The organism is Eoetvoesiella sp. (assembly GCF_035555955.1).
In the GTDB taxonomy this organism is placed as follows: Bacteria; Pseudomonadota; Gammaproteobacteria; order Burkholderiales; family Burkholderiaceae_B; genus Eoetvoesia.
In genome coordinates this window covers 1-57,198 of sequence record NZ_DATMGA010000028.1, presented here as the reverse complement: position 1 = coordinate 57,198, position 57,198 = coordinate 1, and the positions used below count along the sequence as shown (strand labels likewise).

Here is a 57,198-nt window from a genome sequence, read left to right as displayed (position 1 = left end):
CGCAACCGGAATCGGACATAGGAAATATACGCCCAGACCAAAACCAACCCGTGCGGCTGCGCATTCAGTCACAACGACCAAGCGCCAAGTGAACCTCACCAAGATACGCTGCCAGGGCTCGACACTAACCGCCCCAAACCTTTCTATTTATGCAGTGAATCAAGATATTGAACATTAATCGATGGGGGCTATTATTTTGTCTTTATGGATAATGCTTTCGTTTTTAACAAGAGTGGGTTTGGGCACAATACACAACCCCAGACTCCAGACAAGGATTTGCCGATGCGCTCGAATATAGCAATCGATATCCGTGGACTAAGTAAGCGATATGAGATTTATTCCAAACCGCGAGATCGTCTACTGCAGATGTTGGCTCGCGGAACTAAACAGTATTTCAAAGAGTTCTGGGCCTTACGAAACGTATCGTTGAGCATTAAGAAGGGAGAGGTGATTGCGATTCTTGGCCGAAACGGCAGTGGTAAGTCGACCCTGCTTCAGTTGGTCTGTGGGACATTAAACCCCACCGAAGGTGCCGTCGAGACTCAAGGACGGATCGCCGCCTTGCTAGAGTTGGGAGCAGGATTTAATCCCGAGTTTAGTGGAAGAGAAAACGTCTATCTTAACGGTAGCGTCCTAGGGCTCTCAAGAAAAGAGATTGACGCCAAATTCCAAGAAATTGCTTCATTTGCCGACATTGGCGAGTTCATTGAGCAACCTGTCAAAACCTACTCAAGTGGAATGTACGTACGACTAGCTTTTGCGGTTCAGGCGTGTGTCGATCCGGAAGTACTTATCGTAGACGAGGCTCTATCGGTAGGTGATATTGGCTTCCAATACAAATGTTTCAAACGTATCGAAGCCCTGAAGCAAAAGGGCGTTACGATCTTAATGGTGACCCATTCCACTGGAACGGTTCTTGAGTATGCAGATCGTTGTGTCGTACTCGAACGGGGTGAGGTTTTAACCGATACAACCGATGTGTTAGCCGCCGTGCTCGCGTACGAAAAGGGCATGCTTGCACCTGATACTCCCGTCAACAACCCCGATATAGCTGTATCGCGAGAGGTATTTAGTCATAACGCGCTGAGCAGAATGGTTACAGAACAAATTAACCAAAGGATTGGCGAGAAGCGGTTCGGAACAGCGCGAGCGATTATTAAAGATTTAAGCGTAGTGGCTGCGGATGGAAGAGTTTTTTCTGATGGTGCACTCTTGAAGTCGGGCGAGGAAGTGGTCTTTCGCTTCGAGCTGGCCGCTTGTGAACCCATTACGGATGTAGTACTGGGAGTTTCTGTATCCAAAACACAAGGAAATGACATTTGGGGCGACAACAATATTTGCGCCTCTACACCAATAAATTTAACTCCTGGACTACAACAGGTAGAGTTTTGTGCAAAACTCCCTATCGCTAGCGGCGACTATTTGCTCCATGCTGGCTTGGCTCGTATACAAGACGAAATCCGCGAAGAACTCGATCAGCGCAGGCCCATTTCGACTCTGAAGTTTTGGTCGCCAAGGGAACAGGTTGGCTTTGTATATGCACCAATTACAGTTAGGCTATGAATATATGATAGCGATATTTTTGCCGGGTTATGAATTGCGCGGGCAACCGGCTCCATGTTTGTGGGTTTTCTATCGTTTACTATCCAGCATCAAAGAGCCATGTCTATATATTATTGGTCAGGAGTATCTGACACCTACTGAGAGCTTGCTAGCAGAGGGACGGTATGAGGTTACTAAGGACTCACAAACCCAGCTCGGCTATAGTTTACCGACCCCCGATTTACTAGATCGACATCACTTTAAGTTTCTCCGAAAAGAATTGTTCAATGAGCTACTCGCTCAAAATGATGGCAATGTAACAAGCGCGTTTAGATCGTTTTTGACGGAAGAAATACCCTCTTTATCCCATGAGTTATGGGAAGTCCTCAGCGAACGATCTGACATTGAAGCTATTCTAACTTGGACTAATTGCCCATCGCTAAGCGCTGCAGCTCGGCGTCGAGATATCCCTGTTATGCACCTCGAGCTTGGCCCCTTGCGCAGCCCTGTTTACCACTCAACAGCATATCTAGACTTTACGGGTGTTAACGGTAATACTCAAGCGGGCACACGATATGCTGAAGATCGCAACGCCATTTCCTCAGATTTCTCTATGGAGGAACTACACCGTTTTTTTTACATCAGTACGGATCCCGTGCCGCCAAAGTCGATGGAACTTTATGACCTTGGAATGCCCCTCCAAGTTGAAGATGATTCGAACTTGATAGCATACGGGAACGGTTTCGATAACTGTACGCTCCTATCGCACGCGAAGCTGAAGCACCTCCGGAAGGTGTTGGTTCGGACACATCCCGGAAGCCAGTTCTCTCTTAAACCGAGCTCCTTCGTTCACATCGACGATTCACCGAACAGCTTGTTTTTTCTACAGCAATGCAAGAAAATTTTGACCATTAATTCGAGTGTTGGATTAGAGGCCCTGCTGCTTGGCATACCTATTGAGCTAAAAGGCGATTCCTCCTACGCGTTTGTAGCAGCGGCTGAAAGCGAAGAAGAACGCGCCCGTCGCATGTACTTTTATCTTTTTGCATATTTAGTCCCATTCAATTTAATAACATGCCCTGAGTATCTACGTTTTCGCCTCTCGGAACCCTCCAGTTTAAAAATCATTGAGTATCACATGAAATATTATGCAATGCAAAAAACTGAAATTATTGAGACGCAACGGGCACGGATTGAGGAGCAGCAAACACGAATTGAGAAGCTGTGCTCAGAATTGTTGTCAAAGGATCAGACAATTAGCGCATTTAGGGTGGAAATTGAGCAAAACCAGCATGAGATCAGGGCATATAGCGAGCAACTGCAATTAGAGCGTAGCAGGCTCGCCACTCTATTAACCTCACGATCTTGGCACCTAACCTCACCCCTCAGACTAATTCGCCAACTATTAGCCCCAGGAGGCATAATTAATTTTCGGCGACGTACCTATAATGGTTTCAGGTATATTTTACGTGGTGATCTGAAGGGCTTCGTTAATCGCCTAAAAGCAATGAGAAGCGACTGACTGTAATGACCCAGCAGAATCTGCACAGATCACTCGGCAGGCATGTTGCAGGGTTTCGAAGCGGTGCCGATGAGCCCATTGTTCTTTAAGTGCTCTGATGACACGTTCCATGGGTAATCACCCCATTTTTAACGACCGTTAAAAATGGAGGATCATCCTGAAAATGGGAGAGTACCCCTCAACCAACGTCAGAGTCGGCAATTTTGTTACAATATGTCATACTCCGCCTGATTTGCCTAAATCGGGCACGCTACAATTGCCTATATTTCCATAGAGTTCCAAGTCAGATAATCAAACGAGAGTCAAAACACTACACTCAAAAAAAACCTTAATGGAAATACCGAGAACGGGCAATGCCATACGGTCGATTCGTGGCTGGGTTAGCTCAAACGGCAACCAAAGCTTCACATGAAAATACTGCTATTAGAAAATAGACAGCCAACTAGGATGGAAACTGCAACGTCGCTTGGCAACGCTGGGGAAGCTAATTACCCTGTGTTCCGACCCGCCGAACTGCCTAAGAACTCACGGCTTAACACTCGTAAATTGCAGTCGGCGTTCGGCCTTGCACTACCGCCCTGGCAAACAGGTGTTACTCCGCATGTTAGCGGAAATCCTAGAGAAATAAACCATGGCACAACGCAAAGGCCTCCGAACCGGGGCTTGGATTGGTAGGCATCCCCATGAAGAACATCACGATGCTCATTCAATAATAAGCGGAAATAAAAAAATGAAATTCACAGGCGAACGATTCATACCTACCGAGCAAGGCGCCATTCGACTAGAACACTATCATCGGTATGCGTTGGTTCTCGATATTGTTAAGGGAAAGAAAGTACTCGATATCGCCTGCGGCGAGGGATATGGTTCGTCCATGATTGCACGGTCTGCCCACTCTGTAATAGGGGTAGACATATCTCATGAAGCGGTCGAACACGCATCCAAAACCTATGCAAATCAAAGCAACCTAAGATTTCTTTGTAATAGCGCTTCTAGCGTAGATTTACCCGACGCCTCGTTCGATGTTGTGGTCTCGTTTGAAACTATTGAACATCTTACCGAGCAACAAGAAATGCTCGCGGAATTACGGCGCGTATTAAAGCCAGACGGCGTGCTAATAATGTCGTCCCCAAACCGGCCCGTATATTCCGATGCGGCTGATTACCACAACGAGTTCCATGTCAAAGAACTGGATTTCCAGGAATTCGACGAGATATTGCGATCCCAATTCGGGGCCGTTCAGTACTATGGCCAACGCCTCAGCATTGGCTCTACTATTCAACCGCTGAATAAATCTTGCTCTGCATATGCGGCTTGGCAAGACGATGGCAATATTTTGGCTACAGGATCGGGGTATTTAACAGACCCCGTGTATTTTTTGGCCGTATGCGCATCAACTCAGGAAATTCTACCTACACTTGATGCATCTATTGTTCATCCTACCAGCACAGATCTAATCAAACACTATGTAGGTTTTGCAAAATGGGCTCAATCCCTTGATGCCGAAGTTGAACAGCTAAGAAGGCACATAGCTAGCCTGGATCAACAGATAGCATCACTAAATACTGAGGTTGCGTCGTTAGACAATGAAGTTGCCCAACGAGGACAATGGGCGATAAATCTCCAAAATGAGCTAACAGCTGCTCAGCGCCAAATTACTGAACTCACACAAAGCAACTCATGGCGTTTGACTCGGCCGCTACGGGAAGCTCGACGTTGGGTTGTGAACCCCAAGGGTCAAGCCAAGCGTTATGCCAGGATGGCGCTGACAGTCGCCAAGCGGGTTTATTTCGCACTTCCGTTAAGCCCCGAAACACAAGCCATGCATCGGCGTTTTGCAACCAAGCACATGGGATGGCTATTAAAAGCGATCAGATCTGCGCAGCAAACACCGGAAATACAGCCTTTACCATTTCCGGTAACAGAGCCCATCGACCTCACATTCCAAGAAGAGCTTGATCTGGCGAAGAGCATAACGCTGGATACATCGGCAACTCCGCTTGTTTCAGTAATTATCCCTATTTACGGCCAATGCAATTACACCCTACTGTGTCTTGCATCGATTGCCAAACATGCCCCTTCCATACCCTACGAGGTCATTGTCGTAGACGACTATTCGCCGGATCACTCCCGCGAAATTATCAAGCATGTTGCCAATGTCAAGTTTATTGAAAACCCTCAGAATCAAGGCTTTATTCGCTCGTGCAATATAGGAGCGAAAGCCGCAACCGGCGAATATGTTTGCTTTTTAAACAACGACACTCAAGTTGCGCCCGGCTGGCTCGAAGAGTTGTATCGCACCTTTATCGAATTCCCGGGAACCGGGCTGTCGGGATCAAAGCTTGTATACCCGAATGGCGTGCTGCAAGAGGCGGGCGGCATTCTTTGGCAAGATGGCAGCGCGTGGAATTTTGGCCGCAATCAGGATCCCCGCCTCCCAATCTATAACTATGCGCGCGAAACCGATTACTGCTCGGGCGCCTCGATTATGGTGCCGGCCCAATTATTCAAGGAACTTGGCGGCTTCGACGAACACTACCTACCCGCCTACTGTGAAGACTCGGATCTCGCCCTGAAAATACGCAGCCGTGGCTACCGGGTTATTTATCAGCCATTATCGGTAATCGTCCATTTTGAAGGCATCACATCAGGAACGGACACCACCCAAGGCGCCAAGGCTTACCAGGTCGAGAATAGCAAAAAGCTCTTTCTCCGCTGGAAAGAACAACTTGCCAGCCACCAAGTCTCGGGAGTCGACGTAGATAGCGCGAAAGACCGTATGGCAAAACGACGGGTATTGGTGCTGGATCACTGCACCCCAACCCCCGACCAGGATGCCGGCTCCGTCAGCCTGTACAACATCATGATGTTGCTAAGGGACATGGATTTTCAGGTCACATTCATACCGGAAGACAATTTCCTGTATGTCGCCGACTATACACCCGCGCTGCAACGTGCCGGCATCGAGGCTCTGTATTCGCCGTGGGTTCAGACTGTCGAGCAACATTTGCAAGAGTTTGGCGGTAGATATGATTTGGTATTTTTGTTCCGCCCCACTGTGGTTGAACGAAACCTTTCGCTGGTGAAAAAATATAGTCCTCAGGCCAAGACACTGTTTTATACCCATGACCTGCATTATTTACGCATGACCCGCGAAGCGCAACTCGATGACGACGCGAAAAAAACGCGCGCTGCGGAGGCGATGAAGATGCGGGAGTTTGCGGCCATCGAGGCGGTAGATCGATCCATCCTGGTCAGCACCGCCGAGCGGGAGCTATTGGAAAACGAGATCCCTGATGCACGGCTTGCCGTATTTCCCCTGATTCTTGACATTCCAGGCACACAAACTGCATGGGAACAACGCAAGGATATCGTATTTGTTGGTGGCTTCCAGCACACACCGAATATCGACGCCATGCTGTATTTTTGCCATGAGGTAATGCCACATCTACGTTCGCTGTTACCTGGTGCACGGCTCTTTGTTGTAGGCAGCAAGCCTCCACAAGAAATCCAAACGTTACAAAGCGACGATATTATTGTCACCGGCTTTGTTGATGATTTGAACTCGCTTCTTGAAAGGGTTAAGGTTTCTGTAGCCCCTCTGCGGTTTGGGGCGGGTATCAAAGGCAAGATTGGCACAGCGTTAGCAGCGGGGCTGCCCACCGTAGCTACATCGCTTGCCGCGGAAGGCATGGGCCTGACAGATGAAGAAAACATTCTTATCGCGGATGAGGCCGAAGATTTCGCCAAAGCTATTGCCCGACTCTATAACGATGAACAGCTTTGGAATCACCTTAGTAAAGCCGGGATAGGCTTCGCCGAGAAAGCGTGGGGAGCAAGGGCTGCTTGGCAAGGCCTGGCCGAAATACTAGATACCGTGAGGCTCACCCCCGAGCCCACCCGGCACCCCCTTCACCTCTTTTCACAAACGCGAGCCCATTAAGCTTTTTGAACTGCTGGAATCAAATATGATCATTCGCGCACGCGCCCCCCTTCGCCTCGGTCTTGCTGGTGGAGGCACGGACGTCTCCCCCTACTGCGATACCTATGGCGGCTATGTGCTGAATGCGACTATAGACCGCTACGCGTACGCGGTAATCACAACGCTGGACGAGCCCGTTGTCCGGTTGTTGGCCACCGACCAACAACAATCTACGACCTGCAATTTGGCGCCTGCCCTGTCTCTTGAAGGTGAACTAAAGCTGCACCGAGCCGTTTACAACTATATGGTTCGCCACTACAACCAAGGAGAGGCGATTGCATTAGAGTTGAGCACGTTCTGCGATGCCCCAACCGGATCTGGTCTTGGCTCATCGTCCACCTTAGTCGTTGCCATGATCAAGGCCTTTGTAGAGCTACTTAATCTGCCGCTCGACGACTATGAAATCGCCCGAATCGCCTTTCAAATCGAGCGTATCGACTGCAGCTTGCAAGGCGGGCGCCAAGATCAATACTCCGCAACATTCGGCGGCTTCAACTTCATGGAGTTCTACGGCAACGACAAGACAATCATCAACTCACTGCGAATCAAGAACTGGATTGTCTGCGAACTGGAAGCTTCCCTTGTTCTGTACTTCACCGGCATTTCCCGGGAGTCCGCCACCATCATTGCCGATCAAAGCAATAATGTGCAAGCTGGCGCAACCGACGCGCTAACAGCAATGCATGGCATGAAGCAAGAAGCCCAGCTTATGAAAGAATGCCTGTTACGCGGCGACTTTCAGGGAATTGTCGACTCAATACGCCAGGGATGGGAGAACAAGAAGCGCTCCGCCAAAACAGTATCCAACCCTCATATCGACAAAGTGTATTCGGCCGCCCTGGAGGCCGGCGCCTTGGCGGGCAAGGTTTCGGGTGCGGGCGGCGGCGGCTTCATGTGGTTTTTCGTGCCCACAGAGCGGCGTATGAGCGTAATACGTGCCCTGAATAGCTTTGGCGGTGAGGTCAGCAACTGCCACTTCACCAATAATGGAACACAAGCCTGGCGGCTCTAACGATACGCGCGGCACAGTTGCCTTGGCTTGGTATAGTGTGAACATGGCTTTCCCGCCATAGTGTTTTCAGAAGTTTGGAAAATCCCATGCAAAATTACATACGCTCGCAAATCGATGAGGCCGGAAAAATCATCGATGCAATGGCCAAAGATACAAACCTACAAGCGACTGTTCAGGCAGCCGCGCAAGCATGCATTACATGCCTGACTAACGAAGGCAAAATCCTGCTTGCCGGCAACGGAGGAAGCGCGGCCGATGCCCAGCACATAGCAGGCGAATTTGTCAGCCGCTTCGCGTTTGACCGCCCTGGCCTACCGGCCATTGCCCTTACCACCGATACATCCATCCTGACAGCCATCGGCAACGATTATGGCTATGAAAAACTGTTCGCAAGGCAAGTTCAGGCCCATGGCCGCCGGGGCGACATCTTTATTGGCTATAGCACTTCCGGCAAATCGCCCAACGTACTGCGCGCTTTCGAAGAAGCACGTAAACGCGGCCTAAGCACCATTGGCCTTACGGGTAACCGCGGCGGCCCCATGAAAGATCTTTGCGACTTCCTGCTGGAAGTACCTTCAGCCGACACACCAAAAATACAAGAAGGGCATCTGGTTTTGGGCCATATTCTATGCGGCCTAGTCGAAAATGCACTCTTCAAACCGTCCACCGAATAAGGCAAATATGGAAGCCATTATCCTTGCGGGAGGATTCGGTACACGGCTGCGTTCCGTTGTACCCGACTTACCAAAGCCCATGGCCCCTGTTGGTGGCCGCCCATTTCTAGAAATCCTGTTAAGACAACTGGCACAAGCCGGCTTCCAGCGCGTTGTTCTAGCCCTAGGTTACAAGGCGGAAACCATACAAAAACATTTCGGCACCCATTATGCCGGCCTGGAGCTCGTATACACAATTGAAGACAAACCCCTTGGAACAGGTGGCGCCATCCGCCAAGCCTTGAGTCTGTGCCACGCCGACCATGTATTCATATTCAATGGCGACACCTACCTAGCCCTTGAAGTCGCCCAGGTTGAAGCCTGTTGGCAAGAATTCAAGAAACCCATTATCGTGGCGCGCTCGGTGCCGGATACCTCGCGCTACGGCCGCATAGAATTGGATAACAACCGTTTCACCGGTTTTTCCGAAAAGGGAATGGGCGGTCCAGGGCTTATCAATGCGGGTTGCTATGTTTTCCCGCCCCCCCTTCTCAATACCTTCAAGTCTGGCAGCTCGTTTTCGTTAGAAAGCGATTTTCTCGCCCGGGCAGTGCATGAACCGGATTTTCGCGTATTTGTAACTGAAGGGCATTTCATTGATATTGGCGTGCCGGAAGATTACGCCCGCGCTCAAATCGAGCTGGCTGGACTAACTCAATGAAGAATCGTGCGCTCTTTCTGGACCGCGATGGCGTCATCAACGTAGATCATGGCTACGTCATACGCCGTGAAGATTTCCATTTCATCGACGGCATTTTCGAGCTGGTTAGGCACGCGAAATCACAAGGCTATCTCGTAGTGGTGGTTACCAACCAAGCAGGTATCGGGCGCGGCTATTACACTGAAGAGGACTTTCATCAGCTTATGGACTGGGTAGCCGAGCGCTTCGCCGAGAACGGTGGAGCCATCGATAAAGTGTACTTCTGTCCGGATCATCCAGAGCATGGGATAGGGCAATACCGGCGCCAATCATCGATGCGTAAGCCCAGCCCAGGAATGATACTGGCTGCGTGCGAGGAACTGAGTATCGACCCCAAGCAATCTATCCTCGTCGGTGACAAAATCAGCGACGTACAAGCTGCCCAAGCTGCTGGTATTGCGACCACTTTCCTACTCGCCTCTACAGACTGCAACAGGACAACACAGGTAGATAGCACAGAAACACATATAATCAGCACCTTAAATCAGGTGATCAGGTCCTCACGGATAGCTATCAATTAGGTAGATGCCCCTACTCATTAATATAGGCTAATAGCCGAATTTAATAACATCCTCTTAATTCAGAAGTGCTAAAGCTGGCCACCCTACTGTCGAATCACAACTCAAACGGGTCAGTTTTACATCGCAACAGATGATTTCGAAATAATAATTTCATCATGAAAACACTAAAGGAATTATCAACAGGCAGAGAAAACAGCATTACCTTCTTAAGGTTAATGGCTGCATTTGCTGTTATATATGGGCATGCCTACGCCATCGTTCCAACAGGGAGCCACGATATCGTAATGCAAATCATAGGGTACGCGCACGCCGGTGACGTTGCTGTTGATTTTTTTCTCCTTAGCGGCTTTCCCCAAGGGGTGAGCGACTTCGTAGAAATCCAACGCCTCACGCCAGAATTCTGACCTGAAACGGTTGAAATGAATTCTTCAGGGACGACAAATTACCCAAAAATCCAACAAGACCTAATCGCCCCCCCCAAGGAAATAATGATTTCATATGGCAAATCCAGAAATGAATGAACCACATAAAAAAAGCAAATATCTCACCTTGACTTATATTAATATTGCAGTATATGCAACCGCAATATCCGCATCGATATTTCTACTTCTCCTAATCCTTAGGGCTGCTGTCAGTGCCCCCTTTAAGGATGAGCTCCAATTCTCCTCACTCTTTCGCTCCACATCCCAAGGGCAATGGCCTCCCCTCTTAGAATTAATCTCTGCACATAATGGGCACCCCTACTTTATTCTAAAATCACTCTTCTCATTTACCATATTGCATCACCTGCCGTGGACCTGGATGATGTTTGCACAAGTGCCGCTCATATTCATTTCATTTCTTATCGCGTGGAAATCCATCGCACCGACTGATAAAAATATCGCCATCATCACCGGAATCACTCTTGCACTATTAATAATTACACCACGCCAATGGGAGAATTTATATTGGTCCCTCCAAATAGCTTTTGCATTGGCACTAGTATTTTCGCTATATGGATTTAGCCAAGTTCAACGCTATTTATATTCGTTAGAAAAATCACACCTATACTATGCTTTGATAGCACTCCTCTTAGCCACTATTTCCAATGGCTCAGGAATTATTGCACTCTCGCTCGCGTGTATAGTACTGTTTTTTACAGGGCCGACCAATTTCTCAAGAAGAGCCAGCGCTGCATGTCTAATCGTTGGGGTATTTATATTCTCAATCTCGCTGTACCTGTCATCGAAAAAATATGCAGGAAGCATGCATTTCTCCTTTTACGATGGATTTTCACATGTTTTAATAATGCTATCAAATGCTTGGTTAAGCGTTGAAAACGAACCAACAAAGCTCGCTACAGGGTCCCTATTTTTGATTTTTCTTGTATTTTTCGTAAATCAATCCATCCGAAAATATCAAGAATATATGTTCGAATTACTTTGCATTGCATTGTCCACTATCCTAATTCTCGGGATCACTATCAGCAGGCTAGGAGCTGGTATAAATCAACCAGATGCCCCTCGGTATGTTCCGCTTGTTATACCTGCCGCAATCGGTTGCGTACTACTGATCGCCCGAGGAGGTCATAAGCGAATCCTCTTTCTCTGCTTAGCAGTTTCTATTTTTTCTTTTTTGTCATCCGCGACAAGTGAATGGAAGATTACCCCTTACCGTCATAATAATTTAGCAGAAGAGCTACACAACCTTTGCACGAAAGGTATTATTTCAAACGCCGACGGAAGCTTATATGGCGACGCTGAGAGCATCGCGAATTTACAGCGAGTATTTTGTCAACAATAGAAAATTTACCTTAAGGCCATCAGCATTATCCTATGATTTAAACGACCAATGCTTATGGCCTATATAACTAGAAAACACAGGCACCAATATACCCACCGCGTGGGCCACATCTTTGACATAATGCTCAACTCCCATTATGGGGAGCACATAGTATGCAAAAGAAATACTAATTATCCACGTTTGAAAAACGGCGAGCACATTAACGAGAATAAAAAATCCTATCGATCTGTGTATGGTCTGTGTGCTTCCGGTGAAGACAAATGCTCTCGCAAGCACGAACGCAGTAATCATGCCTGTTATGTAAGCAACCAGAACCGCAGAAGAAAACCCTATCCACTGGTTATACACAATCCGCGAACCAAAATTCACAGCAGCCGCAATTCCCCCGGTGCATAAAAACGCAAGAAACTGACGAGAAAAGAACGCCCTCATAGCTTTATTGCCCGCTCTGCCATGCCTCGACCATAATCGATACTTTCCGATATCCCCCTATCTTCTGGGTAATAGTATGATGTATCAGCAACCCAGAGCCCTTTGATGGGAAGCTCACAAGGGGGCAATTGCTCCAGATAACCAGGCTGGCAAATCGGCTGCGCATATCGATAGCGGCTCGCATGCATACTCAAGAAATCCTCATTCGATAGTTCGGGATTAATTTTCTTTAGATAGTGCTTTACCTTGTCCAGAAACACTTGATTGGGCTCTGTATATAAAGAATGCTCTCCGGGTATGTAATAGGGCACATACACTATATGCTCACTCAACGGGCGCAAGTTGGTATATTCCACCAAACCCGGAATGTCCATTTCGGCGTCGTTGGTGTTCAGCCAAAAATTCTCTGTAACCGCTTTCCGTAGCTTCACGATTACACATACCACCGCAATATTCTTGATATTTCGATATCGCTCCAGAATATCCACCGGCAAATCGGGCATCACACTGGGCACATACGGCAAAGGAATCGTACTGATCACTTTGTCAAAAAGGTGCCTCTCCCCATCTGCCTCTACCCCAGAGACACGTTCTCCGTCCATGTTCACTTTTGTTGCTGGAGTCTTAAGATGAAACTCTCCACCGTGCTTTTCTATATATTCCCGCATCGCCTCCAGCAGAGTCTCAGAACCGCCATCCAAATACCCCAACTTTTCCCGGAACAAATCGTAACGAGAACGGCCAATACGCCGGATGCGGCTCCAAATCCAGGCTGCCGATAAGTTATCTTTGTAACCATAGAATTTGTAATCGAACAATCGGCGCCAAAGCACTTCGTAGGCCTCTTCGCCTACCCAACGCCGTATCCACCCGGTTGCCTCTACATGATCCAGCGGCTTCCAGTTATTACGCTTGATCGACAAAAAGGCATGCAGACCATAGCGAAACTTGGCTGCGAAGCTCAAGCCCCTGAACTTCAGCAAGGCAATAGGATTACCCCAGGGCTGTAGGCGATTCTGGTACCAGTAGCCCATCTTGGTTTCCACCCAATGCATCTTGTCCGAAAGGCCAAGCTCCTCCAGTACCTGCAGAAACCCTGTATCCGATGTGCAATGAAAATGGTAGTAGCGCTCAATGGATAGCCCGCCAAAATCGAAATGTGCCGCCATCCCACCGACTCGATCATCCGCCTCAAACACCACGGGATTATGGCCATCACGCACCAGTTGATACGCTACAGCCAAGCCCATTGGGCCTGCTCCCAGTACGGCAATACGCTGCCCCATAATCAGAACTCCAGAACCACTTTGCTGTAAGTGGGGTCATTGAATGTTTGGTCGATCGCTTTGGCAAAAGGTGTTGCCTTGACGTTAAAAATGCCGGGCCAATCGATGACCTCGAATTCATCGTGTGCAACCAACGCCTGCAGTTGATCCGCAGTGAATGGAGGATTCTTATCGAATAGAGCCCAGGTCTTCAACAAGCCATAGAACAACGAATAAGGAATCTTGACGACTGCAGCCTTGGCGTTTGTTGCGTTTTTTATCTGGCGGATAATGTCTATATAGTCGACCTTTTCCAGGCCGGTAATATTAAAGACTTGGTTATTGATGCGGGACTCTAGGCAGCTAACAATAATGCTGCAAAAATCCCCCACATACAATGGCTGACGCATATAACGCCCATTACCTGGAATGGGAAATACCGGCACCTTCTGCATGAAGCGGGACAACCAGCCTAAATGCTTACGGTCAAACCAGCCGAACATCAACGTGGGGCGTAAAACTACGCAATTGATACCGCTGTCAAGCACTATCTTCTCTTGTTCCTTCTTGGTGTTTGTGTAGTGATCATCGGCGACTGATTCCACCACGGAAGAACTGATGTGTACGGTATAGGGCACATCATGTTGTTGAATCGCCGCCAGTACATGTTTCGTGGAAGTGACGTTATTGCGAATGAAGGGCTCTAATTGCGGATCGCCAATCTGCGCTTGCAACATAACAACAGCATTGGCTCCGTCAAAGTGGTTTACCCACTCACCTCGTTCGGCCAGGTCGGCATATTCAATAACAATATCTGGATGAAACCTCCGCAGTACTTCCAAATTAGCTTTATGCTTGTCGAGTACAACAAGGTTTGTGTAGCCCTTGCGCTTCAATAAAGCAACAAGATTCTGGCCAACCAGGCCGGCTCCACCTGGAAGAATAATTTTTTGCTGTGTCGTAGTCATAAAATTCAATTACCGGTCCACCATGCGAATTCGCGACGGGCTAACCCACCTTTACGTGGCTAAGTTAGATATCCATCTTATTGAAGATGAAATTCGGCAAATGCCGAATTACCATCATGATCACCGCCCATTTTGCCGGTGCATAAACCACAGCAACGCCCTTCTCCATGCCATGCACAATGCTCTGTGCAACGGTATCAGCGCCCGCCAACTTTGCCCCCGCCCCTTTCAAATGAGCTGTCATAGGAGTGTCAGTAGGCCCAGGTTTGATCAAGACGACTTTGACTGCCGTCTTGGCCAGACGATGCTGTAAACCTTGTGCGTAACGCGTTACCAAGCCCTTGGCGGCGCCATACACATAATTGGACTTACGGCCACGGTCTCCCGCCACCGATCCAATAATACCTAGAGTGCCCTGATTATGCTGTTGCATATGGCCAGCAAAGGCCTCCGCAAACAATACCGGCGATATCCCGTTCACAGCCAAGGCTTCGCTGCACAACTCCAGGCTACCCTGACACGCGGATTGGTCCGGTAACGAACCGTGCGCAATCAGTACCACATCCACCGACCCCGCAGCCACAATATCATCCACCGTCTTTTGAATTGACGACGGTGTAATGAAATCGGCAGTCAAGGTTTCTATGCGGGACTCCGGGCTTCGTACGCGAAGATCATCCGCTACTCGCTCGGTACGTCCTGCATCACGCCCAATCAATACCATATCGACCCCATTACCCTGCACCCACAAGCGCGCGCACTGTTCGGCAATGGCCGATGTGGCCCCGACGATTACAATTTTTTTTCTGGCTTCTTGATTCATCTTAATTCCCCATCAAACGTCTCGACATGGCCGAACTGATGCCTGGGTCACGATATGGCATAAACTCATTCAAACGAGGATAGCCAGATTCAAATAGGTCTCTGGGCATACGCGCGTCCTTCGCCGGGTAAATCCGGCCGCCCGCTTGGCGCACAATCGCATCCAGCCGATCAAACAACGCCAATGTTTGCCTTCCTTTATTAGGAAAATCCAATGCCAATGTCACGCCTGGCTGGGGAAAGCTCAACATGCCCAGCGACGGCTTATCGCCAAACGTCTTCAATACGGCCAGGAACGACCCCTGCCCTGACAGCGCTATTTCACTCAGCATATTTTGAATGGCCTCTCTTCCTGCGGAGCGAGGCACCACGCTCTGGTACTGGTAGAAACCGCGTGGCCCATACATGCGATTCCAGTTCTGCACGTTGTCCAGGGGATAGAAAAACGACTCATAGTCGCAGTCTGCTAGACCTGCCTTGCGTTTCGTTGCCGTGTAATAGGCCCAATTAAAAGGTTTCAAGGTCCAGGCGTTGACAAGCGAAACCGGCGGCGTCAACGGCATGGCAAGGTGGCGCGGCTTTGGTCTGGAAGTTGATAAATCACAATGGTTTGCTCGCATGAACAACCCACGCCCTGCGGCCCCCGCCAGGCAATCGATCCATGAAACAGTGTGTTCCCAATCTGCCTCAGAGCTGTCGGCTAAATGGAAAAACTCATCCAACCCAAGAAAGGGGATTGTTTCGGCCTGCAGCCACGGCCCCTGTACCCGTTTCAATTGCAACTCCGCCGTTGCAATCACCCCGGTTAGGCCTAGTCCCCCTATAGTTGCGCACAACCACTTCGCATGCTGATCCGGGCTGCAATCGATAATCTCACCATTGCTGCGTACCAACTGCAAGCCCGTAACATGACAGCCAAATGACCCAAACACATGGTGGTTTTTGCCATGGACATCGTTGGCGATCGCCCCACCCACAGTCACAAGCTGTGTGCCGGGAGTAACCGGCAACATCCATCCGCGCGGCACGGCCATGCGTTGAATATCGCGCAATAAAACCCCTGCCTCGCACACTAGGCGGCCAGTCTGCTCATCGAAACTTATGAAACGGCTTAGCCCCGAAGCCGTCCATAAGGTGCCGCCCGGGTTCAGGCAGGCATCACCGTAACTGCGGCCCATGCCAAAGCACACGCCAGGCGCGCTGCCCGATAATGTCTCAGCCACCCGAGTCCGATCAGTCATAGGTACTATATTGTGCTCATCAGCAGACAACCTTCCCCAGGACGAGATATTCATACGGCCCAGTCCAATGTGGCCAGCACCAGAGCCAAAGCAAAGATAACGCCTGCAGCAAGGCTGGGCTTGTCTTTCACGGCAAACACGAGAGGGTCATCGTGCATTTCACCGCGATGCGCACGCAGCCACATCCAACTGACCCAGAACAACATGGTAGGCACAACCGCCCACACTATCTCGGGGGTGCGATAAAGCTGAACGACTGTACTGCTGTTCAAATAAAGGGCCAGAATGACCACCGAAGCGTAGCCAGACGTAATACCCAGCATCTGAATAAGAGGCGCATCCGAGGTGTAGTAGCCCCGACCATGCGCTTTATGCTTGCCCTGCTCATGCTGCACCTGCAATTCCGCGTAGCGCTTTACAAAGGCCAACGACAAGAACAGGAACACCGAAAAGGCCAATAGCCACATGGACAAGCCCAAATCAGCCGCCGCCGCGCCAGCCACTATACGCAACGTGTACAGCACGGCCAAGGCCAGGCAATCCACAAGCACCAAGCGCTTCAAACCCCACGAATAGGCGCAAGTCAGTACAAAATAGAACAGCATCCAGAACAGGAAGTGACCACCCACTTGCCAAGCCAGGATGACGCTGACCAACAATAGAACCGGCGCCAGAACAACACCCATCCATACCGGCACACAGCCGGATGCAAAGGGACGAAGGCGTTTCCGCGGGTGCTGCCTGTCGCTTTCCAGATCGAACAGGTCGTTGGCGATATATACCGATGAAGCGCACAGACTGAACGATATAAAAGCCACCACAAGCTGCTGCCAAGCCTGGCCACTACTCAATTGATGTGCGGCGAACAGTGCCACGAACAACAGCAAGTTCTTCATCCATTGGTGAACGCGCAACACGCGCCGCCAATCGCTTATTCCCAGCCGATGCGCAGGAAAAGCCCGCTCCACCTGGCATAGTCCCTGCGCCTGCCTATCTACCGACGCTGACGCATTGACCAGAATCGCCCGCCGCGCGCTTTTCCATACTTTCAGATCAGCGGAAGAGTTCCCTGCATAGTCGAAGCCCTGAGCACCGAAACGCTGCACAAGCGCGCTGACCTTGTTCAAACCAGCTAGATTGATCGTGCCATCACTGGCCATGACCTCGTCGAACACCCCCAAATGGTCGGCGACAGCTTGGGCAAAGCCAGCATCGGAAGCTGTACATAGAATTAGCCTACGCCCTTCGGCGCGCTGCGCCCGCAACCACTCCAGCAACACTTGGTTGTATGGCAAATGTGCAGGGTCAAAACTGACCCGCTCAGCCACAGAACGCTTCAGCTCGGCCTTGCCACGCGAGAGCCAATATGGAATTCGCAAGACGTCTAGTGGCGAGTCGCGCAATACACGCAATGCGGACTCATGCAGCGTGTCGGTATTGATCAGCGTGCCGTCCAAATCCACTACCAAGGGAATTGCGTTCACCCGTTACCTCGTAGAATCCGGCAGTACGATCGCCGAAAGATAATTGATTGCGAAGCACCTTCCCGGCGCTCATATTAGAATTGCCAATTTAACTTGTCATTTTAACCTGGAGTTTGTTACATGATGGCGCGGCAGCATAACACCCAACCATGAAGGTTCGACGCACGCTGATTGGGCTGGTATTGATTACAGTGTTATACCTGTTTGCGCTAAGCTGGGCCGACTCCCACAACCAGGTATTTGCCCAACTTCCTTCCGTAGCGGCAGCCCTACCTACCTTAATGGGCGTAGCCTTACTTTCCTATGTGGTGCGCTATGTGCGCTGGCGCTGGCTATTGAACCGGGCAGGTAACACAACCCCTTGGTTTCTCGGGTTTTTTGCCTATATTTCAGGGTTCGCATTTACCGCCACGCCAAGCAAAGTCGGCGAACTAATCCGCATCCGATATTTGCAACCCATGGGGGCTCCACCCAGCAATGTTTTTGGCGCCTTCGTGTTTGAGCGCGCGTTCGACCTGGTCTCAGTACTAGCGCTATCTTGCCTGGCGCTTACCCAAACCAACATTTTCCCGTTTGTTCTTGTATTTGTCGCTTTGCTGCTTGCTTTGGTTATATTGGCCGCCAGCCGCATAAAGTGGCTCGGCCGGCTATCTGCCATTTTGCGCCGTTGGCGCCTCAAAAGACTGGCAAGGTTAGCTACCGCGCTCAAGCAGGGGCTGCTAGCCTGCCGGACATGGCTAACTCCCCTGGATATACTAGTTTCACTAGCCTTGGGAATTCTGGCTTGGTCGATCACAGCTCTTTCCTTTGCCTGGCTGCTAGGCCGACTGGACATTTCAATTGCATTCCTACCCTCTATAGCCATCTATCCCCTTGCCATGCTCGCAGGGGCCGCCTCTATGATGCCGGGAGGGATAGGCTCTACTGAAGTCACCATCGTCGCTTTACTGGCAGTTTTTGGCATTTCTACCGCACAAGCAACTTTGGCAGCAGTCGGAATACGATTCGCAACGCTGTGGTTTGCGGTGCTGTGCGGGTTGATGGCTTGCGGGGTACTAGAGAGAAGGATGACTTGATCACTCCCCCTTGAAGTGAACGTTACTGGTCACCAAACTATTCGCTCGTTGGATGCCGTGCTTGTTGATACACGGCAGCTGCACGCTCACCAAAACTCCTTTTCGCCCGCCACAAAAGCAAAACCAAGTCTAGCCCAACCCGAAATGCCCAGGCCAAACCCGCCCCTACCAGACCAAACATGTCCAGAGCTGCCAATAGCAGCGGTACATACACAATAAACTCAAGCACATGCAAGTACGCCGTGGTTTTGGCATCACCCGCAGCCTGAATGGCGGCAAACGGGACAAAGGCAATGCCATTAAGTAGCACACCTATGCTTAATACGCACACGATAAGCCACGACTTGGACGCAAAATCGGCATTCAACCATAGCGCCAGCCCCCAATACGATGCCAGGCAAATTGCCACACATATGCCTAGCAACACCATGCCCATAAGTTTTAAGGAGCGTCGGTAAAGCATCCGAGCTATGGCCGGGTTACTGATTAGGGTGGAAGCCAGTTTGGGGAACAAGGCGCCAGTCAGGGCGGCGGGAATCGCCAAAACGCGAACCACCATTTCAAATGGCACCGTGTAATAGGCTACGGCACTTGCCCCTAGTACTGCCGCAATCACGAACCGGTCGGCATTAACCATAAGGGGGCTAATAATATTGGAAACCGTCATCCACGCCCCAAACGACAGCAAATCTTTCACATCATTGGCTTGCGCAGCGCTTTTAAACCAACCGGCGGGCATGCGCTTGTGAGCCAATACGCCATAAGCCAGCAGCACAGCCAAACGAGCAACAATAAGCAATGCCACCATATACACCAACGACGGCCCGAGCACCTTAAGGCTCAAGGCAGGCAGGCCGAAGCTGGCAAGACCTAGAACGATTTTTAACAGGTTTACGGCTTTGAAATCTTCGTAAGCCTCCAGCACCCCCCGCAAGCCGGAGGTTACGGTAGCCAGCGGTATGCCCAAAGCAACCACGAACAGGCTGCCAATGGTGGAAGCATGCAAAGGTTCGCTTACATTAAGCCAGTCGCTGCCCAGAGGGTAAGCCAGCAAAGCCAGCAATATTCCGCCCGCTACACCGGTATAGGCCATGAACACCAGGCCGGATTTCACTACATGGGGAACGACGCGAATATCTTCTGAAGCCAGGCTTGCCGCTACCCGCTGGGTAAGGGCCCGGCCCAGCCCAAAATCAAACAGGCTGAAGTAGCCAATCAGCGACCAAATAAGCGTAAGAATCCCGAATGCCTCAACCCCTATGCCCTTTACCAGGTATGGAATCGTGACGACGCCCAGGATCAACGGCAATCCTGTTCCAGCCAAATTCCACATAGAGTTGCGCCGCAAAGACATATTCGGTGGCCGCGCTTTGTTTAATGAATCATCGCTTGAACAACACTCCTCCAGGGAACTTGGGTATTGGCGGCCTGGAACAAGCAATAACCAAGGCCCGGTTCAAAAACAGGACCCCGGTTTGCCATTTGTTCCTTATGGGTTTGAGGCGGCTGCCAGCGAATACCACCAGCAGCGCGGTAAGCAATGCCGCTACCCGCGCCTTGGTTCCCGCCGCCGCAGGGGTGGGTTCACTTGAAAAAATTGGAAACCCAAGCACACCAGCGGTAAAGTGTATAACAAGATGAGAACATTGCAACCGCATACTTTATACTGGCGCGCATGCCCGCCAACGCCTTCCCAATGGCACCTATATGCTTAAACTTTGATGCACAACAGCCCTATAGCCACTGCCTGGACAGATATTGCCGCAGCAATGCGGCGCTACCCACTGGTGGGAATGTTGGGATGGCAGGACGTCCGCCAACGCTATCGGCGCTCTACGTTGGGGCCATTCTGGCTGACTGTCAGCATGGGCGTAATGATAGGCGCGATTGGCGTGGTGTTCGGCAGCATTTTCAACACCCCCATGACGGAATTCTTGCCTTTTCTTGCTGCCGGCCTGATTCTTTGGGGGTTTATTTCGTCGGTCGTTACCGAGGGCTGCACAGGGTTCATAGAGGCCGAAGGAATCATTAAAGAGCTGCCGCTGCCGTTGTTCCTGCATATTCTGCGCATGATATGGCGAAACACGCTGATTCTTGGCCATAACCTCGTCATTTTCCCCCTGGTTTTGCTTGCTGTTGGCAAATGGCCCAATTGGGCAATGCTTGCCTGCATTCCCGGCTTTTTGCTGGTAGTTGTCAATTTGGCATGGGTGGCCCTGCTTGTCGCCATGCTTTGCGCCAGGTATAGGGATCTGCCGCAAATTATCGCCAGCGTCCTTCAGGTGGTGTTTTACCTGACCCCGGTAATGTGGATGCCCAGCCTTATGCCTAAACGTGTGGGGCCTCTTTTGCTGAATCTGAACCCTATTTACCATCTGCTTGAGCTGGTTCGCGCGCCCTTGCTGGATCAAACCCCAAGCGCCCTCAACTGGGGGGTGGCGATTGGAATGGCCGTTATCGGGTGGGGCATGACACTGGCTGTGTATGGCCGCTATAGACATCGTATTGCCTATTGGCTATAAAGCGGGGAAATCAGCCATGGCATATATCGAATTCAATAATGTTTGCGTTGATTTTCCAATCTACAACGCCAATGGCCGATCTTTGAAAAAACGCCTGCTCCAGGTTGCCACCGGGGGTCAACTGGGCGCGGACCAGAACGGGCATGTGGTTGTTCGCGCCCTGGAAGGCTTGAGCTTCTCTCTGAAAGACGGGGACCGCCTGGGCTTGCTGGGCCATAACGGCGCCGGCAAAACGACTTTGCTTCGCCTGCTAAGCCGCGTTTATGTGCCGTCAGCCGGAACCGCGCATATACAGGGTGAAATCGGGTCGCTGATCGCCATTTCGCTGGGCATAGACCCCGAGGCCACCGGCCGCGAAAATATATTCCTGCGCGGCGGCCTGCTCGGCCTTTCCAAGGCCGAAATTACCCAACGGCTTGATGAAATTATTGAATTTTCCGAGCTGGGCGATTTCGTGAATATGCCGGTACGCACCTATTCCACCGGCATGCACTTGCGCCTGGCCTTTGCCGTTTCCACCATATTGCGCCCCGAAATCCTTTTAATGGACGAATGGCTGTCGGTGGGGGACGAGGGGTTCAAGCACAAGGCCGAAGAGCGCATGCAGGAACTGGTGCAGTCGACCCATATACTTGTCATTGCCAGCCATTCAAAAGAGCTGATTCTACGCACCTGCAACCGTGCCATTTGGCTGGAACACGGAAAAATCCGTATGGACAGCGACGCCGTTACAGTCTGTAATGCGTATTTTGGCGAACAACCGTGAACGGGGCTTCGGTGTTGTTGCAACATTTGCGTGCGCGCTTCAAGCGCCTTGGGTCGACCCAATCCAGTCAGGCACCCACATCTTCGGTGGATATCGCCGGCCTGGAGTCGCGCGCCGCTATTACCCAATTCCTGTATGTGGAAGATCCGCCAGAACCCGTCGACCTGTGTTTTGTTCTGGGGTGCCCCACACCCACCAATATGGATAAGGCTATCGATCTCTATGTATGCGGCCTGGCTCCCGTCATCATGATCTCGGGCCACGGGCCCGCGCCGCAGCCGGTGCCGGAAGCTGCCCAGTTTCGTGACTACGCGCTTGCGCGTGGCGTTCCCGAAGCCGCTATCCTGCTCGAGACCGAATCCACCAATACCCGGGAAAATTTCGTCTTCTCCGCCCCTATTATTGAAGAGCAGATTGGCTGGAATCGCATTCGCCGTGTCGCGCTGGTCTCCAAGCCTTACCATGCGCGCCGGGCACTTATGACGGCGCGACGCCATTGGCCGGCGCATCTGCGCCTGGTCATGCAGCCCTCGCAACGGCACGACGACCTGCCCGCCGAGACATGGTGGCAGACCGAAGCTGGGCGCGTTCACGTCATGCGCGAACTCATCGCCATCGGCACCTACGCCCAGCAGGGCGATATTGGGGGGTTCTGATGCTTCCGGCACACGTGCATCTGGTGGGAATAGGCGGTGCGGGCATGGCAAGCCTGGCGCAGTATTTGCTTGCTTCCAACCGTACGGTAACCGGCAGCGACCGGGCGCACTCGGCGGTTCTTGACCAGCTTGCACAGGACGGGGCGCGAATCATCTTGCATCACGATGCGGCGCAACTGGAAGGTGCGGAGCTGGTCGTGGTAAGCGATGCCATTCCCACCGGCAACATCGAGGTCGAAAGCGCGCGCCATAGCGGAATTCCGGTGATTCGCCGCGCCGAATGCCTGGAACTGCTGCGGGAAGGTCGCCCTGGCCTTATGGTTGCGGGCTCGCACGGCAAATCCACGACAAGCGCCATGATCGCCTGCATCCTGACCGAAGCGGGTCTGGACCCCGGCTTCGCGCTCGGTGCCGATGTGCCCAGCCTGGATGGCAAGCGGGCCCGGCCAGGCGGCGGCGATATCTTCGTGGCCGAAGCCTGCGAGGCTTTTCGCAATCTCGACGCCCTGACACCCCACATCGCCGTCATCACCAATGTCGATGACGAGCACGTCAATCATTACGCATCGCAAGCTGCCCTGGAGGATGCCTTCTCTGCTTTCGCCCGCCGCGCCCGCGTCGTCGTCGCATCCGGCGAAGATCCAGGCGTTGCGCGTCTTGGGCTGCCGGGCGGCAAGGTCATTTCGTTCGGCCTGGATGCCGATTGCAGCGTTTCCGCCTCGCCATGGCCCGCCCCCTTCGCCCCATGCTTGCGGGGGGAAAAGCTTGCCCCCATCACCTTGCACCAGCCCGGCGACCATATGCGCCGCAACGCGCTGGCCGCCATGGCGGCCTGCCAGGCGCTGGGTGTTGCTCCGGAGGCCATGGCTCGCGGCCTCACGCGCTTCACGGGTGTGGCGCGCCGCTGGCAAGAGTTTGGCGAGGTGTCGGGCATTCGCATCGTGGATGACTACGCCCATCACCCGGCGGAAGTCGCTGCAACGCTGCGTACGGCACGTTCCGTGGCGCCGGACCGCCGCCTCGTTGCCGCCTTCCAGCCATTGCTGCACTCGCGGGTGCAACGGCTGCAGGAAGAGTTCATCGAAAGCCTTGCCATGGCCGACCAGGTGTTTCTGCTTGACGTGGACGACGACGGCGAAAACGCGCGGTCAAGCGGCAGTGCGGCCATAGCCTCGGGCTTGCAGCGCCGCGGCGTTGCTGTCATTCACCATGAGGGGGTTGAAGGCCTGGTCGCGGGCATACGCCGTGACGTCAGCGAAGGCGATTTCCTGCTGGTCATGGGAGGCGCCCACATGGCCGGGGTCGCCGAACAGCTGCATAAGCAATTGGCCATGGCGCCGCCAACGGCGGCATCGTCTCTTGCGCAAACTACGCCACCCGTTATCACGCATGTTCGACAGCGCTGGGCGCAGCGCATTGCAGATTCCTGGCGTCGGCCGCAGACCTTTGTTGCGCTGTTTCGCGCGGCCGCGTGCGCCGCGCCCAATGCGCCCGCGCTGCTCGGGCGTGATGGCACATTTTCTTATGCCGAGCTCGACCAGGCCAGCGACGAGGTCGCTGCCGGCCTCGCCTTGCGTGGCCTGGCTGGCGCTGTCATTGGCGTGGCCTTGCCGCTTGGGGCGGAACTGATCATTACCTTGCTCGGCGTGATGAAGGCAGGCAGCACCTACCTGCCGCTCGATCTCGCGCTGCCCAGGGCGCGCCGCGCCTATATGCTGGAACAAGCCCAGGCCGCGGCCATGATTGCGCATGACGAGACGGCCGAGGTGCCCGTCATTTCCGCTGCGACGCTGCGCGCTGGCGGCGGCACGGTGCCGCAGGCCCCGCGGGGGCGTGATGGCGCCTATATATGCTTCACCTCGGGGTCGACGGGATACCCGAAGGGAATCCGTATTCAGCAAGCCTCGCTTGCCGCCCTTTTGCACGACACCGTAAACCGCTTCGAAATCGACCTGGGGACTCGGATGCTGCTCAACACGTCTATAGGTTTCGACGTGTCGCTGGCCGAGATCTGCGGCACGCTTGCCGGCGGCGGTGCATTGGCTGTTGGCGGCGCCAGGCCCTTGGGCGGGGAAAGCCTGGCGGAAGCGTTGAAGCAACTGGGCGCGACCCACCTCTCTATTACGCCGAGCTTGCTTGCTAGTGCGCGGCCGCGCGCGCTGGCTCAATTACGTTGCATTATTGCCTGCGGCGAACCTTGTCCGCCCGAACTGGTCAAGGACTGGGGAACGGGAAGGCGTTTTTTCAACGTCTACGGCCCGACTGAAACAACCATCTATGCCACGGCCGCATTATGCGAACCGGGTGCGGAAGTCAGCATCGGCATGGCGCTTGGCCATCTTCAGTCTTATGTGCTGGACGAGGCGCTGCGCCCCGTCGCGGCGGGCGAGATGGGTGAGTTGTGTCTTGCCGGTCCGGGCGTCTCGGAAGGATACCTCGGCAGGCCCGAGGAAACAGCCAAGCGCTTTGTGCAAACAACCATCGGGCGGCGACGCCGGCGCCTCTATCGCACGGGCGACATGGTTCGCCGTAACCCCGACGGCACGCTGCACTTCATCGGGCGTGTCGACACGCAGGTCAAGATGCATGGCGTGCGCATCGAGCTGGGCGAGATCGAACGCGCCGTGCTTCGCGAGAAGCATGTGGTCGACGCAGCAGTCTGCCTTGTCAAAGAGCCGCGCCCGGCGCTTCTGTGCTTTGTGCAGGCGGCGGGCGATAGCGCCCCCGACCCCGCCACCCTGTCAAAAGCGTTAGCCGAGTGGCTGCCGGAAAGCGCGGTGCCTTCCCGCATTCAATTCGTGCCCGCCATCCCGCTGACGCCCAGCGGAAAGAAGGATCGCCAGAGGCTGATCACAGAGTATGGCAACCGCAGCGTCACGCGCGCGAAAGAATACTGGCCGCCGGCGAACGAGACCGAGCAGCATCTTGCCCTGTTGTGGCAAGAGGTGTTGACCCTTGCCGAGCCGGTCGGCCGGCTCGATCGCTTTCCGGCGCTGGGGGGCGATTCACTGGCTTCCCTGATACTTATCCTGCTCATCGAGGAACGCTTCGAAATTACCGTGCCGCCGGGCTATTTCGGCCGCATCGAAATGCTGCCGCACATGGCGACACAACTCGACGAACTGCTGTGGCACCGCGACGGCGCCGCCACTGGCGGGCAAGGCTTCATGGCAAGCCGGATCTACCGGCGCATGCGAGACTTGTGCGGGCACTGGCCCGGCGCCCGCCTCTCGCCCGAACACCTGATCTCCAGCCTCGGCCCGCCCGACGCAAAATACGACCTGTTCTTGTGCTGCCAGGTAGAGAGTGAATTCACCGCGCTGGCGGCGCGCCTTGCTCCGTCCTTCCGTGTGCATGGGATGCGTTCCGGCCATCTCGTCATCGATAACGGGCTGGGCGGCATCCGCCAACTGGCCGCCCGTTATGTCGAAGAGATTACGGCGCTCTCGCCGCGCGGCATCGTGCTGCTGGCCGGGGTCTGCCAGGGGGGAACCATCGCCCGGATCGTCGCGGAGTCGCTTGCCGCCGAAAACGGGGCTGTGCCGCTGCTCGTGCTGATCGAGCCTGGCCGGCCGCAGCCTTATTCGGGCCGCGTCGCGCTGATCACCGCCGAGGACAGCTTTCTCAATCCCCTCCAGCCTGGCGGGCCGGGCCTGGAAGCCTACGAGGCCGTGCTGCCCGGCGGCGTCAGCATCGACATAGTCCCCGGCAGCCACGGCGCCGCCTGCATCGAGCCTGCCGTGCAGTTCGTGGCCCATCACTTGACGCGAAGGCTGGAAGCGGCGCTCGACTGCCGGGAGATCGCGTGACTGTCCGCAGGACCTTGCGCCGGCTGCGGCGCTATGTTCAGGGTGGGCTGGGCATGGCGATCGGCATGCTTGCTTATCCGATTGCCTGGTTCGGCTGGTTTCGGCCGCGCGACAAACTGGCCGCGGCGGTCGGGGACCTGCTGCTGGTTGGCTTCTACGGTGCCAGTTCCGCATCGCCTTCCGCGCGCCTGCTTGCCCGGCAAGCCCGCCGCGGCCAGGTGGGGGCCGTCTTCTTCGTCGACCAGAACATCGGCACCGCCGAAGAGATAGCCGGCCTGCTGCGCCTGTTCCGCTCTGGGGCCAGCCAACCGCTGCTGGCCATCGACCATGAAGGCGGCATCGTGCAACGGCTGACCGCGGCGCACGGCTTCACCCCCCTGCCCGCAGCCCGGGACATCGCCGCCACGATGTCGCCGGCAGAGGCCCGTTCGCTTTATGCTCAAGCCGGACGCGAACTGGCCGCGCTTGGCTTCCATATCAATCTGGGGCCGGTGCTGGATGTCGACGAACCCACGAACCCCGCGATAGGCGTTTTCGGACGCGCCTATTCCACCGACCCCGAACACATCGCGGCCTACGCCCAAGCGTTCATAGAGGGCTTCGCAAGCGCGGGCATCCTATGCGCGGCCAAACACTTTCCCGGCCATGGCCGCGCGGTCAGCGACAGCCACGACGGCGCGGCCGACATCTCCGCAACCTGGACGGAGGCCGAACTGGATCCGTTCGCCCGCGTGCTCGCTTCGAACCATGCTCCGCCAATGGTCATGACCGGCCATCTTCGACTCGACCCCGTAGCGCCAGATGGCCGGCCGGCAACAGTCTCCGCCCCCATCGTGACCGGCCTGCTGCGCGAACGCCTGCGCTACCAGGGCGTCGTCGTAACGGACGATCTCGACATGGGAGCGGTCAGCCACATCATGGGCAGAGAAGACGCCATCGTACAGGCGATTGCCGCCGGCAGCGACCTGCTCATGGTCAAGAACCTATTCGGCTACGACCCCTTGATGCCCCAACGCGCAGTAAGCTGGGTCCGTACCGCCATTGCCCGGGGCGTACTAAGCGAGGAACAGGTCATGGCAGCGGCGGAACGGGTGCGTGCCATCAGACGCCAGGCCCTCGCAAGCTCTCGCTCTGAGTAGACGATAGCTAGCTGATTTCGGAGTTTCCCTGATGTGGAGACTGTGATTTAAAAGCCCCTCCACCCGGTCAGGCGATGGCCTGAATGCCGTTCTTTTCCACCACAGTCAGAAGGCGCAAGGCCGGCCCGCCGGGCTTCTTCACGCCGCGCTCCCAGTCGGAAACAAGATTCTTGCTCACGTTCAGATAGAGCGCAAAAACCGGCTGCGACAGATGTTCGCGCTCGCGAAGCGCGCGGATGCGCTCGGGAGGCATGGGTTGGGCGGGCGTCAGGCAGGACTGGTCAAATTCGCGCATGGTCTGCTTATCGATGGCGCCGACCTCATGCAGGGCTTCCATAGTCTCGTGGATGGCCGCGTAGGCTTCACTCCGGTATTTCTTCGCCATGATCGTGTATCTCCGTAAATTGCCCTTTGCCAATCAGCTCTGCCAAGTGCGCTTCCGACAGCCTCAGCACATACTCCGCCGCCCTCCTGAACGCGGAATCTTCGTTATCGTCGATGTTGGCCCGATCGCTCTTGGCGAACCCGTACACGAAGAAAGCCCGCTCCGCAGTGCGGTACAGAATGATGGTGCGAAAACCGCCCGACTTGCCTTGCCCCGGCCTCGCCACGCGCTGCTTAATGACGCCACCGCCTAGATCCGCATCAACCAGCCCTCGCTCGGCGCGCCCGACGGCTTCCAGAAGCGCCTCGTCGGCGATGCCCTGCTTGCGGGCGAACCGCTCGAACCACGCGTTCTTGAAAACTCTCATGCAGCTGCCTTGGCAAACTAAATATAACACATAGTATTATATAAAAATAGGGATGACAAGGGTACGCGAAACACTAAGAATAGGCCTTCCGGAAACCTTAGAAGGTCTACACTGAGTAGACGATAGCTAGCTGATTTCGGAGTTTCCCTGATGTGGCGGTCTCGTGCCCGCTTTAAAGACCACATTTGTGGTAATGTGGTGATTCCAGACCAGTAAGCAGAGGTATGCCCATGAGCCGCCTGACCATAGACGTAACCGACCAGCAGCACCAGGCTCTCAAGGCAATGGCTGCTCTAGAAGGCAAGACCATCAAGCAATACGCCCTGGAGCGCCTGTTTCCCAAAGCGGTAGGGGAGGAGCAGGCTCTGCATGCACTAAAGACCTTGCTCAACGAACGCCTGGCCCAGGCTGAGCGCGGCGAGCTGGAGGACGGTAGCATCACCGACATCGCCATGGCAGAACTGCGCCGCAACAAGGCACAATGACCCAGCCCTACGTTCTTTCCCGTGGGGCCGCTGCGGATTTACGGGGCATTGTCCGCTATACCGTTGAGACTTGGGGTGAAGCACAGAGCGTTGCCTATGTTGCTGAGCTAGAAGCTGCTGCTTGTGAAGTAGCCCAAGGCCGCGGTGTCTTCAAAGAACTGGATGATCTGCTTCCTGGCTTGCGGGTAGGACGGGCAGGGAAGCATGTGCTCTTTTGTCTGCCCCGACAGAATCGGCAGACGCTGATCCTAGCGATCTTGCATGAAAGGATGGATCTTATCGCACGATTGAAGGAAAGACTGGGGCTATAACGTAGGCTTGCATCCCCTCTCACCCAAAAAACCTTTTCCCCCGCCACAGCAGTAAAACCAGATCCAACCCAACCCGAAACACCCACGCCAGCGCCGCCCCGAGCAGGCCAAACACATCCAGGGCTATCAGCAGCACAGGCACATAAATAATAAATTCGAACACATGCAAATGCGCCGTGGTTTTGGCGTCGCCCGCAGCCTGTATGGCGGAAAAAGGCACCAGGGCAATCCCGTTGAATAGAATGCCCACGCTTAGAATGCAAACGATCAGCCACGACCTCGACGCAAAATCGGCGTTCAGCCATAGTGCCAGCCCCCAGTACGAGGCCAGGCAAATAGCCAGGCTTATGCCCAACAGCGTCAATGACATCAGCTTCATCGACCGCCAATAAAGCATCCGGGCAATAGCCGGGTTGGTTTTCAGTGTGGAAGCCAGCTTGGGAAACAAGGCGCTGGTCAGGGCGGAAGGAATCACCAGCACGCGCACCAGCATTTCGAACGGCACCGTGTAGTAGGCCACGGCGCTTGCCCCCAGCACCGCCGCAATCACGAATCTATCGGCGGTAACCATAAGCGGGCTGATAATATTGGAAACCGTCATCCACACCCCGAACGACAGCAAGTCCTTCACGTCGTTGGCTTGCGCCGTGCTTTTTAGCCAGCTTTCCGGCATGCGTCTATGAGCCAGTGCACCATAGGCCAGCAGCACTACCAGGCGGGCCGCAATTAGCATGGCCACCATATACACCAGCGAAGGCCCCAACAACACGAAGCTCAGCGCGGGCAGGCCGAAATTGGCAATGCCAAGCACGATTCTTAGCAGGTTTACCGTTTTGAAGTCTTCGTAGGCTTCCAGCACCCCTCGCAAACCGGAAGTTACGGTGGCCAGCGGTATGCCCAGCGCGGCCACGAACAGGCTGCCGATGGTAGTGGCTTGCAAAGGCTGGCTTACGTTCAGCCAGTCGCTGCCCAAGGGGTAGGCAAGCAGCGCTAATAGTATGCCGCCCGCTATGCCGGTATAAGCCATGAATACCAGGCCGGATTTCACCACATGAGGCACGTTGCGGGTATTTTCTGAAACCAAGCTTGCCGCCACCCGCTGGGTTAGTGCGCGGCCCAGCCCAAAATCGAACAGGCTGAAGTAGCCGATCAGCGACCAGATAAGCGTAAGAATCCCGAACGCTTCGACTCCGATATGCTTTATCAAATACGGAATCGTGACGACGCCCAGGAGCAAAGGCAATCCTGTCCCCGCCAAATTCCACATCGAGTTGCGCCGCAAAGACATATTCAGGTGCTGTGCGTGGGCCAAACGTTGGATTATAGGACGTTACGGAGTGTTTGCTACATATCGTATCGCCGCTTTTACACGGTTTTTGAGCAAGATAGCCTCATTCCGAGCCATGATCTCCAGGTGAAGAACCCGGCCCAAGGGCCGGAGCTTCTCCGCCGCAACATTGTGCGCGGCCCCTGGCTGGAGGCCACACAAAATCTCATTCAAACCGTGTATAACTGTACCGAAGGGCCGCAATACCGCGAACTGCGCCGCGCATTCGTAAGCTGGACCCGCCACGTGTTGCTACCGCGGGCCTTGCCGCAGGTGCAGGTGCCGCCCGTGGACGATTTACTGGAGATTACCGATATGTTGGCAGATCAATCACGATCCTGGACACATCAGTGGAAAATGGAAGGGTTGCAGGAAGGGCGGCGCGAGGGACGACAAGAAGGTGAGCTTGTCCTGCTGAAGCGTCAGCTTGCCCGTAAGTTCGGCCCTCTGCCTGACGAGGCTGAGCAGCGCCTGAAAGCCGCTACCTCAGCGCAATTGGAAACCTGGTCGCTGAATATTCTGGATGCTACGACCATGGAAGATGTGTTTCGGGAATAGCCTGTACTTGCCACAACAATGCCGGACAAAGACACAGCGGTGGCTACGCTTTAGTTTTGGCGAATCATCGCTTTAACAACACTCCTCCCGGGAATTCAGCCAGCACCGTAAACGCCCCCTTGTACTTGCTTGCGTCGAACTCCGGGTACTCTTTGGTTGACACCGCCAGCATCCGGCTTCCCGCCTTCTCCATATACCTGGACATGGCCGCTGGCCCAATGGGCTGGCACTTGGTGCCCACGCAGTCCAGCAGATTGCGATACCTGCCCGGCCCGAACCAGTCGCCAATGACCGTGCCATTGAAGAAATAGACGTCATACTCGAAACCAAGCTGCACCAGCTTTGGCCCAAGTTCGGGAATATGGGCATTGGCGGCCTGGAACAGGCGGTAGCCGGGATCCTGTTCCAGAATGGAGTCCCAGTTTTCCATTTGCCCTTTATAGGCCTGGAAGCGGTCGACGGCATACACCGCCAGCAACACGGTCAACAAGGCTGCCGTCAATGCCTTGGCACGAGCCGCATCAGGATGAATCCGTTTGAAGAACCTGGAAGCCCATGCGTACCAGCGGTAAAGCGTATAGCAAGACAGGAACGTCGCCACCGCATAAACAGGCGCCAAGTAGCGCCACACCTGGGTCACATAGAACCAGAACAGGAAATAGGCCACGAATACGGCCTGCAATACGCGGATGGGCTTGGGCACTTTGGTCAGCAGCAACCCCAGCAGGGCCAGCGCCCATACCGTCACATGCGCGTCTTTAAGCGCCGCCCAGATATACAGAGGGTTGTGCGATGCGCCATGCATGGCCTGCTCTTGGGTCTGCAGCAGCAAGTCGCCGGCGTCCCACAGATAATAGCCGAACAGGCCGCCTCCCGCCGGATGGATCGGGTCGCCGGAAATCACAAAGCTTCGCACATACCACCAGCAGCCTGCCGCCAGCACCGAGCAACCATAAACAAGGCAAGCCTTCCAGTCACGCCGCGCCAGCAGCAAATACGCACCCAGAATGGCGGCCAGCACCACGCCGAAATACTTGCTGCCCGCCGCGCCCCCGGCCATCAGGCCCGCCAGAATCACCCAATGCCACGACCGCTTTGCCTGGTCTTCTTTCGACCACAGCATCATCGCAACAATGGCCGCCCAGCAGAACATGCCCAGGCCGTTGTCAATATACGCATAGCCCAGGGTGCGCTTGATGGGCCCTATCATGAACAGCCCGGCCGCCGCCAGAATGCCCACATTTGGGGAAGCCAACAGGCGAATCGACACGCCAACCAGCCCCAGCCCCATCACAAAGATCGGCAACGAGGAAAACGCCTGCGCCAGCACATCGCCGCCAAACATCAAGCCCAGCGCGAACAGCAGGTTGACGTTCTGGGGGAACAGGGGAAACCGCAGGTATTCGTTCAGGACAATGGCTTGATGCTGAACATAGCCCCGCGCCAAGGGCAACTGGTACATGGTGTCGTCCCAATGCCCCGGTGGGTGGAAGGCCACGACGACGGACAGGAAGAACAGCAGGGCCAGCGCCACCCAGGTCGCGATTCGCGTGGCCTTAAGGCTCGGATCCGGTGAGTTTGGGTTGGAGCTTGGTGTAACACTGGGGATTGGTGAATGAGGAGGGGCGTGAAACTGCCGGTGGAGTCGCGGCAAGGCCGCCACAACAGCGGCCAGCGCCACGGCCAACACCGCCGGCTTGCTCAAATACCCCGCCATGCCCAGTGCGAACAACATGGCAATATTGACCAGCATGCCCAGGCACAGGGCAAAGAACCACTTCAGGCAGCCATTGCCGCCCCACTCAACCGAGCGCGCCCGCAACGCCGATGGCAACAGCGCCCCACCCAGCGCGGAGCAATGCAGCACGAACAGCGCCATGGCGGCAAGAACCTTGAACAGCTCGGGAAACATTGGCCGGGGGAAGAGGAAAAGGAAAGGCTACAATTCTAGCAAACGCCCTATAGAACCGTGATGACGGAGCCGTGACCACACGCCAAAGCGCAAGCCCCGGCCTTCAGGCCGAGGTCAAGCGAGGCCATATCGATACGGCGCCGAAGACGCCCCTGTATTGGGCCGGAGTTCTTCATTTCGCCTGATTTCGCCCAACATGACAACCACGAACACACCCAGCATTGCGGTCATCCTGCCCGCCTATAACGAAGAACTCACCATCGCGGCCACCATCCAAGCGTTTCACGCCCAACTGCCGCAGGCCCGCATCGTTGTCGTCAACAACAACTCCCGGGACGCCACCCACCAGATCGCCGCCGACACCCTGGCCCGGCTGAATATTGCCGGCGAAGTCATCGACGAGCCTCGCCAAGGCAAAGGCAACGCCGTGCGCCGCGCCTTCCTCGATACCGAGGCCGACGCCTACGTCCTGGCCGACGCCGACCTCACCTACCCCGCCGACCGCGTGCACGACCTGCTGCGCCCCGTGCTCGAGGGCAAGGCCGACATGGTCGTCGGCGACCGCCATTCCGGCGGCCACTACGCCAGCGAGAACAAGCGCCCCCTGCACAACTTCGGCAACGGACTTGTCCAGAACCTGGTCAACCGCCTCTTCGGCGCCAACCTCGTGGACATCATGAGCGGCTACCGCGTCTTCAACCGATCCTTCGTCAAGACCTACCCCATCCTCGTCGAAGGCTTCCAAATAGAAACCGACGTCACCCTGCACGCCCTGCACCGGCGCATGCGCATCCTGGAAATTCCCGTCGAATACAAAGACCGCCCCGCCGGCAGCGTCTCCAAGCTGAACACCTTCTCCGACGGCGCCCGCGTCATCGTCACCATCGCCCAGATCCTGCGCTACTACCGCCCGCTGGCCTTCTTCATGGCCTTCTGCGCCCTCTTCGCCATCGCCGGCCTCATCGCCGCCATCCCCGTCTTCGACGACTGGTTCACCACGCGCTATATCACCCATGTGCCCTTGGCGATTCTGGCCGCGGCACTGGAGACCGTAGCGGTGCTGTTATTGGCGATTGGGGTGATACTGGATTCGATTGCGCACCATGAGAGGAAGAGGGCGGAGTTGCACTATTTGGGAGTGCATCGGAGGGGGTAGGTGTGAACTCTCCCATTGCAATGGGCTGCCCTTTCATAGCGCCCAGCGCCTAACCTAGCGGCGACAATGGACGCAAAAATGTCCCGAGACTACCGACTGTGGGGCTACCTTCTGATAGCCTGCATCCCTAGCCACTAGCCTGTGCCTTCCAATGACGTTCGCATTGCGATACGCAGGCTCATCACTAGGAGAACACTATGCGTGCACACACCTCCCTCATTCCGGTGAAAAGTTGCAGACGCCTGAAGCCAATTAATTCACGCTTGACATAATGTATCCGAACGAATACATTTAACCGTGTATAGGATAAAGACTCTACCGGAGTTCGATGCTTGGTTTGATAGCCTGAAAGACCACGCCACGCGCGCCCGGCTCGTCCGACGACTTGAGAAGGTGGAGCGGGGCTTGTTGGGTGATGTGGAACCCGTTGGCGAAGGCGTGAACGAAATGCGCGAGTTCTTCGGCCCGGGCTGGCGCATGTACTACGTTGAACAGGATGGCGTACTGATCCTGATGCTGGGCGGCGGCACCAAAGACACACAAAGCCGCGATATCAAACATGCCAAGAAACTGGCCGCGCAACTAGGCAATAAGGACGAACCGGAGAAACCAGATGAGCAAACGCATCAAGGTTAATAACCTGCCTGACTTCGACCCCGCCCGCTACCTGCGGGATGGCGAGGACATTGCGGCCTACCTGACGCAAGTCATCGAGGAAGGGGACACTGGCGAACTTGCCCAGGCACTAGGCGTCGCGGCGCGTGCGCGTGGTATGGCGCAGATCGCCGAGGCCGCCGGTATTGGCCGGGAATCCCTCTACAAGGCCCTGCGTGCCGACGCCAGCCCGCGCTTCGACACTATCGCCAAGGTATGCAAGGCGCTGGGCGTGCGCCTCGTCGTCAAGGCTGAGCACCCTGCCTAAGCCCGCTACGCTGCCACCTTCCAGCCAGTGGAAAGGGGCAATACATATGTGGCTTGCAAAGAGCGATTTGTGAAAATCCGGCTATAGGGCTAAATTCAGTCTATATTTTTCCCTTCCACGATATTCACTAGGAATTCGCCATGAAGCTCGCCACCCACGTCCGGCCTATCAGCTACCTGAAAAGCCATGCCGCCGAAATTGCCAAAGACGTTACTGAGACCGGCGAACCCATGCTCATTACCCAGAACGGCGAGGCTCGCCTGGTCGTCATGGACGTAAGCAGCTACGAGCAGAAAGAGCAGACACTGGCGCTCCTGAAAATACTGGCAATGGGTCAACGAGACATCGAGCAAGGCCACTACCGTGATGCAGAGGAGTTCTTTGCTGAGTTGGACAAGGACGACCTGTCGTGAAAGCAGTATTGCTTGACGAGGCCCAGGCCGACATCAGGGAACTGCGTCAGTACGTAACTCGGGTCTTTGGCAAGGCTACGTGGCAGGAAACCTACACGGGTATCAAGTCCACAGTACGCAACACGATAGCTTTTCCACTTCACGGCCACACCCCGCCTGAACTCGCTGAATTGGGGCTATCTCAATACCGGCAAGCGCTTTCAGGCATGAACCGCATCATCTATGAAGTGCAAGGCGACGTACTTTATGTTCACATCGTCTGCGATACGCGCAAGGACTTACGAACGTTGCTGACAAGACGGTTGTTGAAACGCTGAACACGTCGAGCCCCCCGCCCAAACGCCGGCTGTGCTTGCCACACTTCATGATTCCACTTATCGGAACTTAAATTTGCTTTTTATGGGCTACCTAAGGGAAAACCCTAGCCGTAGAATTTCACTCATGGGAAGTAAGACGCAGTACCCGATACAGGATCCCCCGCCTTACCAGCCCGGCCAAAAGCCAGGCTTGTCCCTTTTACGTTACGTTATCCACAGTTAAAAGGAAAGCATCATGAAAGCAACTCTCTCCGCATACGCCCTGGCTCTTGGTCTTATGGCTGCCGGCCCCATGGCTGCTCAAGCTCAAGGTTCCGCTCAAGTCGATTCCACTTTTGCGCAAACCCAAAGCGAATTGGCCGACTGGCGCGCCGCCGGCTTCGATGAGCAAACCTACGCCGCCCTGGTCAAGGACGTGAATGGCGCTGAATACCAGCAACGCATGGCCAAGTTCGAACAGCTTCGCGCATTGCACACCAAAACTGCGCAAAACTGATCAGTTTTTGCCCTGAAGCGGGCAATCCACAGCCAGCTAGGCCCGCCAGGGGTCACCCAATTTGCTTTCGTAGGGTTGTGTTTCGGGTGACCTGCAGCACGCTGGCTCCAAACCGGGATACCTCCCGGTGATTCATGAAATGCCAAACCGGCGACTGAAGCAAATTCAGCCGCCGGTTTGGCATTTCTGCTTGGTAAAACCGCTTACGAAGACGGAAACCGATAAATCAGGAATCGCGACGACAGGTAGTTCACCACCATGCCGGCCAGGCTGCCGGCGGCCACGCCCAGCACCAGGTAGTGCCGCACCAGCGGCGAATAGACCACCAAAGCGCTGTAGGCGGCGTAGTTGATAAGGCCGCCTATGAGCATCAGCAGCAGGTAGCGGGTGAATTCCGATTTTTTCGAGAGTTCCGAAGTACGGTTGCGGAACGCGAGTGTGCGGTTGACCAACCAGGTTGTGAATACCGCGGCCAGGAACGACAGGATGCGGGCATAAAACGGGCCCATCAGCGGCGCCAGGGCATATAGCACCGCCGTGTCGACCACGAAACCGAACACACCGGAAATGGCAAACAGAAACAATTGAATCAAGGAAGATCGCACGCACTCTTCTCCAGTTTACGCATGGCGCCCCACAAGCACACCAAGGCAATCAAGAAGAACAGCAAGGTATTGTTGCGGCCAAGCATTATTTGCGACATGCTGAAAATGGCGTAGGCGGCGACGAGCGTGGCGCCGCACACGGCCAGCGCCTGTATGTCTCGCTGCGGTGACCTTAGGCGGCGGGCAAAGGAAACAAACGACGTCACCAGCAGCGCCAGAACGATCAATACCGCGAACACACCCTGGAAGACCCACAACTCCAGGTAGTTGTTATGCGTATTGGCCAGAATCAAAATAACGGGCGGGGCTTCTTTGCTGGCAACCAGGCGCTCGCGCTCGGCGCGGTAGTCGGCGTCGCTCCACCCTGCCAGGGGCTTTTTGGCGATCATCCCCGCCGCGGCGCGCCAAATGGCGAAGCGCGCCCCGATGGAAGTGTCGGCATTGCCTTGCTCGTACTGCTGCACGTCAAGCAGCGCGCGGTCGTACCGATGCTTGATGGTGGGAACGCTGATCGCCACTGCCGCGGCCGCCACGGCCAGCACCACCAGGGTAACGATTGCCGGCTTCACGTTGCGCGAATTGATGAATGCCGCCACGAAAATAAGCACCACCACGGGCAGGGCGATCCAGCCGCCCCGGCTGCCCGAGGCCAGCGAAGCGTAGACGCCGCCCAACACGCCCAGACCCAGTACGCAGCGCCATGCCCAGCGCCGTGACTGCGGCTGCATATTGGCCCAGAAGATGCCGGCGGCGCAAAACACCCCCAGCATAAGGCCCAAGTCGCCGAATTGAATGACCCCGGTAAAGCCCACGGCGCGCCCGAAGCTTTCGCCGACTGTTTGCCATGCGGCCACCGCCGCGCCGGAAACAGCCCCCACGGCGAACCCCGCCCACAGCCACGGCAGCTTGGGCGGATGCTCGAGCAGCATCAAGAGAATGATTGCCGCCAGCAGGTAGCGGCTGGGCAGATCGATGCTGCGCACCGCATTGCCATGATACAGAAAGCTGAACAACCCGATGCCGAACACGGCCGCCAGCAGCCAGACCAGGGTTTTGTCCTGCCGGGACAGCACCGGCACGGAATAGCGCGCCAGGCAATACAGCGCCGCCAGCAGCAGCACCACGGCGCCCGCCGTATACCCGACCGGCACCGAGATCATGCCGGCAAAAAACAGGAAAACCCCCAATGAAACCACAGCCCCCAGAAAATGGTCTGGCTTGGAGTGTGCAGCGATTGTTGTCATGGATGGTGGCGCTTGAAATGGAACGATGCGTAATGTTAGCCGACATCATTCGTCTTGGCACCGGGTCGATGCATCCCAAAGAAGCCAAGCGTTATCCCCCCGAGCGCAGCAGGCACGCCAGGCAATCTGGTGGCGGAATAATGGCTGGAACAGCTACGGCACCGGATACGGCGATACACCTGCCAGCAATGGCGCATTCCCAGGGTATTCCATGAGCTTGGAAAACAGTTCCTGCTGCGTGCGGATATTGAGCTTGGCGAATCCCCGATTGCGGTAAGTGATGGCCGAGGCTGGCTGTATGCCCATGGCCCTGGCGGCGGCCGGCAGGGTCATGCCCCGGACGATGTTCAGAATGAGGTCGTATTCCCGCTTGCTGAGCTTGGTTTCCAGTTGGGCCTGCAGGGCATTGAGCTTGTCGGCGCTAAGCGCCAGCGTGGGCGGCATGATGCGGTAGCGCTGCACGGCGGCTTCGCTCAAGCAGGCGGACAGCAGCTCCAGGTAGTGCAGGTCGGACCGGGAAAACGCCCGCGCCGTGGCCGAACGGTAAATGCCGATCAGCAGATTGTGATTGCCTTTCAACTGGCGGAATATGGCAAAGCGCTGCGCCGTGCCGGTACTGTTGTAGATGGTGCGGTAGGCGGGGTCGATGATGTCGTCGGCATCCTGGTGCAGCAGAATGGTGGAATGCGCGGAAGGGTTGGCTGCGCGGCTGCGCAGCACTTCCTGCAGGGCGATGTCGCGCTGGTAATGCCGGTCGACATAGGCTCCCCAGGCGGGAGCGGAATTGGCCATGCCCGCGGCCTCTGCATGGCCAAGCAGCCACGGCTGGCCCGTGGCGGGCAACAGGAACAAAGCGCAATTGAGCACGTCCACTTCCGAACGTATGAGGTTCAGGGTGGCTTTGGGAAGCCGCGCCCGGTCTTCGTCGGTAATCGACGCCAGCAGTTCGCACAACCCGGCCTGCGACACCGGGAAGGTTCCCGACTGCTGACTGGCCTGCCATATGCGCATAGTTTTGCCTCCGTGCCTTCCTTTTATGCCGTTGTCCACTGATCGGGGGACATACATTGCCCTGCCCGCTATCTACCATCGCCTTATGTAGGCCCAATCAGCGTTGCGGCTGTTGGGCATTACCTGATGTGACTTGGAACGTGTTTGGAATTTTCCTGGAGAGAAGGCGATGTTTGTAAAAAACTGCTGGTATGTGGCGGGATGGGCCCATGAATTGATCGACGGCGCCTTGCTGGCCCGAACCATTCTGAATGAAAGGATTCTGTTTTACAAGGGTGAAAACGATAGCGTCGTTGCCATGGATGACCGCTGCTGTCACCGCGGCGCTGCCCTGTCATTGGGCCGCCTGGAAGGCGACAATGTGCGCTGCATGTATCACGGCCTGCTGTTCAACAGCGCGGGAACCTGTATTGAAGTGCCTGGCCGGAACGCCATTCCGCCCAGCTTCAAGGTGCCCACCTACCCCGTGGAAGTTCGAGACAAGCTCATCTGGATCTGGATGGGCGACCCCGCCCTGGCGAACGAGGATGAAATTCCGGGTTTTCACTACCTTAGCGACCCCGAATGGGTCGGCGAGCCGGGATACCTTCACTACGACGCCAACTATCAGCTTTTGGTGGACAATCTGGCCGACTTCAACCATGTCGCGTACGTGCATGCCAATACTTTCGGCGGCTCGCCGAATTATGTGGCCGAGCACAAGGAAAGCCCGCTGGAGCGCCTGGACAATGGCTTCAAGGTAACCAAATGGCATATGAACTGCGACCTGGCGCCATTCGTGAAGAAATTCGTCAAGAATATGGACAAGGTGGACCGCTGGAACACGGTGCGCATGCAAACGCCAGGGTACTTCTATCTGGAGTCGGGGTTCTCGCCCGCGGGCAATGGAATCGAAAAGGGCAATACGGAAGGCGCCATTTCGTTCAGGAACATCCAGGCCATGACACCCGAAACGGAAGACAGCACCCATCTGTTCTGGGTATACATGCATAACCAGACCGAAAATCGGGATCTCATCACGCGCTCGCTGACCTCCAGCATTCTTGAGGGTCTGTACGAAGACATGCCCATTATCGAGCTGCAGCAGAAGATCCTGAAAAAAGACCCCAGCTTTACCTTGAAGTCCATGCCGTCGGATGTGGGGTTGAATCACATGCGCTGGCTGGTGGCCCAGCAATTGAAAAAAGAGCAAGCAAACGCACCGCGGCCTGATAAGGAGCGGGCGCGCAAGGAGATGGTGCGCAGCGAAGAAGTGGCCGGCATGTAGCGTGCCCGGTTGCGTCGTCGCGAACACAAGCCGGTTCGGGTTCGTGCCAGACGGGGCCGGGCCCGGCCATTCCATACCAAAACTACTATTCATAGAGACAACCCAATGAGAAAACCATCACGACTGATCGGGCTGGCGTCGTTCGGCCTGTTTATGGCGGCAAGCTGCGCCGCTTACGCGCAAAACATCAAGGTGGGCGTGACCATACCGCTTACCGGGCCTGCGGCCTCCATCGGCATCGGCGCGCGCAATTCGATAAGCATGTTCCCCAACAAGATAGCCGGCGTAGGCATTGAATACGAGGTGCTGGACGACGCCGGCGATCCCACGCATGCCGTGAAGAACACCAAGCGCTTCCTGGGCGAGAACGTGGACCTTATCGTCGGGTCGTCGACCTCGTCGGCGGCCCTTGCCATGATCGAAGCCATCGCGGGCAGCGAAACGCCCATGATTGCGCTTGGCGCGTCATCGCGGATCGTTGCGCCCATGGACGACAAGCGGCATTGGGTGTTCAAGACGGCGTCGAACGATTCGCTGGTAGCCACCGCCATCATCAAGCACATGCAGGATCATGGCGTTAAGACCGTTGGCTTCATCGGCTTCAGCGATGCCTTCGGGGAAAGCTGGCTCACAGAGGTAAAAGCCGCCGCCGATGCCAAGAAAATCAAGCTCATCGACGTCGAGCGCTTCAATTCGGGGGATACCTCCGCCACCGCGCAGGTGCTGCGCATGATTGCCGCGAAGCCCGATGCGGTCCTGATAGCCGCCGCCGGCACGCCTGCCGTGATGCCGCACGTGGCGCTGAAAGAACGCGGCTACAAGGGCAAGATCTACCAGACCCACGGCGCGGCGACCGAGGACTTCCTGCGCGTGGGCGGCAAGGCCCTGAACGGCAGCTATCTGCCGGTGGGGCCGAACCTGGTTTGGGAACAACTGCCCGATTCCTACCCGACCAAGGCGGTAAGCGCCAAATACGTGCCCGAGTACGAGAAGAGATTCGGCAAGAACTCGCGCACCACCTTCGCGGCCCAGGCCTACGACGTGCTGCTGTTCCTGCAGCGCACCGTTCCCGAAGCCAGCAAGAAAGCCAAGCCGGGAACCAAGGAGTTCCGCGAGGCATTGCGCAACGCCCTCGAGAACATCAAGAACCTGCCCGCCAATTCCGGCGTCTACAACATGACCCCCACCGACCATTCCGGACAAAACGACTACGCGCGGGTCATGGTTTCGATCCAGAACGACAAATGGAAGCTGGAGCCGTTGGAGTAATAGGGTGACGGCCCCTAGGCGTGCAATACCTTGATGGCTATATCGGGCGCGGTGCTTACTATTTTTAGTAACGCCGCAGCCGGGCCCGTGGCAAGGGAAGCCGGCAAAACTGCTATTGAATGAGCCTTTGGTTATTGCAATACAGAAGTCTGGCACAAGGGTCGCGCTACGACTTAGGTACCTGGATGCCAATGTCCATGGGGGCATACCATTCATTTACCTGCACACACGCCGGTTGAAATACCGTAATCGCGCAAAATCTCAATTTGAGCGCGGCTCCATTACAATCAGGTCAACATAAAAACAAGATTACGGAGCCGCTTTGACCAGCCCTACGCCTGAACTGCCTTCGCTTGAACAACTGCCGGAATGGCAGGCCTTTACCGCCGCCGCCAAGGCGGCGTCTGTGCACGCCAACGACTTGCGGGTGCTGGATGCCGCGGGCATCAGTCTGGACATTACGGGGCAGGTTTCTTCCGGCGAGCTGGATGCCGCCGCCGAGGCCCTGCTCGAGGCCCGCCGGTTCGACGAGCTGCGCGGCCAATTGCTTGCCGGCGAAATCTCCAACGTTACCGAGAACCGGGCGGCCTGGCACACGGCGCTGCGGGCGCCCGCGCCGGTGGGCGAAGTGGCGGCCGAGCGCCAGCGCATGAACGAATTTGTGCGCAAGGCCGACTCCGAGCGGCACTGGCGCAATATCGTGCATATCGGCATCGGCGGCAGCGACTGGGGCGTGCGGCTGGCCATCAATGCGTTCGGCTATGCGGGCGCATGGCGCCAGGTGCGCTTCGCCGCCAATATCGACGGCCACGCCATGGAAGGCGCGCTGGCGGGGCTGGATCCGCGCGAAACCCTGGTGGTGCTGGCTTCCAAGTCGTTCACCACGGCCGAGACCCTGCAAAACGGGCAGCGCGCGCGCGAGTGGCTGGCGGCAGCCGGCCTGGAAAATCCCTGTGAGCACATGGCGGCCATTACCGCCCGGCCGGATCTGGCCCAGGCCTGGGGCGTGCCGCAGGCGCACGTCTTCAAACTGTGGGACTGGGTGGGCGGGCGTTTTTCCCTGTGGTCGGCGGTCAGCCTCACCACCGCGCTGGCGGTGGGCACCGACGTGGTGGCCGGCATGCAGGCGGGCGCGGCGGCCATGGACACGCATTTCGCCCAAGCCCCGTTCGAACGCAACGCGCCGGTTCAAATGGCCATGGCTGGCATCGCCAACCGCAGCGTGCTGGGCTATGGTTCGCTGAATATCGCCCCGTATGATTTCCGGCTGTCCCATTTGGTGCCGTATCTGCAACAGCTGGACATGGAATCGCTGGGCAAATCGGTGGACCGGGCGGGCAACCCGGTAACCGTGCCCACGGGGCCGGTGGTGTGGGGCATGCCGGGCACGGATGCGCAGCATACGTTTTTTCAGTGGCTGCACCAGGGCAGCGACGGCGCGCCGGTGGACTTCATCGTGTGCCAGCAGGCCGATCACAAATGGCCCGACCACCACACCAGCCTGCTGGCCAATTGCCTGGCCCAGCGCGAGGCGCTGCTCAACGGCAAAACCTACGAGGACGCCCTGCGCGAATGCCTGGACGCCGGCGTGGACAGCGAACGGGCGCCATGGCTGGCCCGCCACCGCGTGCACACGGGCGGCCGCCCTTCCAGCCTCATCGTACTGCCCAGGCTTTCACCCTATACGCTGGGCGCCCTGCTGGCGCTGTACGAGCACAAGGTGTTCGTACAGGGCGTGGTATGGGGCATCAACCCTTTCGACCAGTGGGGGGTGGAATACGGGAAGGTGCTGGCCAAGGGAATCACCCAGGAGCTTTCGGGTGCAAATTCGCCTTCAGGCAAAGCCCGGCCCCACGACGCTTCGACCCGGCATTGGATAACGACGTTCGGAAAAAATGGAAAATGACGGCCAAAGTGTGATAAAACGCCGGCACCCTCCAACTTGATAACGGCTTATTCCGTTTCCAGACCATGCGTGAACGCGAAGGGCGAAGCGCAAGCATCACGCAAGACAAACGAAACCGGCACAGCACGCCTTCAAGAGATAGAAACGGAATTAGCCAAACATGGATTCAGCAACATCTCTTCTGATCGCCTCGCTGATGATGCTGGCCAACGGCGCGGTGCTGAGCCTGGTGCGCCGCCATTTTCCGCCAGCCCTGCGGCGCGCGGCGATCATCTGGCTGATCGGCTCGCTGCTTATCGCCGGCGGGTGCTTCATATTCGTGTTTACGCCCTATCTGCCCACCAAAATCACGTTGACACCCGCCAACGGCCTCATTCTGCTGGGCCTGGCCGTCTACTGGCATGCGCTGCGCGAATACTACGAATACCCCTCCAGACTGCCATTGCTGCTGCTTGCCCCCATGGCGGCCACCGTCGGCGTATTCTGGTTCTTGATCGTCCAGCCGGACATCAAGGTGCGCATCATGCTGGTGGCGGCGGCCTGGCTTGTAAGCATGGGCGGCGGCGCCTTGACGCTGAAGGCCCAGGCCGCGCGCGACGCCTCGATGGGCCGGCAGGTGCTCCTGGGAATCTTCGGCGGAGTGATCGCGTTTACGGTGCTGCGTGCCCTGTACTACAGCCAGATAGACTTCAGTTCGGACTTTCACATCATGGACAACTCGAACTGGATGAACAGGGCTACGCCGCTGCTGGCGGTCGTACTGCCTATTATCGGAACCACGGCCTTCGTGATCATGTGCCTGGAGCGCATGCGCCAGGTGGCGCAGGCCGCCGGCAGTGGCGCGGGACGCCAGCCGGCAAGCGAGACGCTAAGCTATATCAGCCACGACCTGCGCGCGCCGCTGGCGACCATTCTGGGCTACACCCGGATGCTGAGCGAGACGGGAACGCCGGAACAAACCCGGCACCTGCGCGCCATCGAGCGCAGCGCCAGCTATCAATTGACCCTGATCGACGAGATCATGGAATATGCCAAGCACGAGCTGCAGCCGCTGAACATACAGCTCGAGCCCGTATCGCTGCCCGCCTTGCTGGACGACGTGATTCACCACGCCCGCAGTTTAAGCCGCCAGCAGAACAACCGCTTCGAATTCGAAGCCCTTGCACCGCTGCCCGCCCAGGTTCTGGCCGATCCCCGGCGCTTGCAGCAGGTCTTGCTGAATCTCATCTCGAACGCCGCCAAATTCACCCATGACGGCTATATCCGGCTGACCGTAAGCGCCAGCTATGACAACGGCGAAGCCATACTCGGGTTCGCCGTTGGCGACTCGGGCGTCGGCGTCGACCCCGAGGCGCAAACAACCATATTCAACGCCTTCGCCCAAATCCACGCCCACGCCGGCAGCGCCGGGCTGGGGCTTTACATAGCCCAAAACATTGTCAAGAACATGGGCGGGCAGCTGCAGCTCGACAGCTCGCCCGGCCAAGGCAGTTGTTTCAGCTTCAGCATCGCAGTCAAGCCGCTTGCAAGCGAAACTGTCGTGCTGGACAAGGTGGTGCAGGTTCCCGATGCTCCCGGCCTTTCGAAAGGCGCCGACGGCGCCGCAATGCCCATGCCGCCCGCACCGATATGCGAGAATCTTGCCCGATTGGCCCAGGGCGGCCAGCTTAGCGACATTGAAGACTGGCTAAGGACGCATGCGCCATTGCATGCCGACTGCTCACGCTTCTTCAATGAAGTGCACAAGGCCCTGCAAGAACTGGACTTCCGGCGGATCGAGTCGATGGCCATGGCCGGCACGGCGCGGCAGGACTAAGTTTCGGAGCAAGGGCCATAAGAAATCCTCGTAAAGCCTCCGCCATGGAAGCCCTCGAGAAAAGGCCTCCCATCAAATCGAGTCACCGACCACAGCCCTTCTTTTCACCCTTTCGCCCATAGTCTTGACCGCTCTAAGCGGCTTGAAGGGCCGGGGTGCCGGAAAGGGGTCGGTGTTGGCGGCCGATTGCGGCTGGTTGAGAACGCGGTTGAGCACCTGGGCTTCCAGGGCGGCCAAGCGGGCGGAACCGCGCACGCGGGGGTGAGCGGCTTCCACGAGCAAGTCCAGGCCTATCCGGCCTTCCTCGATGAGGATGACGCGATCGGCCACGGATACGGCTTCACTGACATCGTGTGTTACCAGCAATACCGTAAAGCCGTGCTGGCGCCACAGCTTTTCGATCAGTTGCTGCATTTCTATGCGGGTCAGCGCGTCCAGGGCGCCCAGCGGCTCGTCCAGCAGCAACAGACGCGGCCGGTGGATCAAGGCGCGGGCCAAGGCCACGCGTTGCCGCTGGCCGCCGGAAAGCGCGGCGGGCCACTCGTGGGCGCGGTCCCGCAGGCCCACGGCCTCCAAAGCCTCGTACGCCTGCAGGCGCCAGTTTCCCTTCAGGCCCAAGCCGACATTGTCGATGACGGATTTCCAGGGCAGTAGACGCGAATCCTGGAACATGAGCCGGATATCCTCGCGAACGGCTTGAAGACCTTGCTCAAGCTCAATGGGCGAGAAAGAACGGTCACGAAGGTCGCCGGCCGGTGCAACGACGCTCAAGCCTTGACTCCGCCCGGCTTGCAACGCACCGGCGGTTGCGGTTTCCAGCCCGGCAAGCAGGCGCAACAAGGTGCTTTTGCCGCAGCCGCTGCGTCCCACCACCGCCACGAACTGGCCGGCGGGTATGGCCAGGTCCAGGTCGCGCAGGACGATCCGGGCGCCGAACTGTTTTTGCACACCCTTGAGCGTTATGGGTAAACCGCGGGCAGCTTGGGTCATGATGAAGTCCTTGAAGATTTAAGCTATGGCCAGATCAGTCGGCTACCATTCACGCCGGCGCCTTTGAAAACTGGAAGTTCGGATGCCACTTGAGCCAGTGGCGCTCCAGGCCGCGCGCAGCAAGGTCGGCCAGCTTGCCAAGCAGTGCGTAGGTAAGAATGGCGAAGACGATGACATCGGTCTGCATGAATTCGCGCGCATTCATGGCCAGATAGCCGATGCCGGCATTGGCCGAGATGGTTTCGGCCACGATCAGCGTCAGCCACATCAGCCCCAGCGAAAACCGCACGCCCACCAGGATGGAGGGCAGCGCTCCCGGCAATATCGCGTGGCGGAACAGCGCCCAGCCCGAAAGCCCGTAGCTGCGCGCCATTTCGATAAGGCCGGCATCCAGGTGTCGGATGCCGTAGTAGGTGTTGATGTACACCGGAAACACCGTGCCCAGCGCCACGAGGAATATCTTGGCGCTTTCGCCGATGCCGAACCACACGATGACCAAAGGTATGAGCGCCAGGTGGGGAATGTTGCGTACCATCTGCACGGTGCTGTCCAGAAACAGCTCGTTCCAGCGCGACAGGCCGGTTATCAGGCCCAGCAGCAGCCCCAGCCCGCCCCCGATGGCAAAGCCGGCGGCAGCGCGATAGGCGCTGATGGTCAGGTTTTCCCAGATTTCGCCGGACAAGGTCATGGACCAGCCGGTGGCCAGCACGCTGGTCGGAGCCGGCAGGATGTGGGTGGACAACAGGCCGGTTTCCACCGCCAGTTGCCATGCCAGCAGCAAACCCACGGGCAGCAGCCACGGGGCGATGCGGGCCAGGATGCGCTTTTCGATGCGTGGCGTTTCCATAAGCTACAACCCTTGCACTTGCCATTGCGCAATGTCCACCGGCTTGCGTATGAGCTTTTGCTCAAGCAGGAACGATTCGACCTGGTTCAGCAGCTTTATGCCGTCGGCCGGGTAGGCCTCCAGCGGAAACTGGGAAATCGAGCGGGAAGCCTTGATCACCTCCAGCGGGTAACCGCTGGCCTTGGCGTGGAAGGCATAGTATTTTTCGGGATCTGCCTGGATCTCCTTGATGGCGGCCTGCCGCGATCGCAGCAGCGCGGCGGGAAGCCCGGGGGTACGCTGCAGAGCCGGCCCGGAAACCTGGATCAACGAGGAACCCGCCAGGCCGGGATGCCAACTGGCCTGGTCGAGGACCGGAAAGCCTTTGGCGATCAACAAGGGGCCGTTGTCGATCGGGGCGGCGAAGGCGGCGATGGATTTCTTCTCCAGCGCGGGCGCGCCGTCGCGCGGCAGCATGTAGACGACATTGGTGGTCTTGAGAATGCCGGCTTCCTTGAGCAGGCCAAGCACATAGCGATGCATGTACGAGCCCAGCGCCACCGCCACGGTCTTGCCTTCCAGATCCTTGACGCTGGTCACGCCGCCGCCGCGCGGCGTCAGCAGCCACGCGTCCAGGCCTACCTGGTCGAAGCCGACAAGCCTGGCGTCCAGCCCGCGCGACTTGGCAACCGTGGAAGGCGTATCGCCATAGATGCCGACATCCAGCGCCCCGGAGAAAAACGCTTCGTTCAGGTCGGGGCCGTTGAGAAACATATGGGTGGTAACGCCGGTGTAGCCCAGGGCCGCGATTTCGCGCGTCAGGCCGCCGCTGGCCAAAGACCATCCGGTCGGGTTCACCAGGTTCCTGGAAGGGCCAATATAGCCTAGCTGCAAGGTTCTGCCGCCGCCCTGCTGGGCGCGCGACCATTGCGGAAACGCCAGGCCCGCGCCGGCCGCCAGCGCCCCCTGCAGCAGGCGGCGGCGTGTCATGTGAAAGGAATTCGATGTACTCATCAATGCGTCCTGGAAAGAAGTTCGAAACTATGGTCCTTGCCCGCCGTGGGCTGCAGCCCCTTGCCCCAGCCGATCGATCGTTTGTAGCTGCCCATCAGGGCCTGAACCCCGGCGTCGTTTTCTTCCACGGCAATCGGCGCATCGGCCACAGGCGCCACAAACAAGGCGTCTTCAGGGCAATACAGCTCGCACATGAAGCAGGTCTGGCAATCGGCCTGGCGCGCAATGCGCGGCGGCTGATCCTTGACGATGTCGAAGACGTTGGTGGGGCAAACATGCACGCAGATATTGCAGGCGGTGCATCGCTCGGCGCTGACGATTTCGATCATGCGGCCTCCAGTTGGGTTGTGGTGTCTGAAGCAGCGGCCTTGTGCGCGGCGGCGATGCTGCGCTCCGGGGCGGCACGGCCGCCTCCCGGCTTGGCTGCTGCAGCGTTGCGTTCCGTGCCCGCCGTGCCCGAAGGCTGGTCGAGAACCTGCTTCTTGTCGATCCAGACCTCGTCCAGCCCAGCGCTGATGATGCGATGCCGCTGCGAAGGATCCGGGGCGGCATGATCGCTGCGCCGATGCATACCGCGCGTTTCGGTGCGGGCCAGGGCGCTGCGGTACATCCAGCGGGAAGTCGCCAGCATGGCCGCGGCTTCGCGGGCCCGCACCGTGGCGCTGGCGCTGCCTGCCGCGGTGCCCCGGCTTATGCGGTGCCACAGGGTATCCAGGCGCAGCAAGGCGCCCTCCAGGGCGTCGCCCTGGCGCGTCCAGTTCTTCTCGTAAGGAAACACTTCGGCCTGGACCGACTTGATGACCTCTTCAGGGTCCCAGGACCGCCCGCCATTGTCATGCAAACCCGTGCGGCCGGCATGCCATAACTGCCGCTTGGCAAATGACTTGGCGGCCCGCCGCCCGTAGTCGGCCGCGCCCGCGCCGGCCCAGAAGCCCGACGACAGCGCCCAGGCCGCATTGTGGCTGCCGCCGCCGGTAAAGCCGCCGCAAATGAGCTCGCGCGTCGCGGCGTCGCCTACGGCGTAAAGCCCCGGCACGTTCGTGGCGCAGTTCTCATCCACGATATTCAGGCCGCCCGTGCCGCGCACCGTGCCTTCCAGGCGCAAGGTGACGGGAAAGAACTGGGTGAAGGGGTCGATGTTCCGGCGGTCGAACGATACGAAGAAGTTCGGCTGCGCCGTGCGCATCCAGGCCCGGATCTGCTCGTCAGCGCGATCCAGGCGGGCAAACACCGGCTGCGACTGCAGCGTCTGCGCGACGATGCCGCGCCCGCGATGCGAGCCCGCGCCTTCTATCAGTGTACCGTCGGCGTAATAGAAGTTGGCCCAGCTGTAGAACAGGGATTTCGTCACCGAGGAAAACGCCGGACCCATGCCGTAGGCGTTGGAGAACTCCATGCCCGACAACTCGGCGCCGGCCTCGGCGGCCATGAGTTGGCCGTCGCCGGTCAGGACATTGCAGCCCAGCGCACGGCTCAGGAAAGCACAGCCGCCCGTGGCCATGATGACGGCGCCGGCGCGCACTGCCCAGGTTTGCCCGGTCAATCGATTGACGCCAGTAGCGCCACCCACCGATCCGTCTTCATTTACCAGCAGCTCCAGCGCGGGGCTGTGATCCAGGATGCGCACGCCGGCGGCCTTGACCTGCTTGCGCATCAAACGCATGTATTCGGGCCCTTGCAGCGACGTGCGCTGTGAATTCCCCATGGCGTCGGCCGGAAACGGATAGCCCCATTCGGCCAACTGGTGGATATTGGTCCAGGTTTGCTCCAGCACCCTGTCCATCCACGCATGCTCGGCCAGTTCTCCGCCCATCTTGTAGCGGTCGGCCTTGGCCTTTTCCCTGGTTTGCGCGTCGGGCTCCACGTACCAGACACCCGTGCCCGAAGGCGCCGTGGCGCCCGAAGTGCCGCAAAAACCTTTGTCGGCCAGCACCACGCGCGCCTTGTTGGCCGCCGCGCTGATGGCGGCCCACGCGCCGGCCGGGCCGCCGCCGATGACCAGCACATCGGCCTCGTATTCGCGCCCCGCGTCGGAACCGTAAGGCTCAAGCCTCGTCAATCTCGATATACCCATGAAACCTTCCCCTTTACATCGCACTAAGCAGTAGGAGCTGTTTATTCTAGGGATGGGTATTCAGGCTGGGAACGAAGATTTCCAAGGAACTTTATGAGGGCATACCGAGTAAAGATATGCGGGTTTTGTCCTATGCCGGAATCGATCAGGGCATGAGATAAGAATGGCCTATGCCCTCTTTAATTGCTATGCGCGATGGCCAATAATGAAAGGTCAACGCTTCCGATGAATGTTTCTCTGATTAGGCCAAATCATGTTAATAACGTTTGTCGTTATTAACGTACTGCGTTATTATGATTCTATCCTTCTCCTGTTCCGATACTGAAGCACTGTTCAATCGTACACGCGTCGCTCGTTTCGCAAATATCGAACGCGTAGCTCGACGCAAACTCGAACAACTGGACTGGGCGGGCAGGATTGACGATTTGCGAGTTCCGCCGAGTAATCGGCTTGAGCTTTTGAAAGGCCGTCGAGCTGGCCAATACAGTATTCGCATCAATGACCAATGGCGCCTGTGTTTCCGATTCCATGGTGGCAACGCCACAGATGTGGAAATCGTCGATTATCATTGAGAGAAAATAGAATGTCCGATTTACAGCCCATTCATCCTGGCGAAGTTCTTTTGGAAGAGTTTCTGAAGCCATTGGGCATCAGCCAGTACGCCTTGGCCAAGGCTATCGAAGTGCCGGCCCGACGCATCAACGAAATCGTTCACGGCAAGCGCTCGGTCACAGCCGATACCGACTTGCGCTTGTGCCGCTATTTTGGCTTGTCTGACGGCTACTGGCTGCGAGGACAGGCCCGTTACGACACCGAGATCGCTAAAAGCTCGATGGCCGATGTTCTGGCTCGTATCCATCGATACGACGAAGCGCCCGCCTAAAGCCTATGCGGCGAGTGGCCCAACGCACCGCCTCCCACCGACGCCACCTACGCAACAGCTTATGGATGACGCGACGGTCAGCTCTTGACCCCCAGCCTTTCCCGCTGATAGCTGCCGTCTTGCACATGACGGCACCAATCCAGGTTGGACAAATACCATTGCACGGTTTTGCGCAGGCCCGATTCGAAGGTTTCCTGCGGCGTCCAGCCCAGTTCTCGGCCGATCTTGGCGGCATCGATGGCGTAGCGCAGATCGTGGCCGGGACGGTCGGTGACGAAGGTGATCAAGGCCCGGTGCGAAGCCGGCTGCCCATCGCCGCCGACCGGCCGGCTTTGCGGATGCAGTTCGTCCAGCAAATCGCAAATGGCGTGTACCACCTGCAGGTTCTGCTTTTCGTTATGCCCGCCGATATTGTAGGTTTCACCGATTTCGCCCCGGGTGATCACGGTGTACAGCGCACGGGCGTGGTCTTCCACGAACAGCCAGTCGCGCACCTGGTTGCCTTTGCCGTAAACAGGCAGGGGCTTGCCCTCCAGCGCATTGAGGATGACCAACGGGATGAGCTTTTCGGGAAAATGATAGGGGCCGTAGTTGTTGGAGCAGTTGGTGACCAGCGTAGGCAGGCCGTAGGTGCGGCGCCAGGCGCGCACCAGGTGGTCGGAACTGGCCTTGCTGGCCGAATACGGCGAGCTGGGCGCATAAGGGGTGGTTTCGGTGAACAGGTCTTCGGGGCCTTCCAGATCGCCGTAGACTTCGTCGGTGGAAATATGGTGGAAGCGGAACGCGCCCTTGCGCGGCTCGTCCAGGCCCTGCCAATACTGGCGGGCGGCTTCCAGCAAGGTATAGGTGCCGACGATATTGGTTTCAATGAACGCCGCCGGCCCGTCGATGGAACGATCCACGTGCGATTCGGCCGCCAGGTGCATGACCGCATCGGGCCGGTGCTGGGCGAACACGCGATCCAGGGCCGCGCGGTCGCAGATATCCACCTGCTCGAAGGCATACCGGGGGTTGCCGGCCACCGCCTCCAGCGACTCCAGATTGCCCGCGTACGTGAGTTTATCGACATTGACGACCGAATCGGCCGTGTCGGCGATAACGTGGCGCACCAGGGCCGACCCAATGAATCCGGCTCCGCCGGTGATCAGAATTTTCATAATTGTTTGCTTGCGCGGCCCCGCAGCGGGCCAAAAGTTGCGATTCCGCATTTTACCTTGCACAGCGGCCTGGCTGGCGGCGCCCGCCGCATACGCTCGCCTACAGTCATCCGCCATGCCAGCCCGCCCAGGCGCGGGCCATATGGCCCCACATAGCCATTACCGGGTTTTCCGCTATATAAAAACCCGATTCGGCTCTATACAGTGCGGGTAACCAGGGCAATTGTTTTCGTTACAAATAGCGGTTGGCAACACCTTCATCAACTCCCCAGGAGATCTTGCATGACACAGCCTGTCCCGCCCGTCGACGAACGGCTAACCAACGGAAAACTAACAGTGCTTGGCCTGCAGCACGTGCTGGTCATGTACGCCGGCGCCATTGCGGTGCCGCTTATCGTAGGCCGCGCGCTGGGCCTCAGCGCCGAGGAAGTCACCATGCTTATCTCGGCCGACCTGTTCTGCTGCGGCATCGTTACCTTTATCCAGTCGTTCGGCGTGACGCAATGGTTCGGCATCAGGCTGCCGGTCATGATGGGCGTCACCTTCGCGGCGGTGGGCCCCATGGTGGCCATCGCCCGCTCCACCCAGGGCCACGAAGGCGCGCAACTGCTATTCGGCACCATCATCGCGGCCGGTATCATCTCCATCATCATCGCGCCGTTGGTCAGCCGCATGCTGCGGTTCTTTCCGCCGCTGGTTACCGGCACCATCATCGCGATCATCGGCATTACGCTTATGCGGGTGGGCATAAACTGGATCTTCGGCAACCCGTTCGGCCCCACCGCGCCCAGCGTGGTCAACCCCGAATACGCCAAGTGGCTGTCCAGCGCCGCGGCGGCGGCCGGCGCGCCGGGCTCGCCCATACCCGCCATTCCCAAGGGCCTGTCCATCCTGCCCTCGGTGCCCAACCCCCGCTACGCCGACCTTACCGGCCTGGGCATCGCCGCCATCGTGCTGGCTTCCATTCTTATCATCGCCAAGTACGCCAAGGGCTTCTTCGCCAATATCGCCGTGCTGCTGGGCATCGTCATCGGCGCCATCGTGGCTTCGGCCATGGGCATCATGACCTTCGAAAAAGTGGCCAAGGCGCAGTGGGTCGATATCGTCCTGCCCTTCCATTTCGGCATGCCTATCTTCGAGCCCGTCTCCATCATTACCATGACCCTGGTCATGATCGTGGTCATGATCGAGTCCACCGGCATGTTCCTGGCCCTGGGCGAAATGACGGGCAAGAAAATCGACCAAAAAGACCTGGCCCGCGGCCTGCGCACCGACGGCCTGGGCACGCTTATCGGCGGCATCTTCAACACCTTCCCCTACACCAGCTTTTCGCAAAACGTGGGCCTGGTGGCGGTTACCGGCGTGCGCAGCCGCTTCGTGTGCGTGGCCGGCGGCATCATCCTGGTCATTCTGGGCCTGTTGCCCAAGCTGGCGGCCCTGGTCGAATCCCTGCCCACGGTCGTGCTGGGCGGCGCGGGCATCGTCATGTTCGGCATGGTCATCGCCACGGGCATACGCATTCTGGCCAACGTCGACTTCAAGACCAACCGCCACAACGCCATGATCGTCGCCATTTCCATCGGCGTCGGCATGATCCCCATGGTGGCGCCCAACTTCCGCCAATGGATGCCCCACGCCATTCATCCGCTTATCGAGTCGGGCATCTTGCTTACTTCGGTGGCGGCGGTGCTGCTCAACCTGTACTTCAACGGAGCCCCGCACGACACCAAGGAGGCAGTCAACGCCGCCCGGCAGGCCGAAGCTTGATTAATACCCCGCCTAGTCCAGGTCGATGACGGCCTGGGCGATGGCGGCGATGCCTTGTTCGGACAGGTCGTCCGTCTGGATGGCTCGCCTTTGTTCCCAGGCATGGAAGTTGCGGGCCTGGGAGCGCTGGTAATGAGGGTCGTAGTGCCGGCTGATGAGCTCGTCGAACAGCAGGGGCAAATTACCTTCGTGCGCCCATTGCTGCCAGCGCTGCACGGTCTCGCCGCCCTGCAATTGCTTGAGCATACCCAGGCGGTCGGCCAGGGCGTCGGCGTCGTCGCCCAGATAGGCATAGTCGTGCAGCAGGTACTCCAGGCGCGCCTGGGGCGTGGCCTGGATCTCGATGCAGGGTGAGGCGCGCATCCGCTGTATTAGCGGCACCGGCACGGTCAGCCGGCCGATGCGGGCGCTCTCGCCCTCGACGTAGATGGTGCGCTCCAGGTCCATGCCGTCCAGCGCGCTGACGATCAATGTTTCGAACCGCTTTTGCGACGGCTGTTCAACCCCCGGCAAAGCGCCCAGCAGCGAGCCCTTGTGGCTGGCGCAGTGCTCCAGGTCGAGGATCTGCCGGCCTTTCGCAGCCAGCGCCTGCAAAATTCGGGTCTTGGCGCTGCCCGTGGCGCCGCATACGACCTGCAGCTTCAGTCGGGGGCACAGCTGCGCCAATTGCGCCACGACGTAATGGCGAAAGCTTTTGTAGCCGCCGGCCAGTTGCTGGGCGTCCCAGCCCACCATTCTTAGCCAGGTCACCATGCTGGCGCTGCGCATTCCGCCGCGCCAGCAATACACCAAAGGCCGCCAGCTCGCCGGGTATTCGGCAAAGCGTTCGCGCAAATGGCGCGCCAGGTTGGCGGCCACCATGGCGCCGCCGACGCGCTTGGCTTCGAACGCCCCTACCTGCACATACAGCGTGCCCACGATGCGGCGTTCGTCGTCGTCCAGCACCGGGCAATTGATGGCGCCGGGAATGTGGTCCAGCGCGAACTCGGAAGGCGAACGCGCATCGATAATGGCATCGAACGCATCTCTGTCCGCCACGCGAACCGGTACACGATGCGTCATTGCCCGCCCGCCCTCGTCATATTGTCGCGGATGCGGTTGAGCATATCGTGCAGCAGCGCCTGTTCTTGCTGGCTTAAGCCATGTACCGCGCGCTCGTAGATCTCCCAGGCGGGAGGCAGCACAAGGTGGAACTGTTTTTTGCCGGCGGGCAGGATTTTGATGACGACCACACGATGGTCGGCCGTGCTGGATCGGCGCGCAATGTAGCCGGCCTTTTCCATGACGGTCAAGGCGCGCGACAGCGTTGCCTGGTCGACACCCGTTACATTGGCCAGGGCGCTGACCCCCAGCCCGTCGTTTTCGCTGAGGAACGCCAGCACCCGCCAATGCAGCAGGGTCATGCGGTGCTCGCGCAGCAGGACTTGGAAGTCGGCGTTCAGCGCCGCCGTGCTTCGATTGAGCAGGTAGGGGAAAAAGGTTTCATGCCCTTGATACGCGCGCCAGGGTTCGTGCGGCGGCTGATCTTCTTGAATGTCCGGCAGCGCCTCGGCATTCGGTAAACTCATGTTCCTGCTCCCTTTTCTTGAAGCCAGTATTATCCTCCATGATCCAGCTTGCGCTGGACATAGCCGATCAGGGCGTTCAGCCCCAGGCCCACGGCACAGATCCACACCAGCGGCACGAACATGTCCACGGTCTTGTAGGCCCGCGCGGCCACGGTCAGCATGTGGCCCAGGCCGTCGGTGGAAGCGATCATCTCGGCCAGGAACACCACCACGCAGGCAATGACGCCCGATACCCGCACGCCGGCCAGCACCGTGGGAACGATGGCCGGGAAGGTGACCTTCCACAGGCAGTTCGCGCGGCTGGTGCCGGCCGCCCGCGCCGACCAGATCAGCTTCTGGTCGACGGAGCGGGCCGCCGCCCAGGTGGCCATGAGCACCGGAAAGGTGGCGTCGGCGACAACCAGCGCCACTTTGGATGAGTTCTCGAAACCCAGGATCAGGATAAGCGCCGGATATAAGGCGATTTTGGGGATGGGCGCGATCAGGCGCACAAAGGCATCGAGCATGGCCGCGCTAAGGCGCGACAACTGCGCGGTCAGGCCCAGCACCACGCCCAGGACGATGGCGATGCACAGACTGAGGACGAGACGGTACAGCGTAATGCCGAAATCGTGCCAGAACTCGGCGCCCGAAGCCGCCTCTACCAGCCGGCCCATCACCGAGCTGGGCGCGGGCAGCAACTGCGGTTCGATCCAGCCCAAGCGGCACACCAGCTCCCACAGAACCAGCACCAGCAGCGGCGACAGAAAACGCTTCAGGCTGGCAGCCGCGCCCCTTCCCGGCCCGCGCCCGGGCGACGAGACGGGCGCGGCGGGCGGCTTGCCGTTGCCGATGGAAGCAGAGCCGTTTTCCTGCTTGCCCGGCAAGTCGCGGAATGCCATGGTGCGAGTCGATTCCGGCATGATTTCCCTATTTTGCATTACCTGATTGCCACGTCGTCGCCCGACTCGGCCCAGCGGGTCAGGCGGCGGCGCACTCGTTCAAACAGCCAGTTCAATACCACCCCCATCACGGCCAGGATCAGGATGACGGCATACACCGAGTCGTACTGGGCCATGTCCATGGAGGTGAACAGCAGATTGCCCACACCCTCCTGGCGCGCGATCATCTCGGACGACACCATGACGATCAGCGCCATGACCACGCCCACCCGGCAGCCGATGAGGATCTCGGGCAGCGCGGCCGGCAGCACGATGCG

Annotated in this window: 55 protein-coding genes and 1 pseudogene; 32 read left to right on the top strand and 24 right to left on the bottom strand. The window is 57.2% G+C overall.

The features are described 5' to 3' along the window. The first annotated feature begins 282 nt into the window (after positions 1-282). The 10 genes and pseudogenes from VNT00_RS08335 to VNT00_RS08290 all read left to right on the top strand — a co-directional run bounded on the left by VNT00_RS08335 (position 283) and on the right by VNT00_RS08290 (position 11,774). Complete coding sequence (locus VNT00_RS08335; RefSeq protein WP_414650909.1) at positions 283-1,563, top strand: ABC transporter ATP-binding protein; 1,281 nt, start codon at positions 283-285, stop codon at positions 1,561-1,563. Positions 1,564-1,567: 4 nt separating this feature from the next. Next, entirely contained in the window at positions 1,568-3,064 is a 1,497-nt protein-coding gene (locus VNT00_RS08330) for a GT99 family glycosyltransferase N-terminal domain-containing protein (protein ID WP_325586359.1), read from the top strand. A gap of 504 nt (positions 3,065-3,568) precedes the next feature. Beyond that, positions 3,569-3,692: pseudogene (locus VNT00_RS08325) on the top strand (dTDP-4-dehydrorhamnose reductase); the annotation flags it as partial. A 3-nt stretch (positions 3,693-3,695) separates the two neighbouring features. Further along, on the top strand, positions 3,696-7,007 hold the full coding sequence (locus VNT00_RS08320) for a glycosyltransferase (RefSeq protein WP_325586357.1): 3,312 nt from the start codon (positions 3,696-3,698) through the stop codon (positions 7,005-7,007). A 25-nt stretch (positions 7,008-7,032) separates the two neighbouring features. Then, positions 7,033-8,058: a GHMP family kinase ATP-binding protein gene (locus tag VNT00_RS08315; protein ID WP_325586355.1), complete on the top strand. Its 1,026-nt coding sequence runs from the start codon at positions 7,033-7,035 to the stop codon at positions 8,056-8,058. A gap of 86 nt (positions 8,059-8,144) precedes the next feature. Then, complete coding sequence (locus tag VNT00_RS08310; protein ID WP_325586353.1) at positions 8,145-8,732, top strand: D-sedoheptulose 7-phosphate isomerase; 588 nt, start codon at positions 8,145-8,147, stop codon at positions 8,730-8,732. A gap of 7 nt (positions 8,733-8,739) precedes the next feature. Continuing rightward, on the top strand, positions 8,740-9,432 hold the full coding sequence (locus VNT00_RS08305) for a nucleotidyltransferase family protein (protein ID WP_325586351.1): 693 nt from the start codon (positions 8,740-8,742) through the stop codon (positions 9,430-9,432). Next, positions 9,429-9,992: a D-glycero-beta-D-manno-heptose 1,7-bisphosphate 7-phosphatase gene (gene gmhB, locus VNT00_RS08300; protein WP_325586349.1), complete on the top strand. Its 564-nt coding sequence runs from the start codon at positions 9,429-9,431 to the stop codon at positions 9,990-9,992. Before VNT00_RS08305 ends, gmhB begins: the two co-directional genes overlap by 4 nt. Positions 9,993-10,147: 155 nt before the next feature. Continuing rightward, positions 10,148-10,396 carry a hypothetical protein gene (locus tag VNT00_RS08295; RefSeq protein ID WP_325586347.1) on the top strand — a complete coding sequence of 83 codons (249 nt, stop codon included), beginning with the start codon at positions 10,148-10,150 and terminating at the stop codon, positions 10,394-10,396. Between the two features lie 94 nt (positions 10,397-10,490). Beyond that, positions 10,491-11,774 carry a hypothetical protein gene (locus tag VNT00_RS08290; RefSeq protein WP_325586345.1) on the top strand — a complete coding sequence of 428 codons (1,284 nt, stop codon included), beginning with the start codon at positions 10,491-10,493 and terminating at the stop codon, positions 11,772-11,774. Between the two features lie 30 nt (positions 11,775-11,804). On the opposite strand, the gene VNT00_RS08285 is transcribed toward VNT00_RS08290, so the two are convergent. The 6 genes from VNT00_RS08285 to VNT00_RS08260 form a co-directional block, all read right to left on the bottom strand. After that, complete coding sequence (locus VNT00_RS08285; RefSeq protein ID WP_325586343.1) at positions 11,805-12,206, bottom strand: GtrA family protein; 402 nt, start codon at positions 12,204-12,206, stop codon at positions 11,805-11,807. After that, complete coding sequence (locus VNT00_RS08280; protein WP_414650908.1) at positions 12,203-13,492, bottom strand: NAD(P)/FAD-dependent oxidoreductase; 1,290 nt, start codon at positions 13,490-13,492, stop codon at positions 12,203-12,205. Before VNT00_RS08280 ends, VNT00_RS08285 begins: the two co-directional genes overlap by 4 nt. 2 nt (positions 13,493-13,494) lie before the next feature. Continuing rightward, entirely contained in the window at positions 13,495-14,439 is a 945-nt protein-coding gene (locus VNT00_RS08275) for an NAD-dependent epimerase/dehydratase family protein (RefSeq protein WP_325586341.1), read from the bottom strand. 64 nt (positions 14,440-14,503) lie between these two features. Next, positions 14,504-15,262, bottom strand: coding sequence for an SDR family NAD(P)-dependent oxidoreductase (locus VNT00_RS08270; RefSeq protein ID WP_325586339.1), 759 nt, complete (start codon positions 15,260-15,262; stop codon positions 14,504-14,506). 1 nt (position 15,263) lies between these two features. Then, positions 15,264-16,556, bottom strand: coding sequence for an FAD-binding oxidoreductase (locus VNT00_RS08265; protein WP_325586337.1), 1,293 nt, complete (start codon positions 16,554-16,556; stop codon positions 15,264-15,266). Beyond that, on the bottom strand, positions 16,553-17,986 hold the full coding sequence (locus VNT00_RS08260; RefSeq protein ID WP_325586335.1) for a UbiA family prenyltransferase: 1,434 nt from the start codon (positions 17,984-17,986) through the stop codon (positions 16,553-16,555). Before VNT00_RS08260 ends, VNT00_RS08265 begins: the two co-directional genes overlap by 4 nt. A 149-nt stretch (positions 17,987-18,135) precedes the next feature. On the opposite strand from VNT00_RS08260, the gene VNT00_RS08255 reads away from it, so the two are divergent. After that, complete coding sequence (locus VNT00_RS08255) at positions 18,136-19,062, top strand: lysylphosphatidylglycerol synthase transmembrane domain-containing protein (protein ID WP_325586333.1); 927 nt, start codon at positions 18,136-18,138, stop codon at positions 19,060-19,062. 37 nt (positions 19,063-19,099) lie between these two features. On the opposite strand, the gene VNT00_RS08250 is transcribed toward VNT00_RS08255, so the two are convergent. Then, complete coding sequence (locus tag VNT00_RS08250; RefSeq protein ID WP_325586331.1) at positions 19,100-20,395, bottom strand: flippase; 1,296 nt, start codon at positions 20,393-20,395, stop codon at positions 19,100-19,102. Between the two features lie 388 nt (positions 20,396-20,783). Between VNT00_RS08250 and VNT00_RS08245 the strand changes: the two genes are divergently transcribed. The 5 genes from VNT00_RS08245 to VNT00_RS08225 are packed head-to-tail and all read left to right on the top strand — an operon-like array spanning position 20,784 to position 27,954. After that, positions 20,784-21,584 carry an ABC transporter permease gene (locus VNT00_RS08245; RefSeq protein WP_325586612.1) on the top strand — a complete coding sequence of 267 codons (801 nt, stop codon included), beginning with the start codon at positions 20,784-20,786 and terminating at the stop codon, positions 21,582-21,584. A 16-nt stretch (positions 21,585-21,600) separates the two neighbouring features. Further along, positions 21,601-22,350 (top strand): ABC transporter ATP-binding protein, encoded by a 750-nt coding sequence (locus tag VNT00_RS08240; protein WP_325586329.1) that lies wholly within the window; start codon positions 21,601-21,603, stop codon positions 22,348-22,350. Continuing rightward, positions 22,347-23,006 (top strand): YdcF family protein, encoded by a 660-nt coding sequence (locus VNT00_RS08235; protein ID WP_325586327.1) that lies wholly within the window; start codon positions 22,347-22,349, stop codon positions 23,004-23,006. The genes VNT00_RS08240 and VNT00_RS08235 overlap by 4 nt, the downstream gene beginning before the upstream one ends. Then, a complete protein-coding gene (murC, locus tag VNT00_RS08230) occupies positions 23,006-26,815 on the top strand; it encodes a UDP-N-acetylmuramate--L-alanine ligase (RefSeq protein ID WP_325586325.1) in 3,810 nt (1,269 codons plus the stop codon). The genes VNT00_RS08235 and murC overlap by 1 nt, the downstream gene beginning before the upstream one ends. Next, entirely contained in the window at positions 26,812-27,954 is a 1,143-nt protein-coding gene (locus VNT00_RS08225) for a glycoside hydrolase family 3 protein (protein WP_325586323.1), read from the top strand. Before murC ends, VNT00_RS08225 begins: the two co-directional genes overlap by 4 nt. 67 nt (positions 27,955-28,021) lie before the next feature. Here VNT00_RS08225 and VNT00_RS08220 read toward each other — a convergent pair whose 3' ends face one another. Further along, positions 28,022-28,339, bottom strand: coding sequence for a helix-turn-helix domain-containing protein (locus tag VNT00_RS08220; protein ID WP_325586321.1), 318 nt, complete (start codon positions 28,337-28,339; stop codon positions 28,022-28,024). Then, positions 28,317-28,706: a type II toxin-antitoxin system RelE/ParE family toxin gene (locus VNT00_RS08215; protein ID WP_325586319.1), complete on the bottom strand. Its 390-nt coding sequence runs from the start codon at positions 28,704-28,706 to the stop codon at positions 28,317-28,319. Before VNT00_RS08215 ends, VNT00_RS08220 begins: the two co-directional genes overlap by 23 nt. Before the next feature lie 224 nt (positions 28,707-28,930). On the opposite strand from VNT00_RS08215, the gene VNT00_RS08210 reads away from it, so the two are divergent. Next, on the top strand, positions 28,931-29,191 hold the full coding sequence (locus tag VNT00_RS08210; protein ID WP_325586317.1) for an antitoxin: 261 nt from the start codon (positions 28,931-28,933) through the stop codon (positions 29,189-29,191). Next, positions 29,188-29,502: a type II toxin-antitoxin system RelE/ParE family toxin gene (locus VNT00_RS08205; RefSeq protein WP_325586315.1), complete on the top strand. Its 315-nt coding sequence runs from the start codon at positions 29,188-29,190 to the stop codon at positions 29,500-29,502. The genes VNT00_RS08210 and VNT00_RS08205 overlap by 4 nt, the downstream gene beginning before the upstream one ends. A 19-nt stretch (positions 29,503-29,521) precedes the next feature. Here VNT00_RS08205 and VNT00_RS08200 read toward each other — a convergent pair whose 3' ends face one another. Continuing rightward, positions 29,522-30,769: a flippase gene (locus VNT00_RS08200; RefSeq protein ID WP_325586313.1), complete on the bottom strand. Its 1,248-nt coding sequence runs from the start codon at positions 30,767-30,769 to the stop codon at positions 29,522-29,524. A 147-nt stretch (positions 30,770-30,916) separates the two neighbouring features. On the opposite strand from VNT00_RS08200, the gene VNT00_RS08195 reads away from it, so the two are divergent. Then, positions 30,917-31,387: a DUF4351 domain-containing protein gene (locus tag VNT00_RS08195; protein ID WP_325586311.1), complete on the top strand. Its 471-nt coding sequence runs from the start codon at positions 30,917-30,919 to the stop codon at positions 31,385-31,387. 64 nt (positions 31,388-31,451) lie between these two features. Here VNT00_RS08195 and VNT00_RS08190 read toward each other — a convergent pair whose 3' ends face one another. Then, complete coding sequence (locus tag VNT00_RS08190) at positions 31,452-33,299, bottom strand: hypothetical protein (RefSeq protein ID WP_325586309.1); 1,848 nt, start codon at positions 33,297-33,299, stop codon at positions 31,452-31,454. Positions 33,300-33,495: 196 nt separating this feature from the next. On the opposite strand from VNT00_RS08190, the gene VNT00_RS08185 reads away from it, so the two are divergent. The 6 genes from VNT00_RS08185 to VNT00_RS08160 all read left to right on the top strand — a co-directional run bounded on the left by VNT00_RS08185 (position 33,496) and on the right by VNT00_RS08160 (position 36,603). Continuing rightward, entirely contained in the window at positions 33,496-34,455 is a 960-nt protein-coding gene (locus tag VNT00_RS08185) for a glycosyltransferase family 2 protein (protein ID WP_325586307.1), read from the top strand. A 297-nt stretch (positions 34,456-34,752) separates the two neighbouring features. After that, on the top strand, positions 34,753-35,091 hold the full coding sequence (locus VNT00_RS08180; protein ID WP_325586305.1) for a type II toxin-antitoxin system RelE/ParE family toxin: 339 nt from the start codon (positions 34,753-34,755) through the stop codon (positions 35,089-35,091). Continuing rightward, entirely contained in the window at positions 35,069-35,377 is a 309-nt protein-coding gene (locus VNT00_RS08175; RefSeq protein ID WP_325586303.1) for an addiction module antidote protein, read from the top strand. Before VNT00_RS08180 ends, VNT00_RS08175 begins: the two co-directional genes overlap by 23 nt. Positions 35,378-35,517: 140 nt before the next feature. Further along, complete coding sequence (locus VNT00_RS08170; protein ID WP_325586302.1) at positions 35,518-35,790, top strand: type II toxin-antitoxin system Phd/YefM family antitoxin; 273 nt, start codon at positions 35,518-35,520, stop codon at positions 35,788-35,790. Beyond that, positions 35,787-36,107: a type II toxin-antitoxin system RelE/ParE family toxin gene (locus VNT00_RS08165; protein ID WP_325586301.1), complete on the top strand. Its 321-nt coding sequence runs from the start codon at positions 35,787-35,789 to the stop codon at positions 36,105-36,107. The genes VNT00_RS08170 and VNT00_RS08165 overlap by 4 nt, the downstream gene beginning before the upstream one ends. Positions 36,108-36,342: 235 nt before the next feature. Then, positions 36,343-36,603: a hypothetical protein gene (locus VNT00_RS08160; protein ID WP_325586300.1), complete on the top strand. Its 261-nt coding sequence runs from the start codon at positions 36,343-36,345 to the stop codon at positions 36,601-36,603. Between the two features lie 203 nt (positions 36,604-36,806). On the opposite strand, the gene VNT00_RS08155 is transcribed toward VNT00_RS08160, so the two are convergent. From VNT00_RS08155 to VNT00_RS08145, 3 genes are all read right to left on the bottom strand, one after another. After that, complete coding sequence (locus VNT00_RS08155) at positions 36,807-37,208, bottom strand: GtrA family protein (RefSeq protein ID WP_325586298.1); 402 nt, start codon at positions 37,206-37,208, stop codon at positions 36,807-36,809. Continuing rightward, positions 37,193-38,452, bottom strand: a complete 1,260-nt coding sequence (locus VNT00_RS08150; RefSeq protein ID WP_325586297.1) for an O-antigen ligase family protein — start codon at positions 38,450-38,452, stop codon at positions 37,193-37,195. Before VNT00_RS08150 ends, VNT00_RS08155 begins: the two co-directional genes overlap by 16 nt. 153 nt (positions 38,453-38,605) lie before the next feature. Next, the gene (locus tag VNT00_RS08145) at positions 38,606-39,463 is read right to left on the bottom strand and encodes a helix-turn-helix transcriptional regulator (RefSeq protein ID WP_325586295.1); all 858 of its coding nucleotides are present in this window, start codon (positions 39,461-39,463) and stop codon (positions 38,606-38,608) included. A 169-nt stretch (positions 39,464-39,632) separates the two neighbouring features. Here VNT00_RS08145 and VNT00_RS08140 point away from each other — a divergent pair, with 169 nt between their 5' ends. The 4 genes from VNT00_RS08140 (at position 39,633) to VNT00_RS08125 (ending at position 45,721) form a co-directional block, all read left to right on the top strand. Next, positions 39,633-40,730, top strand: a complete 1,098-nt coding sequence (locus VNT00_RS08140) for an aromatic ring-hydroxylating dioxygenase subunit alpha (RefSeq protein WP_325586293.1) — start codon at positions 39,633-39,635, stop codon at positions 40,728-40,730. A gap of 105 nt (positions 40,731-40,835) precedes the next feature. After that, complete coding sequence (locus tag VNT00_RS08135; protein ID WP_325586291.1) at positions 40,836-41,999, top strand: ABC transporter substrate-binding protein; 1,164 nt, start codon at positions 40,836-40,838, stop codon at positions 41,997-41,999. A gap of 322 nt (positions 42,000-42,321) precedes the next feature. Beyond that, on the top strand, positions 42,322-43,905 hold the full coding sequence (pgi, locus tag VNT00_RS08130) for a glucose-6-phosphate isomerase (RefSeq protein WP_325586289.1): 1,584 nt from the start codon (positions 42,322-42,324) through the stop codon (positions 43,903-43,905). A 160-nt stretch (positions 43,906-44,065) separates the two neighbouring features. Beyond that, positions 44,066-45,721: a sensor histidine kinase gene (locus tag VNT00_RS08125; protein ID WP_325586288.1), complete on the top strand. Its 1,656-nt coding sequence runs from the start codon at positions 44,066-44,068 to the stop codon at positions 45,719-45,721. A 72-nt stretch (positions 45,722-45,793) separates the two neighbouring features. Here VNT00_RS08125 and VNT00_RS08120 read toward each other — a convergent pair whose 3' ends face one another. The 5 genes from VNT00_RS08120 to VNT00_RS08100 are packed head-to-tail and all read right to left on the bottom strand — an operon-like array spanning position 45,794 to position 50,625. Next, positions 45,794-46,711 (bottom strand): ATP-binding cassette domain-containing protein, encoded by a 918-nt coding sequence (locus VNT00_RS08120; protein ID WP_325586287.1) that lies wholly within the window; start codon positions 46,709-46,711, stop codon positions 45,794-45,796. A gap of 49 nt (positions 46,712-46,760) precedes the next feature. Further along, complete coding sequence (gene ssuC / locus VNT00_RS08115) at positions 46,761-47,558, bottom strand: aliphatic sulfonate ABC transporter permease SsuC (RefSeq protein ID WP_325586286.1); 798 nt, start codon at positions 47,556-47,558, stop codon at positions 46,761-46,763. A gap of 3 nt (positions 47,559-47,561) precedes the next feature. Next, complete coding sequence (locus VNT00_RS08110) at positions 47,562-48,551, bottom strand: ABC transporter substrate-binding protein (protein WP_325586285.1); 990 nt, start codon at positions 48,549-48,551, stop codon at positions 47,562-47,564. Then, on the bottom strand, positions 48,551-48,880 hold the full coding sequence (locus VNT00_RS08105; protein WP_325586284.1) for a ferredoxin family protein: 330 nt from the start codon (positions 48,878-48,880) through the stop codon (positions 48,551-48,553). The genes VNT00_RS08110 and VNT00_RS08105 overlap by 1 nt, the downstream gene beginning before the upstream one ends. Next, complete coding sequence (locus tag VNT00_RS08100) at positions 48,877-50,625, bottom strand: FAD-binding protein (RefSeq protein ID WP_325586282.1); 1,749 nt, start codon at positions 50,623-50,625, stop codon at positions 48,877-48,879. The genes VNT00_RS08105 and VNT00_RS08100 overlap by 4 nt, the downstream gene beginning before the upstream one ends. Positions 50,626-50,918: 293 nt before the next feature. Between VNT00_RS08100 and VNT00_RS08095 the strand changes: the two genes are divergently transcribed. Then, positions 50,919-51,197, top strand: a complete 279-nt coding sequence (locus tag VNT00_RS08095) for a type II toxin-antitoxin system RelE/ParE family toxin (RefSeq protein ID WP_325586280.1) — start codon at positions 50,919-50,921, stop codon at positions 51,195-51,197. 11 nt (positions 51,198-51,208) lie between these two features. Further along, positions 51,209-51,508: a HigA family addiction module antitoxin gene (locus VNT00_RS08090; RefSeq protein WP_325586278.1), complete on the top strand. Its 300-nt coding sequence runs from the start codon at positions 51,209-51,211 to the stop codon at positions 51,506-51,508. Positions 51,509-51,585: 77 nt separating this feature from the next. On the opposite strand, the gene rfbB is transcribed toward VNT00_RS08090, so the two are convergent. Continuing rightward, complete coding sequence (rfbB, locus tag VNT00_RS08085; RefSeq protein WP_325586276.1) at positions 51,586-52,665, bottom strand: dTDP-glucose 4,6-dehydratase; 1,080 nt, start codon at positions 52,663-52,665, stop codon at positions 51,586-51,588. A 282-nt stretch (positions 52,666-52,947) separates the two neighbouring features. On the opposite strand from rfbB, the gene VNT00_RS08080 reads away from it, so the two are divergent. Further along, on the top strand, positions 52,948-54,432 hold the full coding sequence (locus VNT00_RS08080; RefSeq protein WP_325586274.1) for a nucleobase:cation symporter-2 family protein: 1,485 nt from the start codon (positions 52,948-52,950) through the stop codon (positions 54,430-54,432). A 12-nt stretch (positions 54,433-54,444) separates the two neighbouring features. Here VNT00_RS08080 and mnmH read toward each other — a convergent pair whose 3' ends face one another. The 4 genes from mnmH to VNT00_RS08060 all read right to left on the bottom strand — a co-directional run. Continuing rightward, a complete protein-coding gene (gene mnmH / locus VNT00_RS08075) occupies positions 54,445-55,494 on the bottom strand; it encodes a tRNA 2-selenouridine(34) synthase MnmH (RefSeq protein WP_325586272.1) in 1,050 nt (349 codons plus the stop codon). Then, positions 55,491-56,000, bottom strand: coding sequence for a MarR family winged helix-turn-helix transcriptional regulator (locus VNT00_RS08070; RefSeq protein ID WP_325586270.1), 510 nt, complete (start codon positions 55,998-56,000; stop codon positions 55,491-55,493). Before VNT00_RS08070 ends, mnmH begins: the two co-directional genes overlap by 4 nt. A gap of 29 nt (positions 56,001-56,029) precedes the next feature. Next, the gene (locus VNT00_RS08065; protein WP_325586268.1) at positions 56,030-56,902 is read right to left on the bottom strand and encodes an ABC transporter permease; all 873 of its coding nucleotides are present in this window, start codon (positions 56,900-56,902) and stop codon (positions 56,030-56,032) included. Positions 56,903-56,919: 17 nt separating this feature from the next. Then, on the bottom strand, positions 56,920-57,198 hold a 279-nt coding region (locus tag VNT00_RS08060; RefSeq protein ID WP_325586266.1), incomplete at its 5' end, for an ABC transporter permease.

Excerpts from the sequence above, each read along its gene's own strand:
- VNT00_RS08145 (WP_325586295.1), bottom strand. The coding sequence starts at position 39,463 with ATGCGCATATGGCAGGCCAGTCAGCAGTCGGGAACCTTCCCGGTGTCG.
- VNT00_RS08200 (WP_325586313.1), bottom strand. The coding sequence starts at position 30,769 with ATGTGGAATTTGGCGGGGACAGGATTGCCTTTGCTCCTGGGCGTCGTC.
- VNT00_RS08335 (WP_414650909.1), top strand. The coding sequence starts at position 283 with ATGCGCTCGAATATAGCAATCGATATCCGTGGACTAAGTAAGCGATAT.
- VNT00_RS08285 (WP_325586343.1), bottom strand. The coding sequence starts at position 12,206 with ATGAGGGCGTTCTTTTCTCGTCAGTTTCTTGCGTTTTTATGCACCGGG.
- gmhB (WP_325586349.1), top strand. The coding sequence starts at position 9,429 with ATGAAGAATCGTGCGCTCTTTCTGGACCGCGATGGCGTCATCAACGTA.
- VNT00_RS08065 (WP_325586268.1), bottom strand. The coding sequence starts at position 56,902 with ATGCCGGAATCGACTCGCACCATGGCATTCCGCGACTTGCCGGGCAAG.
- murC (WP_325586325.1), top strand. The coding sequence starts at position 23,006 with ATGCTTCCGGCACACGTGCATCTGGTGGGAATAGGCGGTGCGGGCATG.
- VNT00_RS08220 (WP_325586321.1), bottom strand. The coding sequence starts at position 28,339 with ATGGCGAAGAAATACCGGAGTGAAGCCTACGCGGCCATCCACGAGACT.
- VNT00_RS08090 (WP_325586278.1), top strand. The coding sequence starts at position 51,209 with ATGTCCGATTTACAGCCCATTCATCCTGGCGAAGTTCTTTTGGAAGAG.
- VNT00_RS08080 (WP_325586274.1), top strand. The coding sequence starts at position 52,948 with ATGACACAGCCTGTCCCGCCCGTCGACGAACGGCTAACCAACGGAAAA.
- VNT00_RS08275 (WP_325586341.1), bottom strand. The coding sequence starts at position 14,439 with ATGACTACGACACAGCAAAAAATTATTCTTCCAGGTGGAGCCGGCCTG.
- VNT00_RS08070 (WP_325586270.1), bottom strand. The coding sequence starts at position 56,000 with ATGAGTTTACCGAATGCCGAGGCGCTGCCGGACATTCAAGAAGATCAG.
- ssuC (WP_325586286.1), bottom strand. The coding sequence starts at position 47,558 with ATGGAAACGCCACGCATCGAAAAGCGCATCCTGGCCCGCATCGCCCCG.
- VNT00_RS08215 (WP_325586319.1), bottom strand. The coding sequence starts at position 28,706 with ATGAGAGTTTTCAAGAACGCGTGGTTCGAGCGGTTCGCCCGCAAGCAG.
- VNT00_RS08295 (WP_325586347.1), top strand. The coding sequence starts at position 10,148 with ATGAAAACACTAAAGGAATTATCAACAGGCAGAGAAAACAGCATTACC.
- VNT00_RS08120 (WP_325586287.1), bottom strand. The coding sequence starts at position 46,711 with ATGACCCAAGCTGCCCGCGGTTTACCCATAACGCTCAAGGGTGTGCAA.
- VNT00_RS08185 (WP_325586307.1), top strand. The coding sequence starts at position 33,496 with ATGACAACCACGAACACACCCAGCATTGCGGTCATCCTGCCCGCCTAT.
- VNT00_RS08265 (WP_325586337.1), bottom strand. The coding sequence starts at position 16,556 with ATGAATATCTCGTCCTGGGGAAGGTTGTCTGCTGATGAGCACAATATA.
- VNT00_RS08305 (WP_325586351.1), top strand. The coding sequence starts at position 8,740 with ATGGAAGCCATTATCCTTGCGGGAGGATTCGGTACACGGCTGCGTTCC.
- VNT00_RS08170 (WP_325586302.1), top strand. The coding sequence starts at position 35,518 with ATGAAGCTCGCCACCCACGTCCGGCCTATCAGCTACCTGAAAAGCCAT.
- rfbB (WP_325586276.1), bottom strand. The coding sequence starts at position 52,665 with ATGAAAATTCTGATCACCGGCGGAGCCGGATTCATTGGGTCGGCCCTG.
- VNT00_RS08125 (WP_325586288.1), top strand. The coding sequence starts at position 44,066 with ATGGATTCAGCAACATCTCTTCTGATCGCCTCGCTGATGATGCTGGCC.
- VNT00_RS08135 (WP_325586291.1), top strand. The coding sequence starts at position 40,836 with ATGAGAAAACCATCACGACTGATCGGGCTGGCGTCGTTCGGCCTGTTT.
- VNT00_RS08175 (WP_325586303.1), top strand. The coding sequence starts at position 35,069 with ATGAGCAAACGCATCAAGGTTAATAACCTGCCTGACTTCGACCCCGCC.
- VNT00_RS08150 (WP_325586297.1), bottom strand. The coding sequence starts at position 38,452 with ATGACAACAATCGCTGCACACTCCAAGCCAGACCATTTTCTGGGGGCT.
- VNT00_RS08210 (WP_325586317.1), top strand. The coding sequence starts at position 28,931 with ATGCCCATGAGCCGCCTGACCATAGACGTAACCGACCAGCAGCACCAG.
- VNT00_RS08105 (WP_325586284.1), bottom strand. The coding sequence starts at position 48,880 with ATGATCGAAATCGTCAGCGCCGAGCGATGCACCGCCTGCAATATCTGC.
- VNT00_RS08110 (WP_325586285.1), bottom strand. The coding sequence starts at position 48,551 with ATGAGTACATCGAATTCCTTTCACATGACACGCCGCCGCCTGCTGCAG.
- VNT00_RS08190 (WP_325586309.1), bottom strand. The coding sequence starts at position 33,299 with ATGTTTCCCGAGCTGTTCAAGGTTCTTGCCGCCATGGCGCTGTTCGTG.
- VNT00_RS08245 (WP_325586612.1), top strand. The coding sequence starts at position 20,784 with ATGCACAACAGCCCTATAGCCACTGCCTGGACAGATATTGCCGCAGCA.
- VNT00_RS08255 (WP_325586333.1), top strand. The coding sequence starts at position 18,136 with ATGAAGGTTCGACGCACGCTGATTGGGCTGGTATTGATTACAGTGTTA.
- VNT00_RS08280 (WP_414650908.1), bottom strand. The coding sequence starts at position 13,492 with ATGGGGCAGCGTATTGCCGTACTGGGAGCAGGCCCAATGGGCTTGGCT.
- VNT00_RS08320 (WP_325586357.1), top strand. The coding sequence starts at position 3,696 with ATGGCACAACGCAAAGGCCTCCGAACCGGGGCTTGGATTGGTAGGCAT.
- VNT00_RS08100 (WP_325586282.1), bottom strand. The coding sequence starts at position 50,625 with ATGGGTATATCGAGATTGACGAGGCTTGAGCCTTACGGTTCCGACGCG.
- VNT00_RS08160 (WP_325586300.1), top strand. The coding sequence starts at position 36,343 with ATGAAAGCAACTCTCTCCGCATACGCCCTGGCTCTTGGTCTTATGGCT.
- VNT00_RS08095 (WP_325586280.1), top strand. The coding sequence starts at position 50,919 with ATGATTCTATCCTTCTCCTGTTCCGATACTGAAGCACTGTTCAATCGT.
- VNT00_RS08315 (WP_325586355.1), top strand. The coding sequence starts at position 7,033 with ATGATCATTCGCGCACGCGCCCCCCTTCGCCTCGGTCTTGCTGGTGGA.
- VNT00_RS08330 (WP_325586359.1), top strand. The coding sequence starts at position 1,568 with ATGATAGCGATATTTTTGCCGGGTTATGAATTGCGCGGGCAACCGGCT.
- VNT00_RS08250 (WP_325586331.1), bottom strand. The coding sequence starts at position 20,395 with ATGTGGAATTTGGCTGGAACAGGATTGCCGTTGATCCTGGGCGTCGTC.
- VNT00_RS08205 (WP_325586315.1), top strand. The coding sequence starts at position 29,188 with ATGACCCAGCCCTACGTTCTTTCCCGTGGGGCCGCTGCGGATTTACGG.
- VNT00_RS08240 (WP_325586329.1), top strand. The coding sequence starts at position 21,601 with ATGGCATATATCGAATTCAATAATGTTTGCGTTGATTTTCCAATCTAC.
- VNT00_RS08290 (WP_325586345.1), top strand. The coding sequence starts at position 10,491 with ATGGCAAATCCAGAAATGAATGAACCACATAAAAAAAGCAAATATCTC.
- VNT00_RS08310 (WP_325586353.1), top strand. The coding sequence starts at position 8,145 with ATGCAAAATTACATACGCTCGCAAATCGATGAGGCCGGAAAAATCATC.
- VNT00_RS08270 (WP_325586339.1), bottom strand. The coding sequence starts at position 15,262 with ATGAATCAAGAAGCCAGAAAAAAAATTGTAATCGTCGGGGCCACATCG.
- mnmH (WP_325586272.1), bottom strand. The coding sequence starts at position 55,494 with ATGACGCATCGTGTACCGGTTCGCGTGGCGGACAGAGATGCGTTCGAT.
- VNT00_RS08140 (WP_325586293.1), top strand. The coding sequence starts at position 39,633 with ATGTTTGTAAAAAACTGCTGGTATGTGGCGGGATGGGCCCATGAATTG.